Origin of the sequence: Nocardiopsis synnemataformans, from assembly GCF_965343085.1 — a bacterium.
GTDB classification, from domain to species: domain Bacteria; phylum Actinomycetota; class Actinomycetes; order Streptosporangiales; family Streptosporangiaceae; genus Nocardiopsis; species Nocardiopsis alborubida.
On the sequence record NZ_CBDRFA010000044.1, the window covers coordinates 1 to 57,671 of the forward strand.

Here is a 57,671-nt window from a genome sequence, read left to right on the forward strand (position 1 = left end):
CCCCCCCCCCCCCCCCCCCCGCTACGCGCGGCAGGCGGCGACGGTACGGTCCACGATCTCGGTCAGGGCGACCTCCTCACGGTCGCCGGTGGCGCGGTCGCGCAGTTCCACCAGGCCGTCCTTGAGGCCGCGGCCGACGATGACGCCGGTCGGGATGCCCAGGAGTTCGGCGTCGGTGAACTTGACGCCGGGCGAGACCCCCTTGCGGTCGTCCACGAGGACGCGCAGGCCCCTGGCCTCCAGCTCCCGGGCGATCCGCAGCGCCTCCTCGACCTGCTCGCCCTTGCCGGTACCGACCACGTGCACGTCGGCGGGCGCCACCTCGCGCGGCCAGACGACGCCCTTGTCGTCGTGGGACTGCTCGACGACCGCGGCGACGGCGCGCGAGACGCCGATGCCGTAGGAGCCCATGGTGATCCGCCGGGGCTTGCCGTCGGGGCCCAGCGCGTCCACCTGGAAGGCGTCGGTGTACTTGCGGCCCAGCTGGAAGATGTGGCCGATCTCGATGCCGCGCGCGGTGTACAGGGTGCCCCTGCCGTCGGGCGAGGGGTCGCCGTCGCGCACCTCGGCGACGTCGATGGTGCCGTCCGGGACGAAGTCGCGGCCCGCGACCAGGTCGACGACGTGGTGGTCGGCCTCGTCCGCGCCGGTCACCCAGGCGGTGCCCGTGACCACCCGGGGGTCGACCAGGTAGCGGACCTTGTTGTCCAGCAGCGCGCGGGGGCCGATGTAGCCCTTGACCAGGAAGGGGTTGGCCGCGAAGTCGGCCTCCTCCAGGAGGGCGACCTCGGCGGGCTCCAGCGCCGCCTCCAGGCGCTTGAAGTCCACCTCGCGGTCGCCGGGCAGGCCGACGGCCAGCAGCTCCCACTCCTTGGCGCCGGGCGTGCGGGTCTTGACCAGGACGTTCTTGAGGGTGTCGGCCTCGCTGAAGTCGCGGCCCAGCCCGGCGCCGTTGAGGAAGTCCACCAGGGTCTGGATGGTGGCGGTGTCCGGGGTGTGGTGGACCGCGGCCTCGGGCAGCCCCTCGACCGGCAGCGCCTCGGGGGCCGGGACGGCCACGGCCTCGACGTTGGCGGCGTAGTCGGACTCCGTGCTGCGCACGAAGGTGTCCTCGCCGGTCGGGGCGACGGCCAGGAACTCCTCGGAGGCCGATCCGCCCATGGCGCCCGAGGTGGCCGACACGATCACGTACTCCAGGCCCAGCCGGTCGAAGACGCGGATGTAGGCGGCGCGGTGGTCGGCGTAGGACGCGCGCAGGCCCTCGTCGTCGATGTCGAAGGAGTAGGAGTCCTTCATGTGGAACTCGCGGCCGCGCAGCACGCCCGCGCGGGGACGCGCCTCGTCGCGGAACTTCTCCTGGATCTGGTACAGGGTGACCGGGAAGTCCTTGTAGGAGGAGTACTCGCCCTTGACCAGGAGCGTGAACAGCTCCTCGTGGGTGGGGCCGAGCAGGTAGTCGGCGCCCTTGCGGTCCTTGAGGCGGAACAGGGTGTCGCCGTACTCCTCCCAGCGCCCGGTGGCCTCGTAGTACTCGCGGGGCAGCAGCGCGGGCAGGAGCACCTCCTGGGCGCCGATGGCGTCCATCTCCTCGCGCACGATCCGGGAGACGTTCTCCAGGACGATCCTGCCCAGGGGCAGCCAGCTGTAGACGCCGGGGGCGGCACGGCGCACGAACCCGCCGCGGACGAGCAGCTTGTGGCTCGGCACCTCGGCGTCCGCCGGGTCCTCACGCAGGGTGCGCAGGAACAGGGTCGACATCCGCAGTAGCACGGCCACTCCTCGTGGGACTTGTGAAATATGCACAGGAACTTGCAATGCCAAGAAAGACCTTGGCGACTTAAAAAACTTGGGATCTCCAGGCTAGCGCGATCCCGGGCACGCTCGCTCGGGCCTGTGCATAGTCTTGGGGCCGACGAACGGAGGCGGAAGTGGGCAGACGCGGCGCACGGGAGGAACCGGAGGTCGGCGGGGACTCGGGCACGGAGCTGCTGGCCGACGCCGACCGGTCCGACTCGTGGTTCCTGGTCGTGGACGGTACGCCCCAGTCCCACGTGGACCTGGCCGACCCCTCGTACCTGGACTTCTCCTACATGCGCCGCATCGCGCACGCGGCCGACCTCGTGGCGCCGCCGGGGGAGGCCGTGGACGCCCTGCATCTGGGCGCGGGCGCGCTGACGCTGGCCCGCTACGTGGCCCACACCCGTACCGGTTCCCGGCAGCGCGCGGTGGACGTGGACGCGCCCCTGGTCGAGATGGTGCGCAGGCGGCTGCCCTGGGACCGCAGGGCGCAGCTGCGCGTGGGCATCGGCGACGCCCGGGAGTGGATCACCGCCCGGCACGCGGACAGCGCGGACCTGGTGGTCAGCGACGTGTTCGCGGGCGCGCGCACCCCGGCCCGGCTGACCTCGGCGGAGTTCTACGCCGAGCTGGCGCGCGTCCTGCGGCCGACCGGGATGCTGGTGGTCAACATCGGCGACGGCGGGAGTCTGGCCCACGCCCGGAGCCAGGTGGCGACCGCGCGGACGGCGCTGCCGCACACGGCGCTGTCGGCCGAGCCGGGCGTGCTGCGCGGACGGCGGTTCGGCAACCTGGTCCTGACCGCCTCGCACAGCCCCCTGCCCGTGGAGGAGCTGGGCCGCCGCGCGCACCGGGACCCGGAGATGGCCCGCCTGGTGGAGGGCGAGGAGCTGGACCGCTTCGTCTCGGGCCGGTCCCCCGTGCGCGACGCCGAAGCCGTCGACTCCCCGGCCCCGCCGGACGGCGTCTTCTAACCGGAGCAAAGCAGGGAAACCCCAGCCGTGTGCCCGTAGAGCCTGCGCGTTCCCCCAGGGGGTGGACGTAGAGCCTCCCGCACGTCGCTTGCCAGGCACCCGTAGAGCGGACAGCGGCGCACCGCCGCTGCGCGCTCTACGGGTGGGTGGTTGCGCTTCGCGGAGGGCACACCCCCTCCCCCTGCTGCGAAGCGTTACGGCACGCTCTACACCAACCCCCTACGGCGCACCGGCACGGGACGTCCTACCTCTCCCCCCGCTCCCCCACGACCCCCTCCGGAGTGCGCCTACTCCCCGGGGAGTAGCCCGCCGCCGGAAAACCCTCCCCCGGGGTGACGGCTTCCCCGAGGGGAGCGCCGTACTGTCGGGGTTGTGGCAGCACTACTCCTCCGCCTTGCGCGTCCCGCGCGCACCGACGCGTGGATCGCCCTGGCCCTGCTCCTTCTGTCCCTGGGCAGCGTCCTGGTCATCGAACTGGTCGACCCGATCCCCGACGACCGCGACCCGTGGCCGTGGGGGTACGCGCTCATCCTCGCCGCGTGCCTGCCGGTCCTGTGGCGGACCTCCCTGCCCTGCCTCACCGCACTCGTCTCGGTCGTCACGGCGACCAGCTACTACCCCCTGGGCTTTCCCGACGGCATGGTCATGCTGTGCACCGCCGTCATGCTCTACACCCTGGTGCGCTGGGGGTACCGCGTGTTCGGCTGGACGCTGGGCGTCGGCCAGTTCGTGGCCGTCAACGGCTACGAGGTTCTCGTGACCGGGACCTTCCGACCCGAGGCGGTCGGCATCATCGGCTGGGTGCTCGTCCTGCTGTGCGCGGGCGAGGTCGTGCGCTGGCGGCAGGAGTACCTGCGGGCCGACCACGAGCGCGAGGCCGAGTCCCTGCGCACCCGGGAGGAGGAACTGCTGCGCCGGGCCTCCGAGGAGCGCGTCCGGCTGGCCCGGGACGTGCACGACACGGTGGCGCACAACATCTCCCTCATCAACGTGCAGGCGGGCACCGCCTTGTATCTGATGGAGACCGAGCCGCAGCGGGCCGCGGAGGCGCTGGCCACCATCAAGCAGACCAGCAAGGACACGCTGACCGAGCTGCGCGGCATGCTCGGCGTGCTGCGCGCCGTGGACGAGGCCGCGCCGAGGTCGCCGGTCCCCGGGCTGGACCGCGTGGAGGAGCTGGCCGAGGGCACCCGCCGCGCGGGGATCGACGTGGCCGTGGAGGTCAGCGGTGTGCCCGGGCACCTACCGGTGAGCACCGAGTCCGCCGCCTACCGCACGGTCCAGGAGGCGCTGACGAACGTGGTCCGCCACTCGGGGGGCTCCTCGGCGCGGGTGGGCATCGAGCACCGCGCGTCCTCGCTGGTCGTGGAGGTGACCGACGATGGCGCCGGAACCGTCGGGCCGCCGGTGCCGGGCAACGGCATCACCGGGATGCGCGAACGCGCCGCCCTGGTGGGCGGCACGGTGGACGCGGGCCCCCTCCGGGGTGGAGGATTCCGGGTGCGCGCCCGGCTCCCGCTCGACGGAGCCGTTTCGGACCACTGGACACCGGCTGCGCTCTCCCCCGACACCGAGGAAACGAGGCCCCGTTGATCCGGGTACTGCTCGCGGACGACCAGGCACTGGTGCGCGCGGGATTCCGCGCGCTGCTGGACAGCGCTCCCGACATCGAGGTGGTCGCCGAGGCCGCCGACGGCGGGGAGGCCCTCCGCCTGACCCGCGCCGAACGCCCGGACGTGGTCCTCATGGACATCCGTATGCCCGGTGTGGACGGCCTGGCCGCCGCCGGGCTCATCCTGGCCGACCCCGCCCTGGAGGCGACGCGGGTCGTCATCCTCACCACGTTCGACCTGGACGAGTACATCTTCGAGACGCTGCGCGCGGGAGCCAGCGGGTTCCTGGTCAAGGACACCGAGCCCGGGGACCTGCTGCGGGCGGTGCGGGTGGTGCACGGCGGCGAGGCGCTGCTGTCGCCGGGGATCACCCGGCGACTGATCGCCGACTACGCGCGCCGCCCGCCGAGCGCGCCCGACCCCTCGGTCCGGCTGAACGGGCTCACCGAGCGCGAACGCGAGGTGGTCGCCCTGGTCGGCGGCGGCCTGTCCAACGAGGAGATCGCCGCCCACCTGGTGCTCAGCCCGGCCACCGCCAAGACCCACGTCAGCCGGGCCATGGTCAAGCTGGGGGTGCGCGACCGCGCCCAGTTGGTCGTCATCGCCTACGAGACCGCCCTGGTCACCCCGAAGTGGAGCCGGTGAGTCCGGGACGCGAGCACCCCGGGCCGTCTCGGGGTCGCCTCGGGGTCATCCCGTACGCCCACCGGAGTACCTCCGCCGCAGCCCCTACCCTCCGGGAGGGCGGCGAGGAGTCCCCGCCGGGACGATGTGCCCGACCCTTCCGTAGTCGGATGCTTGACCGCGTTCCCACCGCCGAACGCGAGGCCCGACGATGTTCGAAGACCCCCTCCTGCTGGCGCGGCTCCAGTTCGCGCTGACCGCCGCCACCCACTACATGTTCGTGGCCCTGACCCTCGGGCTGGCCCCCTACGTCCTCACCACCCAGCTGGTCGCCACCCTGCGCGGCGACCGCTCCCGGATGACCGCCGTGCGGTTCTGGGGCGGCCTGTACCTGGTCAACTACGGGATGGGCATCCTGTCCGGACTGGTGATGGAGCTCCAGCTCGCGCTGAACTGGAGCGGTCTGCACTCGGTGTTCGGCTACACCTTCGCCGCTCCCCTGGCGCTGGAGACGATGACCGCGTTCTTCGTCGAGTCCACGTTCCTGGGGCTGTGGATCTTCGGGTGGGACCGTATGGGCCGGTGGGCGCACCTGGCCTGCTTCGCCGTGGTGACCGCGACGGCGTACGCCTCGGCGTGGTGGGTGCTGGTCTCCAACGGCTTCCTGCGCAACCCCGTGGGCTTCGAGATGGTCGACGGGGTGGCGCATCTGACCGACCCCGTCGCGCTGATGACCAACCCGGCGGCCGTGCTGGCCTTCGGGCACATCGTCACCGGCTCCCTGTTGGTCGGCGCCCTGGTCGTCGCCGCGACCAGCGCCTACCACCTCGTCCGGCGCGACGACGCGCACGGCGTCTTCCGGCGCGGCGTCCGCTACGCGACGCTGGTCCTGTGCCTCGCGCCGGTACCCGTGGCGGCCTTCGGCGGGGTGCAGTTCGGGCTGTTCGGCCAGGACCCGCCCACGAGCGGGCTGACCTACACCGCCGAGGAGATCGCGGCGATCGAGGCGGCGAACCCGGGCGGTCCCCTCCTGGACGCGGCCAACACGACCGGCGACCTGGTGATGATGACGTCGTGGGCGCTGATGTTCTTCCTGGGCCCCCTCATGCTGCTGGCCTGGCCCTTCGGCGGGCTCGACCGCTGGAGGTGGTTCCTCGCCCCGCTCGTGGTGACGCCGTTCCTGCCCTACCTGGCCAGCGTCGGCGGCTGGGTGTTCCGGGAGACCAACCGCCAGCCCTGGACGGTCGTGCACCACCTGACCACGGCTGACGCGGTGTCCCCCCTGTCCCCGGCCGCGGCCGTGCTCTCCTTCGGCTTCTTCACCGCGGCCTTCGCGGCCCTGGCGGCCGTCACCTACTGGCTCCTGGTGCGCTACGCGCGGCGCGGCCCCGGGGGCGGTCCGCTGGCCGAGCCGCGCACACGGCCGCCAGAGGACCCCTCCGGGCCCCGGGAGCCCGCCACCCCCGTCCACACGTACTGAGCCCGGAAGGCCGCAGCCATGGACCTCCTCTCCTCCGCACTCCTCGCCCTGCTCGTCGTGGGCTATCTCGTCCTGGCGGGCTCCGACATCGGCCTGGGCATGCTGATGCCGCGCCTGGCGCGCGGCCCCGAGCAGCGCCGCCGCGTGGTCGCCGCCGTCGCCCCCTACTTCCTGGCCTCGGAGGTGTGGCTGGTCGCCGCGGTCGGGGTCCTGGCGGGCCTGTTCCCCGCCTTGGAACACCACGTGGTCGCCGAACTGTGGCCCGTGCTCGCCGTCCTGCTGGCCGGGTGGCTGGTCCGAGACGCGGGGCTGTGGCTGCGCGCTCGTGTGGACGGCGACCGCTGGCGGATGGCCTGCGACTGCGCGCTCGTGGCGGGCAGTTGGGCCCTGGCCGCCTCGTGGGGCCTGGTGGTGGCGGGCCTGCTCGCGGGCGGTCTCACCGCGAGCGCGTTCACGCCGCTCTGCGCGGCCGCCGTCACAGCGCTGTTCGCGCTGCGCGGCGCGGCCTTCGGTGCCGAGCGGCTGGTCGGTCCGGCCGACTCCGAGAGCGCGGACGTGGCCGCCCGGGACACGCGCCCGCTCGCGCGCCTCGCCCTGGGGGCGGTGGCGCTGGCGGCGGTGGCTGCGGCGCTGCCCGGCGGTCCGGTCCTGGCCCCCGGGCCCGCGGCCGCGCTGGCCGCGGTGCTGCTGGCGGCCCTGGTGGCGACGAGCGGCCTGGTGGGTCCGATGCTGTCGCGGCACACGTCGGCGGTGGCGATCGCCGTCCCCGGTCTGCTGGTGGCGCTGGCGGCGCTGGAGCTGCCCTCGGCGCCGATACCCTCCACGACCGCGGTGTTCGTGTGGGCGTCCCTCGGTCCCGTAATTCCGGTCATGTTCGTCGGCCAGGTTTGGCTCTACCGAATGACACGCCGTCCGGCGGTCGCGCCGACCTTCTTCGCCTGAACCCGCCCGAGGTCTCCGCGCAGGTCAGTGCGGCCCCCACTCCCCGCGACGGACGAGGAGAGCCCACGGACCCGGCGGCGTCGGCGCCCGCCCCGGTTGGGGGTGACGACGAACGGGCACGGTCTCCTGCGGGAAACTCGCCCGTGACGCCCCCTCCCACCGGGGAGGCTCCGGCGTGATCGCGCACGGGCGCTGTCGAGCCCCTTGGAGGGACTGTGACTCACCAGATGACCACAACCCCCGACCTGCGTGGATGCAGCTGCGGTTCGGGCTGTAGCTGCGGCTGCCAGAGCGGCGGCTCCTGCAACTGCGGCGGAGGCTGCGGCTAGCGGGTCCCCCGCCCAGAAGAATCCCCCCTCCCCCTTTCGGCGGGCCGCCCCTCCCCGGGCGGCCCGCTCTCCTCCCCCCCTTCTTTCCCCGCCCCGCCTCCGCGTGTCGCGACAAGGAGCAATACTGCGTATACGCTGTGTTACCACGTGAAGCTGCGTATCCACGTGGTGGGGGAGATCAGCGATGTCGCCGTTCACCAGACCAGCGTCGGGGAGGGGTCACCTCTCCGAGCACGCGAGACTGCTCCAGTGCGTTCTGGGAATCCGGGAGCGCTCGGCGCGTGCGGTCCCCTGGGAGCCGGACACGGTCGGCATCCCGACCGCGGGCCCGTCCAACGCCCTGGCCCGGATCAACGACGTCGCCTTCTACGCGAACGCGCGCGACGAGGTGTCCGCCCTGGCCGGTATCTGTGTGGACCTGCTGCACCTGCACGCTCCCCGCGACGAGGACGGGAACCTCTGTCAGGGGTGCCGCCTGGCCTGGCCGTGCCCCACCTTCACCGAACTCTGCCGCCTGCTCGCCTAGCAGCGGAGCGCGGGCGGCCGACGGGCGAACGGACGCCGTCCGCCGGAGTCGGGGCGCGATCCGACTTCGACGGACGACCGTCCTCACCTGCCGTCCGCTGACGTCCCACGGTCGAGCCGTCGGGCGCCCTCACCGGTCCAGGCACCTCCAGAGACTAATACTGAAACGCGTTCTACCGCAAGACCCAGGTCCTCGAGTTCCATCGGGGAACCGGGCGAACAGGGAGCGTTGGCCAGTGGAACAGGATCTACTCAACGCCGGGCGGAGAGGTCCTGAAGACGTCGGGGCACCGCGCGGCAGGCACCTGGCAGGAAACGCGTACGCGCACCGGAACGAGAGGAACCGCCCCGCGCGGCGTCACGCGGGACACGAGGGCCGGGAAGGGCCTCCCCGCCTACGCGGGGCGGCCAGGCCCAGGGGCGGGGGACAGCCCCTGGGACCGGCCTTGGGGCGGCAGGGCGCAGCGGCCCGTGGACTCTCCGAGAGCGGGGGGACCCTCCCTTTGGCCGCTGCCGGGGCGCGCCTTGCTCCACAGACGTTAACGAGGAACCGGTAACACGAACACCCTCCATCAGATAACCGGAACGTCTCGATTCACACTGGTGGACGCGCAGCCCTCATCCGTGACCTGCGCCGATGCGCGTTCCTCACCGGCACTTCGCCTCTGGAGCCCCAGGATTAACACAAGCCACATAGACACCAAAAACCTCTCCGGGCGACACCCGAAATGAGGGGCTACGACAAAACCGAGGGTCGACAATCCCCCGCCGGTAAAAGGTTGCAGGGGGTTGCGTCCCCCGGCCGGAACAAGGAGAACGAAGGCCCCGGGTGTTCGCCCGGGGCCCCGAGTCTCAACTTATTCGCGTGGCCAGCAGATATGCGGAGGGAGTATCCGCGTCAACAATGTCGGTCACCCTCCACGCCTGTCCGCCGACACTGAACACGTCACCCACCCGGACGTCGATCATGGGCGTGGGCCGCCACTCCTTCGGTCCGCCGATCTTGGCGACCGGCTGGCCGTCGTCACCCACCCAGAAACTGCCCCCGCCCACCGGGCCACCCGCGAATCGGTCGTTCCGTCCATAACTGATCTTCTCCTGCGCACCGACCTCGTGGATCACGGTGAATTTCGTCCCAACCGTCTCGGGTTTCGTTGAAAACGCAGCCATGTTAACCCGGACGGGGCAATTGGTGATGCCGTTTTCGGGCTTGTGGGGCGTTTCGAGCAGAGTAGCTGACAAAAGTAATGCGCGGGCCGGGACTTTGGTCCCGACCCGCGCATCCGTCCGTGGGAGAACGGTCAGCTCCCGCTCCCCCGGCCACCCTTGAGCCTGCCCACCAGCGTCTCGAACGCGGAACTGAACGGGTGGTCGTGCACCATGTACGTCCACGTCATCGACGGGCGCTTGACGCCCACCGAGCTCACGTCCAACTCGCCGTCCACGACCTCCAGCTCCTCGAAGCTCTCGGCGGCCCGGGCGCGCGCGTCGTCCAGGAAGCCCTTGAAGACCGGCACCGCGTCGCGGTTGAACTCGTCCAGCGGGTCACGGCGGCCCAGGAAGCGCAGGTGGATGCCCTCCCGCAGCTCCGACAGGAAGGCGTTGTGGTCGGTCCAGCCCCGGTCCAGGTGGTAGAGGGTGATGAGGCGTGCCGCCCGGGCGACCTTCTCCTCGTTCCTCTCCGCCTCCTCGGCATCGACCTCCTGCCCGCGCCCGGCGACCTCGGTGCCCTCGACGCTCTCCTCGCCTTCGGCGGCTTCCTCGGCTCCGGTACTCTCCTCGGCCTCAGCGCCCTTCCCGGCCAGCTCCTCCAGCAGCTCCTCGTGCCGCTTCTTGCGGTCGTCCCTGATCTGCCGGTCGCCCTGGTCCCCGGTCAGGACCATCTCCCGGTGCTCCAGCACCACGTCGCGCTGCACGTCGATCAGCTGGTTGTACCGCCAGGTGTTGCGGTGCACCTCCAGCAGCTGCCCCTCAGCGACCCGCTGCGCGTGGTCGACCATGGCCAGCCAGCCCTGGTCGGTGATCTCCCCCTCCGAGGTGGTCTGGTAGCCCGTGGTCTCGGGGGCGTGGTTGACCACCAGGTCGTCGTCCATGCTGACGAAGAAGATGGAGTCGCCCGGGTCGCCCTGGCGCCCCGCGCGGCCGCGCAGCTGCCCGTCCAGGCGGCTGCTGGGGTAGCGGCCGAAGCCCATCACGTACAGGCCGCCGGTCTCCACCACCCGCTCGCGGTCGGCCATGTCGCTGCCGCCCAGGCGGATGTCGGTGCCGCGCCCGGCCATCTGGGTGGAGACGGTGACGGCACCGTGGGTGCCCGCCTCGGCGATGATGGAGGCCTCGTCGGCGTCGTTCTTGGCGTTGAGGACCACGCACTCCAGCCCGGCCTCGCGCAGGCGCCCGGCCAACAGCTCGGACTCGGCCACGTCCTGGGTGCCGATGAGGATCGGCCGCCCGGACTTGTGGACCTCCTCCACCTTGGCGATGAGGGCGTCCTCCTTCTCCTCGCGCGTGGCGTACAGGCGCGTACCGTGGTCCTCGCGGACGTTGGGCTTGTTGGAGGGGATGACCGCGACCTCCAGCTCGTAGAACTCGCGGAGCTGTTCGGCGACGGCCATCGCGGTACCGGTCATACCGGCGCGCGTGGGGTAGCGCAGGACGAGCGACTGCACGGTGATGGAGTCCAGCACCTCGCCGGTCTCGCTGAGCGCCACCTTCTCCTTGGCCTCGACCGCGGCCTGGAGGCCGTCCGGCCAGCGCTGGAGCAGGGCGATGCGTCCGCGCGACTCGTTGATGAGGCGGACCTCGCCGTCGCGCACCACGTAGTGGACGTCGCGCTGGAGCAGCACGTGCGCGTGCAGGGCCAGGTTGACCTGCGGCAGGACGGAGGTGTCGTCCTCGGAGTACAGGTCGACCCCGTCCAGCGCCTTCTCCACCGCGTCGATGCCGGCGTCGGTGAGCTGGACGTTGCGCCCCTCACCGTCGACCTCGTAGTGCAGGCGCGGCTTGAGCCCGCGCACGACGTCGGCCATCTCCACGTCGGCGTCCACGCTCTCCGCGGCGCCGGCCAGGACCAGCGGGACGCGGGCCTCGTCGACGAGCACCGAGTCGGCCTCGTCGATGATCGCCACGTGCGGCGGCGGCACGACCCGGTCGGCGATGTCGGTGACCATGCGGTCGCGCAGGACGTCGAAGCCCAGCTCACTGACGGCCGCGTAGGTCACCTCGCAGGAGTAGGCGGCGCGGCGCTCCTGGGGGGTGGAGTCCTCGGTGATCCAGCCCACGGTGACGCCGAGCATGTCGTAGAGGGGGCGCATCCACTCGGCGTCGCGCCGGGCCAGGTAGTCGTTGACGCTGAGCAGGTGCACGCGCCGGCCGCGCAGGGCGAACCCGGCGGCGGCGAGGGCGCCCGCCAGCGTCTTGCCCTCGCCCGTGGCCATCTCGGCGACGTGACCGTCGAGCAGGGCCATGACACCGAGGAGCTGCACGTCGAAGGGTCGCTCGTCGAGTGAGCGCCGGGCGGCCTCGCGGCCGACCGCGCACAGCGACACGAGGTCGTCGCGCTCGTAGGGGAGTTCGGCGTTGCCGAGTTCGATGGCCTTCTCCGTCAGCTCGGTGTCACTGAGCTCACGCAGACCATCCTCCCCGGCCTCGATCGCCGACAGGAGCTTGGTATAGGGCCGCAGATCCACCGCACCGGGCTTACCCAGGAAGCGGCGAACGCCTTCCGCCATTCGTCCGAACACCACCACAGGGTAACGCCGGACACAACCGTTGAGAGAACCCCGGGCGCCCACATGTGCGGACGGTTCCGTCGAAACCGCCCCCGGTCTGCCACGGGGCGCCCGGCGCCTCAGGCGAACTGGCGCTGGTGGCGCTGGCGGGCCTCCACCGCCATGGCGTGCTTGACCAGGGTCACCAGGACCCGGACGACGGAGTTGCGGTCGCGGGCGTCGCAGTGCACGACGGGCACGTCCGGGGTCAGGTCCAGGGCGTCGCGCAGCTCCTCGGGGCTGTGGAGGTTCTCGGGGTCGAACTCGTTGACCGCGACGACGAAGGGCAGCCGGTACTGGCGCTCGAAGTAGTCCAAGGCCTGGAAGGTGTCCTCCAGGCGGCGGGTGTCGGCCAAAATCACGGCGCCCAGCGCGCCCCGGACCAGGTCGTCCCACATGAACCAGAAGCGCTGCTGTCCCGGGGTCCCGAACAGGAAGAGGGTCAGGTCGGTGTCCAGTGAGATGCGGCCGAAGTCCATCGCGACCGTGGTGCTCGTCTTGTCCGGGGTGTGGGAGAGGTCGTCCACGCCCGCGCTGGCGGCGGTGACCGCGGCCTCGGTGCGCACGGGCGGGATCTCCGAGACGGTGCCGACGAACGTGGTCTTCCCGACCCCGAACCCCCCGGCGACGATGATCTTGGTGGACAACTCGGTGGAGGCGTGGACGTTGTTCGTGCTGTTGACTGGATCGATCACAGTTAGTCCTAGCGGGAGTGCCGGGCCAGCGGGGCGGACGGCGCGCACGGTCCGGTCCTCGGAGTACGCGACCCGCCGGGGTCGGTACCGACGCGAGAGGCACCGTTCCTGGAACCTAACACCGGATGGTCGGTGGGGAAGGCGTTTTGGCTCAGTGGTGCGACATGCCACACAGCCGGCTCGTGGGGTTCGCGACTCCCGGGCAGAGGGAGGAGCCGTGGGAGTCGGGTGGCCGTCCCGTGGCGGTGCGTCCCCCGCCCGAAACCGACCGTGAACAGATAAGCACACACCTGTACCCCGGAAGGTCGACTTTACGACATTGTGAGCGGTCATTTTCGGCCGCTTTCGGCCGCGCTGATCCCTGTCCGGCGGGGTCCGCGGAGTCTACGGTGGAGGCAGGGCCCCCGCACCGGCAAGTGCGGTCGCGGAGAAGACTCCTGGCACGAGGACGCGACCATCCGCGGGAGCCCCGGCGGCGCCCCCGGACACAGGGCCACCCACCGACGTCTCGCTCTTCGACGTCGGTCCGGTCGACACTCCGGTCCGGCGCGCCAGCGCCCCACCGGCCCACAACCGTCCACGTGGGCCGGTGGTGGCCGGACCGCGGGGAGCGGTCGCGGCGGCGTTCCGTTCGTCGCGCCACCCTCCCGCCCGGGTTCCCCGTAGACTGGACCGGCCCTCCCCCCGCCCGACGAGCGAACCCGCGCGTGCGCACGCGCGCCGCGGCGCGGACGGGGCCAGCAAGCCGAGACGAGACTGCGAGCCGAGAACCCCACATGTCCGATCAGCGCGTCGTCCGCCCCACTCCCATCAGCGGTTTCCCCGAGTGGTCCCCCCAGGTCCGGGCCGTGGAGCAGTGCTGGCTGGACCATATCCGCGCGGGGTTCGAGTCCTTCGGCTTCGCGTCGGTGGAGACGCCGTCCGTGGAGAACCTCGACGTGCTGACGGCCAAGGGCGAGACCTCCCAGGAGGTCTACACCCTGCACCGCCTCCAGGCCGACGCCAAGGACGACTCCGACGCCAGGCTCGGACTGCACTTCGACCTGACCGTGCCCTTCGCCCGGTACGTCGCCCAGCACTTCAACGCACTGGCCTTCCCCTTCAAGCGCTACCAGATGCAGCGCGTGTGGCGGGGCGAGCGCCCCCAGGAGGGGCGCTTCCGCGAGTTCACCCAGTGCGACATCGACGTCATCAACGTCGACTCCGTCCCGCTGCACTTCGACGCCGAGCTGCCGCGCATCGTGCACCGGGTGCTCAGCGGGCTGGACCTGCCCGCCTGGACGCTCAACGTCAACAACCGCAAGGTCCTCCAGGGCTTCTACGAGGGCCTGGGCATCAAGGACCCGATCGCGGTCATCCGCGCCGTGGACAAGCTGCACAAGATCGGTGACGACGGCGTGCGCCAGATCCTGCTGGCAGACGGCCTGACCGGGGAGCAGGCCGACGCCTGCCTCACGCTGGCCCGCGTCCGGGGCACCGGCTCCGGCGTCGCCGAGCGGGTCCGCGGGCTCGGGGTCTCCTCCGAGCTGCTCGACGAGGGGCTGGAGGAGCTCTCCTTCGTCCTGGAGGACCTGGCCGACCTGCCCGAGGGCAGCGTCGTGGCCGACCTGTCCATCGCCCGCGGCCTGGACTACTACACGGGCACGGTCTACGAGGCCTCCTTCGACGACGACCCCGGCTACGGGAGCATCTGCGCGGGCGGGCGCTACGACGACCTGGCCGGGCAGTTCATCCGCAGGCGGCTGCCGGGCGTGGGCATCTCCATCGGCCTCACCCGCATCTTCGCCAAGCTCGTCGCCGAGGGCCGGATCGAGGAGGGGCGCGCCTGCCCCACCGACGTGATGGTCGTGGTGCCCGGCGCCGAGCGCCGCAGGGAGGCCCTGCGCACCGGGGAGCTGCTGCGCGGGCGCGGGTTCAACACCGAGGTGTTCCACTCCACCGCCAAGGTCGGCAAACAGATCCAGTACGCCGCCAGGAAGGGCATCCCCTTCGTGTGGTTCCCGCCGTTCGGTGAGGACGGCGGCCACGAGGTCAAGGACATGGGGTCGGGGGAGCAGGGTCCGGCCGACCCCGCCACCTGGGCTCCCGTGAGCCCGGAAAGCACGGAGTAACCGCTCCATAGCACCTTCCCGACCGGCGTGGGCGGTTTCTGTCCGCTCATGCCGGAACCGGCCATTCGGAGGACAACCGGGGGCTGCGGGTGCGACACTGGGAACGGCGTTCCCCGCGCCGCCCCCGCAGCGGCGGCGCGGGCCGATTTCGGTGTCCTAGTAATCGAGGCCATGTCTCCTCCCCGCCACAACCTGCCCCTGTCCGCCGGCGAGTTCATCAGCTTCGTCGGACGCGAGCGCGACATCGTCGACCTGGGCCGCCTCCTGGGCACCGCCCGGATGGTCACGCTGACCGGTACCGGCGGTATCGGCAAGACGCGCCTGGCCCTGCACCTGGCCGAGCGCGTCATGCGCCGGTTCCCCGACGGCGTGCGCTTCGTCGACCTGAGCGAGGCCTCCACCCACGACCAGGCGCTGCGCGCGGTCGCGGGCAGCCTCCAGGCGGTGCAGGACGACTCGCGAACGATGACGGACGCCGTCATCACCTCGCTGCGCACCCGCAACCTGCTGCTGCTCCTGGACACCTGCGAGCACGCCGTGGGGCCGATGGCGCAGCTGTGCCAGGCCGTGCTGCGCGACTGCCCCCGGGTACGCATCCTGGTGACCAGCCGCCAGCCCCTGCACGTGCCCGAGGAGAACATCTGGCGGGTGCCGCCGCTGTCCCTGCCCGCGCGGCCCACCCCCACCGACCCCTACGCCGCCGATCCCGCGCCCATCCCCCGGCGCGACACCCAGCGCTACGAGTCGGTGCGCCTGTTCGTCACCCGCGCGCACGCCGCGCGCGCCGGGTTCGAGATGACCAGGGAGAACTCCGGTTACATCGCGGAGATCTGCCGGATGCTGGACGGTATGCCGCTGGCGATCGAGCTGGCCGCCGCCCGGGTGCGGGTGCTGTCCGTGCAGCAGATCCTGCGCCGTCTGGACGACCGCTTCCAGCTGCTGACCAGTGACGGCTCGGAGGACCTGCCGCCGCGCCAGCGGACGCTGCGCGCGGTCCTGGAGTGGAGCCACGACCTGCTCACCGAGCCGGAGCGGCTCCTGCTGCACCGGTTGTCGGTGTTCTCCACCTGGTACCTGGAGGCCGCGGAGGACGTCTGCTCGGGCGAGGGGGTCGACCCCGCCGACATCCTGCCGCTGCACTTCTCCCTGCTGGACAAGTCGCTGGTGGTGATGGACGCCGAGGTCGACGGCACCACCCACTACCGGCTGACCGAGACGGTGCGCGCCTACGCCGCCGAGCACCTGGCCGACAGCGGCGGCGAGGACGACCGGTGGGAACGCTACCTGCGCTTCTGCGTCGCCCGGCTGGAGGAGTGGGCCAAGAGCTGCTGCGCGCCGCTGCCGTGGGGCGAGCGCCTGGGGCGCCTGCGGCTGCTCGACCACCACCGGGAGAACCACGCCCGCGTGGTGGACTGGGCACTGTCGCGGGGGCGCGTGGACGAGGCCCTGCGGGTGTGCGTGGCGCTACGCCCCTACTGGATCGTGCGCGACCTGGCCGCCGAGGGCAGCCGCCTCCTGGAGCGGGCGCTGTCCACCGACTCCGACGCGCAGTCCCCGCACCTGCGGGCGCGCGCCCTGGCCCTGCACGCCGAGCTGCGGCTGGACCTGGACGCGGTGCCGCGCGTGTCCACCCTGGCCCTGTGCGCCCTGGAGGCGGCGCGGGCCTGCCGCGAGGCGGGGGCCGCCGCCTCCGCCCTGGCCACCCTGGCGGCGCTGTGCCTGCGCACCGGAACGCTGGACGAGGGACAGCAGCACGCCGACCGGGCCGGGGTGTGGGCCTCCCAGGTCAGCGACCCCATCACCGAGGCGGCCACGCTGGACGTGCTGGCCCAGCTGGCCCGCCGCCGCGGTGAGACCGAACGGGCCACGGCCCTCCTGGAGCACAGCGTCACGGTGGCCGACAACCTGGGCGACCGGTGGAGCGCGGCACGCGCCCTGCACGGGCTGGGCTCGATCGCCGCCGAGCGCGGCGACTTCGCTCGGGCGCGGGAGCTGTTCTCCGACGCCCTGTCCGTCTTCGGCGAGCTGGAGGCCGCCCCCGCCACCGCGCACTGCGCCCGGGAACTGGGCCGCCTGTACCTGGCCGAGGGCGAGTCGCTGCTCGCCCGGGAGCCCCTGGCGACGTGCCTGCGGGTGAGCTTCACCTCCGGGCGCAGGCTCGCGGTGGCACGGGCCCTGGAGGCGCTGGCGGAGCTGGCCCTGGCCGAGGAGGAGGCCGAGCGGACCGCCGCCCTGGTGGGGGTGGCCGCCGACCTGAGGGCGGCGCTGGACCGCCCCTCGGCCGAGACGCTGCGGCTGCGGTCGGCGGCAGAGCGGCGCGTGGGCGCGACGCGCACCGCCGAGGCGTGGAACGCGTGGCGTCCCCTGCCCCTGGAGCAGGTGCTCGACCGCGCGCTGGCCTTCCCCCGGCCGCAGTCCTCGGGACCCTCGGGTCCGGATTCGCTGACCCCCCGGGAGAGGGAGGTGGCCGAGCTGGCCGAACAGGGTCTGTCCAACCGCGAGATCGCCGAGCGACTGACGATCAGCCACGCGACGGCGGCCCGCCACATCGCGAACATCTTCAGAAAACTCTCGATTTCCTCGAGGACGCAGTTGACCGGCTGGGCCGTCTCGGGTGACGGTGGCTGACACGGTCCCGGCCGACGGGACGCACTTGCACAGTGCGCGTGCACCCGCTAAGACAGGAACCCCGGGTACCAGAGCCCACACCGACGACCTCCGCTTCTGCCGACCTTCCCCCAACCCTGGTGAGAACCTCCCCCGACAGCCCCTACATGTGAAGGCCATGGCACCTTTGACCGCGCCCGCGCGGCACAACCTCCCCCGTCCGGGCACCGGATTCGTGGGCCGTGAGCGGGACCTGAGCGACCTGCTCCGTCTGCTCGGCTCCAGCCGCTCCGTCACGCTGTGCGGAACCGACGGCCTGGGAAAGACGCGTCTGGCGATACGCGTGGCCGAGCAGTCCACCGCGTGGTTCCCCGACGGCGTGTGGATGGTCGGCATGGCGGACGCGCGCACGACCCTGGAGGTGTACGCGCGGGTGGCCGCCGCCGTGGGCGTGGTGGAGGAGCCGGGGCAGCCGCTGTCGGTCACGGTGACCGAGGCGCTGTGCGAACGCCACCTGCTGCTGGTGCTGGACGCGTGCGAGCACGTCGCCGAGCAGGTGGCGGAGGTCGGCGAGGCCCTGCTGGCCTCCTGCCCCTCCGTGTCGATCCTGCTCACCAGCGAGGATCCGGTCCGCCTGTCGGGCGGCACCGTGTGGCGGGTGACGCCGATGGCGCTGCCGCTGCCCGCGCGCAAGGGGCCCCAGCCCGACCCCGCCGGGGCGGAGGCGGTGCGGCTGTTCATGGACCGCGCCCGCGCCCGCGACCCGCGCTTCTCGCTCTCGCGCGAGGAGATGGAGACCGTGACGGAGCTGTGCGACCTGGCGGGCGGCATCCCGCTGGGGATCGAGGCGCTGGGCGCGAGCGCGCCCGGGGTGGGGCCCGCCGTGCTGGCCGAGGGGCTGCGCGCGCACCTGTCCTCCCCCGAGGTCCAGCCGGGTCCGGGGCAGGCGGTTCCGCGCAGCGAGATGCTGCCGGTGGTGCTGGACTTCGTGTACGCCGGACTGCCCGAGGCCGAGCGGGTGCTGCTGCGCCGCCTGTCGGTGTTCCGTGGCTGGAACCTGGAGCTGGCCGAGCAGGTGTGCGCCGACGAGGCGCTGCCCGAACCGGCCATCCTCGACCTCGTGACGTCCCTGCTGAACCGCTCCCTGATCACGGTGACCGGCGAGTTCGAGGGCCGGGTGCGCTACCGGCTGCCGGAGGCCGTGCAGCGGTTCGCGCACTCCCGGCTGGTCGGGGCGGGTGAGGCGGAGCTGTTCCAGGAGAAGCTCCTGGACCGGATGCTGCGCCTGGCCGAGGACCTGGGCCAGAAGCTGGAGTCGAGCCGGGTCATGCCCTGGAGTGAGCGCGACTCGGGACGCCAGCGCGTGATCGCCGAGTACGACACGCTGCGCTCCCTGCTGCGCTGGGCGCTGGAGCACGGCGCCGCCGAGCCGGGCCTGCGGCTGTGCGTCAGCCTGACCGCGCACTGGGTGAGCCACCAGAGCTACTCCGAGGGAGCGCACTGGATGGACCGCCTGCTGGAGCTGGAGGACGCGGCGAAGGCGCCCTCGCGCGCGCGGGCGCTGGTGGGCCGGGCCCAGCTGGCGCGGGTGCGGCGCGACCACGGGTTGGCGGTCTCCCTGGGCGAGGAGGGCCTGCGGCTGTGCCGCGAGGCCGGGGACGACGTGTTCGTCCGCGTCGCGCTCAACCTGCTCGCCCTGGTCGAGGTGCGCGAGCGCGTGTCGGACCAGGCCGCGGTGCGGGTGGAGGAGGCGCTGCGGCTGTGCCGCGAGTCGGGCGACCTGTGGGGCGAGGCGATCGCCCTGGGCACCCGGGCGGCCCTGGTCGCCCAGCAGGGCGACCACCCCACGGCCGACCACCACTACAACGCGGCGCTGACGCTGCTGCGCGGGATCGACCACCGGTGGGGCGTGGGCGTCACCCTCATGGGCCAGGCGCGCGCGGCGGAGGCCAGCGGCGACCTGATGACGGCGGACCGCTGCTACCGGGAGGCGCTGGACACCCAGCGGCTGATCGGGGCGGCGGCCGAGGAGGCGCGCTGCCTGGCCGGGATCGGCCGCGTGGCGCACGCGCAGGGGTCCACGGGCCAGGCCTACGACTACCTGAGCGAGGGGCTGCTGCTGAGCCACTCGACGGGCCAGCGCGCGGACGCGGCGCGCGCCCTGACCGCGATCGCCCGGGTGGCGTTCGGGGCGGAGTCGCGCGAGCCCGCCTGCCGCCTGGCGGGCGCGGCGATGAGCGTGCGCGAGCGGCTGGGATTGTCCACGAACGAGGCGCCGTGGCCGTTCACCGACGTGGAGAAGGTCCGTCGGCGCCGCCGCCAGCTGGTGGGCTGGTGGGAGCAGGGCCGGACCCTGGCCCTGGCGGGCGCGGTCCGCGAGGGCGAGCAGCTGGCGGAGGAGGCGCGGCGCCCGCCGCCGCGCCGCGCCGCACCGCCCAGCCGTCCCGCGCGCGGGCGCCGGGAGCGGGGAGGGCCCGCCCCTGCCCCGGAGTCGGTGACCCCCGAGGAGCGGCTGACCCGGCGTGAGCTGGAGGTGGCCCTCCTGGTGAGCCGGGGCAGGAGCAACCCGGAGATCGCCCGGGAACTGTTCATCACCCCGTCGACGGCGGCGCGGCACGTGGCCAACATCAACCGCAAGATGGGCTTCCACTCGCGTACGCAGATCACGTCCTGGGTACGCCACCACCGGACCTCGGACTAACCTGCCCGATCTGCCCTGTTACGCCCGGCTCGCCACCGGGAGAACCCGCCTCCGCGCCGAATCTACATATGCAGGTGCATAGCAATATGCATGTGCATCTGGCTGTGAACGCGCTAGGCTTCAAGCCATGGGACACCATGCTCGTGGCACTGCGGTGGCACGGTCGCTGAGGTCCCGGAAACGGCCGTCGAACACCGGTGTGACACCGGTTTCCGGCGGGCGTCAGCCCCGGGGAGGTCTCCGGGGCCGGTGGGAGACCGCGTCGGCGCGGGGTGCGTCCTGGGGAGGGACACCGCATCCGCCGACCGGTGCGTCGCCGCCGGGTTCGCCACGTGGAGGGGGCGTGACGAGCCCGGGCGGCGGTACCGCCGCCGGATGGGCGAACTGGGGGTACGTATGGGGGTAGGGCTGTCTTCAGGAACCGGACGACCGGGGCGCCACCTGCCGCGCCGGGACGACCCGATCGGATCACTGACCGGGGGCCTGTGCGAACGGCTCCGGCTGCGTCCCGCGCGGGGCGGGTCGATCCGCGGGGTCGGACACCGCGTGGACGCCCTGTCGTTCGCCGCCACGGTGGAGCAGGCCGCGGCGGGGCTCAGCCGCCGGGGCATGTGCTTCGGTGACGTGGTGGGGGTGCTCGCGCCGGTCTCTCCGGACCGGTTCCTGGCCACCTACACGGTGATGGCCGTGGGCGGGCGCGCGCTGCCCCTGTCGACCGCGTCCGACCTGGACACCCAGTGCGCCGTGCTCACCGAGACCGACACCCGCCTGCTGCTGGTCAGCGCGGACATGGCGCAGACGGCGCTGGAGCTGGCGGAGCGCTCGCGGGTGCGGCAGGTGATCGCGTTCGGGCAGGCGCTGGGGACCACGCCCTTCGAGGAGCTGTTGCAGCCCAGCCCCGACGGCAACGGGTACAGCCCGGCGCGCGGCCTGTTCGACAACGGCATCCTGGGCTACGAGGACACCAGCGGGGGGCTCCTGACCACGCTGCACCCGCACAACGACCTCATGGGGCGCTTCTCGGAGCTGCGGGACCTGCTGGAGCTGACCGCCGACGACGTGGTGGCGGTGGACGAGCACGGCGACGAGGCCACACGGGTGACCCTGGTGGCGCTGGCGCTGTGGATCGGGGCCTGCGTGCTGACGGGGGCGGACTGCCCGCCGCCGGAGGGGCGCCAGGTGACGGTGCGCTGCGCGCCCGAGCCGGAACGGATCGCCTACCCGCCGGTCGGCGGGACGTACTGACCCGAGGGCGTGTTCGGGGGACGCGGGCTCGTTGGTGCGGCGGGGGCCATCGGGAATGCGGTGAATCCCGGCGTGAGCTGAGGCTGGTGGTACGGGCGGCGGCCGTCGGAGTGCTGTGCGGCGGGCGGGGAAACCGCGCTGTGGGGGTCCGCTGAGGGATCGCGGTGGTGGTCGCTAGTCGTCGACCGCCAGCTCCGCCTCCGGCCGCTCCTCCTCGCCCCCGGCGGTCTCCCCCGCCTGGTCGTCGATCTCGAACCAGGCGACGTGCGTGGCGTCGCTCCAGTACTCGCCGCTGCGGGTGGCGCAGCTGTCCACGATGAGCTTGCCGCGGCCGAAGTCGTCGCCGTCCTCCCGCGTGTGCTCGCTCTCGCCGTCGCGCGCCCCCTGGTCGGCGATCGCCACGCGCAGGCGCCCGTCGTCGGAGCGGATGAACAGCGTCATGACGCCGCCGCTCTGCCCGGAGCGCGAGTGGAGCAGGGCGTTGGTGGCCAGCTCGCTGACGGCCAGCTCGGCGTCGTCGAGGGAGCCCTCGGAATGGTCCATGCGGGCGAGGAACTCGCGCACGCGGGAGCGGATGGACCGCACCGCGGTCAGGTTCCCGGCGCAGCTCCACACCGTGTGGTCGGTGACCCCTCCAATGAGGTCCCCCGTCTCGATGGTCGGTGCGGTCGGAGCCGGGCCCTCCGACACCTCCGCGGGCACGTATTCCCGGAGTTGCCTCGCCTCAGCCATCCGGTCACTCCAATCACCCGCGACGGACGCGCGGGTTGCGCCGCCTGCACTCACCTTAGACAAGGGTGTGCTGGCTCCAGAACAGCACACCCTTGTTCTCCCTGTCGGGGATTGGCCACAAAACCCTGTCACGTGTCATCCCCGATATGGACAAAGGAAACAGTCCGGACTCCAGGGACACCCATGTGAGGTGTAACACGTTGGCAATACGCGGCGCGACGGGGCCGTTCGACTGACAGCACGGATTGCAGGAACGATAATCGTTACCATACCCGGGTCGCGGTGACCCGCTCCACGGCGGGCGGGCCGCCGCCGCGTGCCCGGCACACACACTCCCGTTCCGAAGGGTTCACATGAAGATCGCGTTCGCGGGCAAGGGCGGCAGCGGTAAGACCACCCTCTCCGCGCTGTTCACCCGCTACCTGGCCGCCCAGCACGTGCCCGTGGTGGCGATCGACGCCGACATCAACCAGAACCTGGGCTCAGCCCTGGGAGCGGCCGAGGAGGACCTGGCCGCCCTGCCGGCGCTGGGCGCGCACCTGGACGGGATCAAGGAGCTGCTGCGCGGGGACAACCCGCGCATCTCCTCGGCGCAGGCGATGATCAAGACCACTCCGCCGGGCCGGGGATCGCGCCTGCTGACGGTGACCGGGGACAACCCGCTGCACGCCCGCTTCGGCGCGTCCGTCCGGGGCGCCACGCTCATGGTCACCGGCCCGTTCGCCGAGTCGGACCTGGGCGTGTCCTGCTACCACTCCAAGGTGGGCGCGGCCGAGATGTACCTCAACCACCTGGTGGACGGGCCCGGGGAGTACGTGGTCGTGGACATGACCGCGGGCGCCGACTCCTTCGCCTCGGGGATGTTCACCCGCTTCGACATGACCTTCCTGGTCGCCGAGCCCACCGTGCGCGGCGTGGGCGTGTACCGGCAGTACGCCGAGTACGCCCGCGACCACGAGGTCGCCATCCGGGTGATCGGCAACAAGGTGCAGGACGAGGCGGACGTGGAGTTCCTGCGCGAGCACGTGGGCGACGCGCTGGCGGGGTGGATGACGCACTCGGGGTTCGTGCGCTCGATGGAGAAGGGCCGCCACCCGGAGCTGGCGGACCTGGAGGAGGACAACGTCAAGACCCTGGCCCTGATGCGGGACATGGCGGACGCCGCACCCAAGGACTGGGAGCGCTTCACCCGGCAGTCGGCCGAGTTCCACCTGCGCAACGCGCGGGCCTGGGGCAACGAGGCCAAGGGCGCGGACCTGGCCGCCCAGCTGGACCCCGGCTTCCTCATGGGCCCGGCGGCGCTCACCGGCTGAGCACCGGGGCGGAGCGGGTCACGGGGCCGGGTCGGCCACGCGTCCGCGCACGCGCGGCGAGGTCAGGGTCAGCAGCACGCCCAGGCCCAGGAGGGAGGTGGTGAACAGGACGGCGCCCATCGGTACGGCGGTGCTCTCGTCCAGCCCCACCAGCGGCGCCACCGCCGCGCCGAGCAGCGGGGGCAGCGCGCCCAGCACGGCGCTGGCGCTGCCCGCCCGCCGCTCCTGGCCGCGCATGGCCAGGGCGAAGGAGCTGGTGAGGATCATCCCCATACACGTCATGTAGACGAAGATCGGCGCCACGAGGGCCACCAGCGGGCCGTCCCACAGCGTCGCCGCGAGCAGCACCCCGGTCGCCGCCACCGCGGCGGAGACCGCGCACACCAGGAGTGCGCGCTCGCCGAACCGGGCGCTGAACCGGCCCACCGCCCAGCTCCCGGCGATGATGGCCGCACCGTTGATCCCGAACAGCACGCCGAAGACCTGCGGCGACACCCCGTACAGGTCCTGGTAGACGAACGGCGTCCCGGCGACGTAGGCGAAGCTGCCGCCGTGCACGAGGCCGACCACCAGGGCGTAGCCGAGGAAGGCGCGGTCCCGGAGCAGCGCCCCCACCGTCCGCAGGGTGCCGCCCACCGTGCCGGGGATGCGCCGCTCCACCGGCAGGGTCTCCTCCAGCCGCAGCGCCACGACCACGACGATCACCGCGCCCAGCAGCGCCAGGGCCAGGAAGACGGCCTCCCAGCCCGCGAAGGACGGCCACAGGATGGCGCCGCCCGCGATCGGCGCCATCAGGGGCGCGACCGCGTTGATCACCATCAGCAGGGCGAAGAACCTGGTCAGCTCGGTGCCGTCGAACACGTCGCGCACGACCGCGCGCGAGAGCACGACCCCGGCCGAGGCGGTGAACCCCTGGAGGAAGCGGGCCAACACGAGCACGGCGATGTTCGGGGCCAGGGCGCACAGCAGCGACGCCAGGACGAACAGGACCAGGCAGGTGAGGAGCGGGCCGCGGCGCCCCCGGGCGTCGCTGATCGGGCCGACCACCACCTGGCCCGCGGCGAGGCCGACCAGGCAGGTGGTCAGGCTGAGCTGCACGTGGGAGGCGCTGGCCCGCAGGTCCGCGGCGATGTCGGGGAAGGCCGGCAGGTACATGTCGATGTTGAGCGGGCCCAGGACGGCGAGCAGGCCGAGGAGGAGGGCCAGGCCCAGGCGTGCCCGGCCGGTGGGGTTGTGCTGCATGGCGCTCTCTCGTGGGTGGCAGAGGGCGCGGGGCGCCACGGACCTGGGACCAGGCTAACCGGCCGCGGCTCCCCCGGAGGCGGCGCGGGGTCGGATCTGACACGGGTCCGTCAGAACGCCTTCGTCGGTGCGGGACGCGGGTCCGGACGCGGCGCGCTCAGAACAGCACCGACATGACCTCGCCGACCTGGCGGAAGCCGACCCGCTGGTAGGCGGCGCGGGCCGGGGTGTTGAAGTCGTTGACGTAGAGGGTGACGCGGGGCGCGATCTCGGCGAGCGCGTACTCGACCACGGCGGCCATCCCCGCCGTGGAGTGGCCCTGTCCGCGCAGGTCCGGGTGCACCCACACGCCCTGGACCTGGCAGGCGTGCCGGGTGACCGCGCCGATCTCGGCCTTGAACACCACGCGCCCGTCCTCGATGCGGGCGAAGGCCCGGCCGGTGCGCACCAGTTCGGCCACCCGGGTCCGGTAGAGCGCGCCGCCGTCGCCGGAGTCCGGCGGGACGCCGACCTCCTCGGTGAACATGGCCACGCAGGCGGGCACGATGGTGTTGAGCTCGGACAGCTGGACCCGGCGCACCAGGGGGTCGGCGGGCACCGAGGGCGGGCCGCTGATCTCCAGGACGGGCTGGCTGGCGCGGATGACGCGGGCGGGCCCCCACGCCGGGGTGACCTGCTGCCAGAAGTCGCTGACCGCGTCGACGGGTCCGACGATCGAGGAGCAGCGGCGTCCCCTCCAGCGGGCGTGGTCGGCGAAGCTGCGGATCGCGGCCGGTCCGGCGTTGACGGGGACGAGGTTGGCCCCCGAGTAGCACAGGGCGGCCAGGCGTCCCCTCTCCACGTGCCCCCACACCTCGGCGCCGTTGGCGCCGCCGGAGAGGCCGGTGGCCATCAGGCGGGAGGTGACGAAGACGTTGCCCACGGGGTCGGCGTCCAGGAGCGCGCGGACGGCCTCCCGGTCGCGTTCTCCGAGGATCCGTACCGGCGAGGTCCGCAGCATCGCATCTCCCCCATCTTCCCAGTGCCCTCGCGCGGGCGCCGGGGGACGACCAACCAAGCCTGTTCGCGCCGGTTCCAGCCTATTCGACCGGTTACTCCGCCGCCCCGGACTCCACGATCGCGCCCACGTGGTGTCCGGGTACCGGGGCGGGGCGCTCCACCATGGTCCCAGGTGCGTTCTGGGCGGTACGCGGCTGGGGTTCGGGGCGTCCCTCGCAGGTGACGTCGGGCCCCTCGCCTCCGGCGCGCGCGGGCAGCTCTCCGTCCCGGAGGTAGGCGGTGACGATCTCGTCCACGCAGTCGTTGCCGGTGAGCGAGACGCCGTGGGTGTGGCCGCCCTCCTCGGTCACCAGGACCGATCCGGGCAGGCGCTCACGCAGGGCGAAGGCGCCCTCGACGGGGGTGGCGCCGTCCTCGGTGGCGTGCACGAGGAGCACGTCGCCCTCGTAGGCGGGGTGCTCGCCGGGGCCGTCGCCGACCTGGAACCAGTCGTCGGATCCGGTGCTCCAGGTCGCGCACGGAGCGTTGTACCAGGTGTTGTGCCAGCCCATGAAGGGCGCCTCGGTGTGGGACTTCTCGGCGTCGGCGTGCCAGATGGACCAGTCCCGGGGCCAGTGGGAGTCGGTGCACTGGACCGCGAGGTAGCCGCCGTAACCGCGGTCGGAGCCCTCGTCCTCACCGTAGGCCTCGTACAGGGCGAGCAGCGGGGCGCTGTCGGATCCGGTGATCCGGGCCGAGAGCGCACCGGCGACCGAGGGCCAGTAGGCGCTGCTGTAGGCGACCACGATGGCGGTGCTCTCCAGTTCGGTGGGGCCGACGGTGCCCTCGGCGGGCTCGTCCGCCAGTTCCGAGCGCAGCGCGTAGTAGGCCTCGGCGACCTGTTCGCCGGTCGTGCCGAGCCCGTAGACGTCGTCGTGGCGGGCGGTCCAGGCGAAGAAGTCGTTCGCCGCGCGGTCCAGTGCGCGGTTCTGGACGAGGTTGCTCTCGTACCAGGGCTTGTCGGGGTTGACGACGCTGTCCAGGACCAGGGAGCGGACGCGGTCGGGGTAGAGCGCGGAGTAGACGGTGCCCAGGTAGCTGCCGTAGGAGTAGCCGAGGTAGTCGATCCGCTCCTGGCCCAGGGCGGCCCGGATGGCGTCCATGTCGTGTGCGGTGTCCACGGTGCGGGTGTGTCCGAGCAGGGGGCCGGTGTTGTCCGCGCAGGCCCGGGCGTAGGCCTGGGCGTCGGCGCGCAGCGCCTCCTCGGCGGCCGCGTCGGCGGGCACGGTGTCGGGGCGCACGGGAGTGAAGTGGTCGGGGTCGCAGGTGATGGACGGGGTGGAGGCGCCCACGCCGCGCGGGTCGAAGGAGACGACGTCGTAGGTCTCGCGGAGTTCCACCGGCATCCGCCAGTGGGTGTAGGAGGCCCACTGGCGTCCTGCGCTGCCGGGGCCTCCGGGGTTGACCAGCAGGGTGTGGCGGGCCTCACCGCTGGCGGGGACCCGCGAGAGCGCGAGTTCGACGGTGTCGTCATGGCCGCCGAGCCGCTCGCCGTCGGCGGTGCGCACGAGGGGGGCGGTGAGGGTGGCGCACTCCAGGTTCTCGTCCGCGACGGGCTGGATGTCCTCGCAGGGGGCCCAGTCGAGTCCCCCCTGATCGATGCGGGTGGTCTGACCGGCCTGCGCGGGGACCGCCGCGACCAGGGAGGCCAGGACCGCCACGGCCGAGACGCTGGCCCAGGTTCGTACTCGCACTCGTCCACTCCCTCACACGGTTCGTTACTCTATGAATTGTTACCACTTCGGAGAGTGATGACCGGATGCGACACGACCCCCAGGGGGACACACCCCGGTAACATGTGCCCTGCCTCAATCAGACGTGGACAGACGGGGACGAAGCGCAATGCGGCTGGATCGTGTCGATGAGCGGATCATCGCGATACTCGGCGCGGACGCGCGGATGAGCTTCGCAGAGATCGGCCAGCGGGTCGGACTGAGCCCCTCGGCGGTCAAGCGCCGCGTGGACCGGCTGGTGGAGTCCGGCGCGGTGCGCGGGTTTACCGTGGTGGTGGAGCCCCAGGCCGTGGGGTGGACCACCGAGGCCTTCATCGAGCTGTACTGCCGGGCCCGCACGTCGCCGGGCGAGATCCGGACGGGGCTCGCGGGCTACGCCGAGATCACCTCCGCGTGCACCGTCACCGGGGAGGCGGACGCCATCGTGCAGGTCCGCGCCCGTGACACCCACCACCTGGAGGAGGTCATCGAGCGGCTGGGCGCCGAGCCGTTCGTGGTGCGGACCAAGAGCACGCTCGTGCTGTCGCGCCTGGTGGACCAGCCCATCCTCGCCGGGACGGCCGACCTGCCCTGAGGCGCCTCCCCGCGGCGGGACCGCGGGGAGGCGCCCGGACAGGAAAGAACTGCGCGAAGCGTCCGTTGAGGGTGGTAGCCCGCCTCCGCGCGGAGCCCCGAAGAGGCCCTGCCTCAGTCCTCGGGGAGGGCGACCGGCGCGAGGTCCTCGAACACGTCGCCGGGGCCCGGGTTGGACGGATCGGTCCCGCCGCCGAAGTGGTGGACCACGCCCCACACGGCGTTGAGCGCGGTCTGTACGGCGCCCTCGGCCCAGCCCGCCGTCCAGGACACGTCGTCCCCTGCCAGGAACAGGCCGCGGTGGCGCTCCTCCAGGTCATCCTGGCGGAAGTGTGTGAACAGGCGGCGCTGGTAGCGGTAGTGGCCCGGCAGGTTGGCCTTGAACGCGCCCATGAAGTAGGGCTCGTCCTCCCACGACACCGTCACCGGGTCACCGGTGATGTGCGAGCGGATGTCCACGCCCGGGTAGATCTTGGACAGCGACGAGAGCATGACCTCCAGGCGCTCGTTGGCCGACAGCGGCAGCCACTTGAGCGAGTCGTCGCACCAGGTGTAGGACATGCAGATCGCCGCCGGGCCGTCCGGGTCGGATCCCTCCAGCAGGTAGGTGCCCCGGGTCATGCGGTCGGTGAGCGTCATGCTCATGGCGTCGCGGCCGGTCTCGGGGTCGCGGTCCCGCCAGAACGCGCGGTCCACCGGCACGAACAGCTTCGAGGACTCCATGTAGTGGGTGCGCTCGATCGCCGTCCAGTGGTCGATGGGCAGCAGGTCCTCGTCGCAGTCGATCTTGGACAGCATCATCCAGCTCTGCGCGGTGAACACGGCCGCCGCGTAGGTCCGGGTGGAGCCCGAGGCGTCGGTGACCGTGATGTTGCCCGCGGAGGAGCCCTTGGCCGCGGTGCGGCGCAGGGCGGTGACGGCCGGGCGCGGGCCGCCCTCGTGCAGCGAGGCCAGGGTGGTGCCCTGCGCCCAGTGCACGAGCTTGTCCGGGGCGTCCTCCCACAGGCGCAGCGGCAGCTGCTCCACACCGCCCACGATGCCCATGTGGTCGTCGTCGGCGCCGGTGTAGGTGACGCGCAGGATCTCCAGGATGGAGTTGGGGAAGTCGGTGTCCCAGCCGCCGGTCCCGAAGCCCACCTGGCCGAAGATCTCGCGGTGGCGGAAGGAGGCGAAGGCCGGGGAGTCGCACAGGAAGCCGTAGAAGGTCTGGTTGTCGAACCGGGCGACCAGCTCGTTCCAGATCTCCTTCTGGGTGGCCGCGTCGCGCTCGCGGATGGCCTTCTGCATGCGGGTGTGCTGGACGCTGTCCAGGGCGGCGTCCCAGGCGCGGGCCACCTCGCGGTAGACCTCGGGCAGGTCGTCGAGGGAGGTGGCGTAGTGGGACTCGCCCTTGAGGTCGACCACGGTGCTGGGGGTGGCCGGGGAGAGCGGGTTGGGGAACGGCGCCGTCTCCAGACCGGTCCGGTCCACGTAGTGCCAGAAGGCGGTGGAGGAGGGCGGGAAGCGCATGGCGCCCATCTCGGCGACCACGTCGTCGGGGCAGCCCGCGAGCTTCTCGGTGCGCAGCCGCCCGCCGATGCGGTCGGCCTCGTACACGACCGGCTTGAGGCCCATCTTCATCAGTTCGTAGGCGGTGACGATCCCCGACAGCCCGCCGCCGATGACGGCGACCTCGGTGCCGTGGCGCTCCGCCGGGACCTGCCCGAGTCCGGCGGGGTGCTCCAGGTAGGCGTCGTAGGCGAACGGGAAGTCCGGCCCGCACATGTTCAGCGGCGTGCTCCGCTCGGGTGCGGCACCGGCGGCCGTGGGCACGGCAGACGTCATTCTCCAACCCCTCCTTCGTGGGTGTGGTCCGGCGGGGACGCCGGTCGGTGTCCGTGCGCGGTGGCACGGGTCGTGGTGGGTGGGTTAACGGCTCGGGTGGGTTCGGGGGCGCGTGCGGGACCGCCTCGGCGCGGGCGTGCGGGGGCCGGGCGACACGGTGCCGCCCGCCTCAGGCGGCGGTCACGCGGTGAGCGTCCGGTACAGGGCCGGGCGGCGGTCGTCCAGGTAGGACTGCTCGCGGCGGGCGCGGGCGAGAGCGTCCGGGTCGACGTCACCGACCAGGAACTCCTCGCCGGAACCGGCCCGCAGCGTCTCGGAGCCGTCGGGCGCGAGCAGGGTGCTCAGTCCCGCGTAGCGCAGGTCGCCCTCGGCGTCGCAGCGGTTCACGTACGCCAGGTGGATCTGGTTCTCCAGGGCGCGCACGGGCACGATCCGCTCGGGCACCTCGGTGAAGGGCAGCATGAGCGCGGTGGGGACGACGAGGAGTTCGGTACCGGCGAGGGCGTGGGCGCGCACGGTCTCGGGGAACTCGACGTCGTAGCAGACCAGCAGGCCGACGCGGATCCCGTCGAGGTCGGTCTGGACCACCGGCTCCGTGCCCGGGGAGAACGCCCCGCGGTCCAGGCCGCCGAACAGGTGGGTCTTGCGGTAGGTCCGGCGGGCGCCGTTGGAGTCCACGAGCTGGACGGCGTTGTACACGGTGCCGTCGGCGCGCTCGGGGAAGCCGTGGACGATGGCGACGCCGGTGTCGGCGGCGATGGCGGCGACCGCCTGGCTGAGGGGGCCGTCGAAGGGTTCGGCGAGCCGGGCCAGGAGGTCGGGGCCCAGGTTGTAGCCGGTCAGGGACATCTCGGGTCCCACGAGCAGGCGGGCTCCGGCGTCGGCGGCGGCTCTGGCTCGGTCGGCCAGCCGGTCGAGGGCGGCGGCGGGGTCCGCGCCGGGTCCGGTGCCCTGGTCAAGGGCCACGCGCAGGGGTCCGCGTGTCACTGCCTCACCTCGCTCTTCTCCGTCGTCTCGGGGCCGCGTCCACTCTAGGTGGGCGAAGGCGCCGAAACAGTGCGCCAGATCCGAGGATTCCCGCGTCTTTCCAGCAGTATGCAGCTGTTTCTTGCGCCTGAGGGTGGATTCGCGCAGGATGCCGTGCGCAGAACCCTCCCGGGAACACGCGAGAGGGCCGGGGGGATTCCCCCGGCCCCCGCACGCGCGGTTCCCGCCCGGTCCGGCTAGGAGCGGACCTCGGTGGCCTCGGGGTCGGTCTCCAGGGCGGAGCGGCGCATGCCGTAGGCGAAGTAGACCGCCACGCCGACGGCGAGCCAGACCAGGAAGGCCGCCCACACGCTCATCGACATGCTGAACATGAGGTAGGCGCAGGCCAGCACGCCCAGGACCGGCGTGACCGGCGCCCCCGGCACGCGGAAGGCGCGCGGCAGGTCGGGCCTGCGGCGGCGCAGCACCAGGACGGCCACGTTGACCAGGGCGAAGGCGAAGAGGGTACCGATGGCGGTGGCGTCGGCGAGCGGCCCGAGCGGGACCAGGGCGGCGAGCACCGCGATGAGCACGGAGGTGATGAGGGTGTTCGTGCGCGGGGTGCCCTTGGCGTCGAGGGTGGAGAAGGCCTTAGGGATGAGCCCGTCGCGCGACATGGCGTAGAGGATGCGGGTCTGGCTGTAGAGCACCACCAGGACCACGCTGGCCAGGGCCAGGACCGCACCGGCGGCGAAGATGACCGCCCACACGGGGGTGCCGGTGACCGAGGTCAGGATGCCCGCGAGGGAGGTCTCGCCGTCGACGAAGCCGGTCCAGTCGAGCGCGCCGACCGCCGCGAAGGCGACCAGGCAGTACAGCGCCGTCACCAGGATCATCGCGAACATGATGGCCCGGGGCAGGTCGCGCTGGGGGTTCTTGGCCTCCTCGCTGGCGGTGGAGACCGAGTCGAAGCCGATGTAGGAGAAGAACAGGGTGGCGCCCGCGGCGCTGACACCGGCCATGCCCATCGGCATGAACGGGGCGAAGTTGCCGTCCTGGACGGCGGTGATCGCGATGACCACGAACATCACCAGGATGGCGACCTTGACGGCGACCATGACGGCGTTGACGCGGCTGCTCTCGCGGACACCGGCGAGCAGGGCGAACATGGACAGCAGGACCACGACGGCGGCGGGCAGGTTGATCACGCCGCCCTCCATGGGACCGGCGAGCACCGCGCCCGGCAGGGACAGGCCGGTGGTGAGCTGGAGGAGTTCGTTGATGTACTCGCCCCAGCCGACGCCGACCGCGGCGACCGACACCCCGTAGGTGAGCATGAGGCACCAGCCGCACACCCAGGCCATGAACTCGCCGATGGTGGCGTAGCTGTAGGAGTAGGCGGAGCCGGAGGCGGGGATCATCCCGGCCATCTCGGCGTAGGCCAGCGCGGAGAACAGCGCGGTGATCCCGGCGAGCACGAACGAGACGATGACGGCTGGTCCGGCGACGGGGACGGCCTCGCCCAGCACGACGAAGATGCCGGTGCCCAGGGTGGCGCCGATGCCGATCATGGACAGCTGCCAGAAGCCCATGTGCCGCTGGAGGCCGCTGCCCTCGGAGTCCTGGGTCTCGGCGACGAGCCTCTCGATCGGCTTGCGCCTGGTGAGGCGCTGCCTCAGCGCGGGCGCACCGCCCGGGCCTGCGGCCCCGCGGGTGCCCGCCGGGCTCTTCTGGTCCACCACGTGTTTACTCCTCGTTCATGTACGTGGGCACACCGCTCCCCCGAGGGAGGCGCGGAGGGGGGTGGGGCCCGACCGCCGCGCATCCGGGCGACCCGAAGCCCTCAGCAACGGTAGCCGCGTTATCTACGTAACATGACCCACATTCGTTGCGTCTGTCCGGTTGAAGCGGCGGGATCGTGCGTGACCGCGCAAGGAAACGCACGCCCCCGTGAGGAATGCCACATAAAATCACCCTGGGTGACCGCCGCCACTTCGGACAGCGAACAGGCTGGTCAGGAGGCGCGCGGCGGAGCCCCGGGCACGACGAAGGGCCGGAACCGTCCGTGTGCGGACGCGTGCCGGCCCTCGTGACCAGCCCCCCGGCCGATGAAGAGCAGAGTGAGCCCGCAGGCTCCCAGAGTGCTGCTCGTGGCCCGCGTCTCGCCGTCAAGGCCACTTTTCCAGCGAGTAGAACCTTCACAACATAGAACGCTTATAGCATAATGAGTGTGTCTTGGAACGTAATCCTGCTGGATGAGGTGGATGCTTGGCTACTGAACCTGGCAAAGGAAGAACCCGATCTGGCTGATCGTGTGGTCGCCGCCGTCAACCGCCTGGAGACGGCGGGCCCCACCCTGGGCCGCCCCTTGGTCGACTGCATCAAGGGCTCAACCGTCCACAACATGAAGGAACTGCGCCCCAGAACATCGGGGATGACGGCCGTGCGCATTCTGTTCGTCTTCGATCCGGCGAGACAGGCCGTGTTGCTGGTCGCTGGTGACAAGGCCGGCCTATGGCAACGGTGGTACGAGGAGAACGTTCCGCTGGCCGAGGAACGCTATCAGCGGTGGTTGGACGGCGGGTACGGCGTGGAGAGAGGTTGACATGGCAAGAAGCTGGAAGGACGTCAGAGCCGAGGTGGTCGAGTCAGCAGGACTCGACGAGGAACGGATCTCCGCATTGGAGACCGAACTCCGAAACGAAGAACGTGCTTATCGACTCGCGGAGATCCGCAGGGAGCACGGACTGGATCAGACCGCCCTCGCCCAGAAGCTGGGCGTGTCCCAGTCCCGGGTTTCCCGAATCGAGCGCGGAGAACTCGACCGCGCCGAGATCGCCACCATTCGGAGCTACGTCGAGGCCCTGGGGGGAACGATGGAAATCGTGGCGAGATTCGGGGACGAGGCACTCACCGTGAGCTGAGGCCCCGAGGAGTGTGAGTGGCGGGGCGCCCCCCGATCCACATTCGTTGCATCTGACCAGTTGGCGCGACTGGATCGTGTGTACCCGCACAAGGAGCGCACGCTCCTGTGATTGATACCGCGCAAACTCACCCTGGGTGACCGCCGCCACTTCGGACAGCGAACAGGCTGGTCAGGAGGCGCGCGGCGGAGCCCCGGGCACGACGAAGGGCCGGAACCGTCCGTGTGCGGACGCGTTCCGGCCCTCGTGACCAGTTCCCCGTCCGGTGCGCACAGGCCCTGCGGCCGGTCCCGTTACTCCGGCGCCGCGGGCTCGACCACGGCGTCCGGACCCGGGTAGACGAGGCTCTCGTGACCGTCGGAGAAGCGCACCACGTAGGGCGGGCTGCCGTCGGAGCCGCGGACCTCGATGATCTCCCCCGCCCGGTCCTCCATTCCCACGGTCTTCCCCCTGACGTGGATCCGGTCCCCCACACTCGCATGCATCGGCAGGCCCTCCCGTTTCTCGCTTGCTCGTCCTCGCGTCACCGCCGACCGACGGAACAGGATGTTTCTTTCCCGCTCCCACCTGCGCAAACAACGCTCCCCTTTCGCCAGGAAAGGGGAGAAGGGGGTCAGTGTGGAGCGTTCCCGCAGCCGGGATCGGTGGTCAGGCGACGCCGCCGTCCGGCGTCCGGGGGGCCCGGGACCGGGCCAGGGCCGACAGGGCGGCCTCCAGCGCGCGCCAGTCGGCCTTGTTCGCCATCCACCGCCGCACCGGGACGGGGGTGCGCGTCCCGTCGGCGGCCACGTGCACGAGGCCCGCGCGCTCGGCGGCGAAGCGCTCCCCCCGTTCGGCCGTGACTCCCTTGGTGAGCGGGCCGAACCTTCCGGGACCGGAGACGGACGACCACCCTGCCCCGATCTCGGGATCGAACCAGAAGTAGGTCCTGGTCAGCTGCACGGCGCCCACGACGGTGACGACGACACCGATGAGCAGGCTCATGGTGGGCTCCCCCAGCCCCAGCAGCCACACACCGAGGACGAGGTTGAGCAGACCGAGTGCGAGGAGGAGGACTCCGACGACCGGAGTGAAACGCACCTTGATCCGTGAGGGAGGCATGAGGGCTCCTGAGGGGGTGTCGTTCCGGCTGTTGCCGGTCCCATCATGGCCGCTGGGCGCGCGGAGCACAACGGAGAGCGACGGCTCCGTCGCGCTGCCGTGGGGGGGCGCACCGCACACGCGAACGGCCGCGCCGCTCCCGGGAGGGGCGGCGCGGCCGTCGAGGGCGGCGGGGCGGGTCAGCCGGCCACGGAGACCGTGGGCGCGCCCGACTCGGCGCCGGACTCGCCCATCTCCTCGGCGATGCGCATGGCCTCCTCGATGAGGGTCTCCACGATCTGGGACTCGGGCACGGTCTTGACGACCTCGCCCTTGACGAAGATCTGGCCCTTGCCGTTGCCGGAGGCCACGCCCAGGTCGGCGTCGCGGGCCTCGCCGGGACCGTTGACGACACAGCCCATGACGGCCACGCGCAGCGGCACCTCCATGCCCTCCAGACCCGCGGTGACCTCCTCGGCGAGCGTGTACACGTCCACCTGGGCCCGGCCGCAGCTGGGGCAGGAGACGATCTCCAGACCGCGCTCACGCAGCCCGAGCGACTCCAGGATCTGGTTGCCGACCTTGACCTCCTCCGCGGGGGGCGCGGACAGGGACACGCGGATGGTGTCGCCGATGCCCTCCGAGAGCAGCGCGCCGAAGGCCACGGCGGACTTGATGGTGCCCTGGAAGGCGGGACCGGCCTCGGTCACGCCCAGGTGCAGCGGGTAGTCGCAGGCCGCGGCGAGCTGGCGGTAGGCGTTGACCATGACCACGGGGTCGTTGTGCTTGACCGAGATCTTGATGTCGCGGAAGCCGTGCTCCTCGAACAGCGAGCACTCCCACAGCGCCGACTCCACCAGCGCCTCCGGGGTGGCCTTGCCGTACTTCTCCAACAGGCGCTTGTCCAGCGAACCGGCGTTGACGCCGATGCGGATCGGCGTCCCGGCCTCACCGGCCGCCTTGGCGATCTCGGCGACCTTGTCGTCGAACTTCTTGATGTTGCCCGGGTTGACCCGCACGGCCGCGCATCCGGCGTCGATCGCCTGGAACACGTACTTGGGCTGGAAGTGGATGTCGGCGATCACCGGGATCTGCGACTTCTTGGCGATGATCGCCAGGGCGTCGGCGTCGTCGTTGGTGGGCACGGCCACGCGGACGATCTGGCAGCCCGCGGCGGTCAGCTCCGCGATCTGCTGGAGGGTCGCGTTGATGTCGGAGGTACGGGTGGTCGTCATCGACTGCACGGACACCGGGGCGTCCCCACCGACGGGGACGTTCCCGACCATGATCTGCCGCGTCTTGCGCCGGGTCGCGAGCGGGCGCGGCGGTGCGGCGGGAATACCGAGATCGACGGTCACGCTTGATTCACCTCGTCTGCCGCCGGAGAGGGGGCGGCACTTGATTCGTCCGTTACGGGAATGGGTGTCCGGCGCAGCGCGCGGGTCCGCGTCCGGGGATCACCGTGTTCGGCGGCCTTGGCTACGCCGTCGTTCCCGGATCGCGCCCCCAGGTTACCCGTACCCGGGGGCCTGCCCGGCACGGGATGCGGACCAGGCGTACCAGGGTGAACGCCCGGCGCCGCGGGGGTGTCCACCGCCGGTCGCGCGGTCACCGGAGCGGTGGCGAAGAGCGGTCCCGGTACACGGCCCCGGCTCGCCGGACCGACCGGAGGGGCCCTCGTCCCGGCGGCCGGAAGGCCGCCGGAACGGGCGTCAGCCGAAGAGTCTGACCGGGTTGAACAGGTCGGCCACGAGCAGGACCACGCTGAACACCAGGAAGCAGGCCACGACCACGTAGGCCACCGGTGTCAGCATCGCCACGTCCACCGGCGCCGGTTCGGGCCGTCGGAACGCTCTGGCCCAGCCGCGCTTGATCCACTCCCAGATGGCACCGGCCATGTGCCCGCCGTCCAGCGGCAGGATCGGCACCAGGTTGAAGGCGAACAGGAAGAGGTTCACCCCGGCCAGAATCTGGATCATGATCGCGGCGGTGTCGGCCACGGGGAGCCCCTGCGCCATGATCTCACCGCCGATGCGGGAGATGCCGACGATGCCCACCGGGGAGTCCTGCGTGCGCTGCTCGCCCAGGAAGGCGGCGGCGAACACGTCGGGCACCTTGCTGGGCAGGGCGATGAGGGCCTCGCCGACGCCGATCATCATGCCGCCCATCTCGGCGGCCGACTCGGCGAGGGTGAGCGGGGCGCGCTCGGTGGCGAAGACGATGCCGAGGAAGCCCACGACCTCGGTCTCGTAGACGCGGTAGCCCTGCTCGTCGTAGACCGGCTCGCCGTCGGCGTCGGTCTCGTAGACGAACTCGCCCTCGGCGTCGCGGGCCTGGAGTTCGTTCTCGACGATGTCGACGTCCAGCGGCAGCCGCTCGCCGTCGCGCTCGACCACGATCTCGGTGCTGCCCAGGGACTCGCGGATCTGCCGGTTGGCGGTGCTCCAGTCCGGGGTGGGCTCACCGCCGACGGAGACGATGACGTCGCCGGGCAGCATCCCGGCCTCGGCGGCGGGCGTGGGCGGGGCGTCCTCGCAGTCGGTGACGGAGCTGCCCGCGGGAACCACGCACTCGCTGACCTGGCCGATCTGGGTGGTGCTCTGCGGCACCCCGATGCCCATGAACAGCACGGCGAGCAGGATCGCGGCCAGGATGACGTTCATGCCGGGCCCGGCGAACATCACGATGAGGCGCTTCCACGGCGCCCGCTGGTAGAACTGCCGGTCCTGGTCCTCGGGGGAGAGCTCGACGTAGGACGCCTCCCGGGCGTCCTCGGCCATGGCCCGCCAGCGCGAGAGCCTGCGGGAGCTGCCGTCGGCGGCCTGTCGCGAGGGCGGGAGCATGCCGACCATGCGCACGAATCCGCCCAGCGGCACCGCCTTGATGCCGTACTCGGTCTCGCCCCTGCGGACGGACCACAGGGTCTTACCGAAGCCCACCATGAACTCGGTGCACTTGATCCCGAACATCTTGGCCGTGGACATGTGTCCCAGCTCGTGCCAGGCGATCGAGAACAGCAGGCCGAAGACGAACAGGACGATCCCGACCACGGTCATCAGGGCGACCATGCATCTCTCCTCAGGGCGGTGTCAGGCCTGGCGCGCGAGCAGCTCGCGCGCACGCGTGCGGGCCCAGGTGTCAGCGGCGTACACGTCGTCCAGGCTCAGGTGTCCTCTGTGGGAGGACGCTCCCCCGGTACGTTCTGTTCGCTGGTGCTCCGAGACTACCTGGGAGACGGTGTCCATGATGGCCGGGAACGCGAGGTTTCCACGGAGGAAGGCGTCGACCGCCTCCTCGTTGGCCGCGTTGTAGACCGCGGGCGCGGTCCCGCCCGCGGCACCGACCTCGCACGCCAGGCGGACCGCGGGGAAGGCCTCGTGGTCCAGGGGCTCGAAGGTCCAGGTGTGGGCGCGGGTCCAGTCCATGCCGGGCGCGGCGTCGGGCACGCGGTCGGGCGCGCCGAGCCCGTAGGCGATGGGGATCATCATGCTGGGCGGACTGGCCTTGGCGATCGTGGAGCCGTCCACGTACTCGACCATGGAGTGGACGACCGACTGCGGGTGGACGACCACGTCGATCCGGTCGAAGGGCACGTCGAACAGCAGGTTGGCCTCGATGACCTCCAGCCCCTTGTTGACCAGGGTGGCGGAGTTGACGGTGATGACCGGTCCCATGCTCCACGTGGGGTGGTTGAGGGCGTCGGCGGGGGTGACGGAGGCCAGTTCGTCGCGGCCGCGGCCGCGGAAGGGGCCTCCGCTGGCGGTGACGACCAGGCGGCGCACCTCGTCGCGGCGGGCGTGGACGTGGCCCTGCGCGGGGCTGGCGAGTTCGCCCTCGGGCAGGTGGGGGAAGCACTGGGCGATGGCGAAGTGCTCGGAGTCGACCGGGATGATCTGGCCCGGCCGGGCGAGTCCGCGCACGAGCGGCCCGCCGATGATGAGGGACTCCTTGTTGGCCAGGGCGAGGGTGCGCCCGGCGCGCAGCGCGGCGAGGGTGGACTCCAGGCCCAGGGCGCCGGTGATGCCGTTGAGGACCACGTCGCACTCGCTTCCGGCCAGCTCCGCGACCCCCTCGGGCCCGGCCAGGACGGTGGCGCGGCTGCCGTGCCCGGCGAGGGCGCGCGCGAGCTCGGCCGCGCGGTCGGGGTCGGCGACGGCGACCAGCGGGACGTCGAGCTCGGCCGCCTGCTTGGCGAGCAGGTCCACGCGCCCGCCGCCCGCGGCCAGGCCCACCACGCGGAAACGTCGGGGGTTGCGCTGGACGATGTCGATGGCCTGGGTCCCGATCGAACCGGTGGAACCGAGGATCACTGCTGTTCGCTGTTCTTCTCGCACGCTCCCCATTGTTCCGCAGTCCGCCGAGGGGAGTGCGGGGGCTGTGGACAAGCCCCGGAGGTCGGGGCGGAGCGTGCTCCGGGGTCCGCCGAAGGGGGTGGGGGGAACCGGTCAGGGTGACGCGCACGCGGGGGAACGCCCCTACCGCACGGGCGGGCGCGGGCCGCCCACCCGGTGAGAGGAGGTCCGCCCGCGCGATGAGGCGAGGCCCGTGGCACCTTCCTGCGGGGTCAGCGGGATCGTGCGTCACCGGGTCTTTACAACCGGTGCCCGGTGACCTAACTTAACCGGTGAGTAAGTTACCCCCCAGTTAGGACAGCCCGGTGGAACCACCGGGCAGGACGACCCCCGTGAGGCGCCCCCGGACGCCTCCGCCGGGACCCCCGGGTTCCGGCCTCCCCGATGGCGAGACGGCGCGACGACCCATCGGTCACCCCCACCCCGCCAGTCCCCCTGAGGTTCCCCCGTCATGCGCCCTGCCAGAACTCCCTTCCTCCCCGCGCCCTCCGAGGGCGGACCGACCCCGAGCGCTTCCGGACTCCGCGCCGTCGCGCGCCTCCTCCCCCGCCTGCTGTCCCTCGCGCTGGCTGCCGTGCTCGCCGCCGCGGTCCTCTCCCCCGTCCCGGCCTCGGCCGCGGTCGGCGCCAGCATCGGCTACGAGACCATCGTCAGCCACGACGGCACCGAGCTGAGGGCCAAGGTCATCACCCCCACCGGGGTCGAGGGCCCGCACCCGCTGCTGGTCATGCCCTCCGCCTGGGGCACGCCCCACCTCCTCTACGTGGGCGCCGCCGCCAGGCTGGCGCACGAGTCCGGCTACCAGGTCGTGGCCTACACCTCGCGCGGCTTCTGGGACTCGGGCGGCGGGATCGGGGTGGCCGGTCCCGAGGACCGCGCCGACGCCAGCGCCGTCATCGACTGGGCGCTGGAGAACACCGACGCCGACCCCGACCGCATCGGCATGGCCGGGATCTCCTACGGGGGCGGCATCAGCCTGCTGACCGCCGCCGAGGACGAGCGGATCCGCGCCGTGGCCTCGCTGAGCGGCTGGGCCGACCTGGCCGTCTCCCTGTACCCCAACGAGACCGTCGACGCGCAGTCGGCCGAGCTGCTCCTGCTGGCGGGCAACCTCACCGGCACCCCCGGCGAGGAGCTGGCCGGGATCGAGGCCGCCTACCGGCGCGGCGACATCCAGCCCGCCCTGGACGTGGCCCCGGACCGGTCGGCGGCCACCAAGGTGGACGCCATCAACGCCAACGGCACGGCCGTGATGATGGCGCACGCCTGGAACGACGGCATCTTCCCCGTCGGCCACATCACCGACTTCTACGAGGAACTGGAGGTCCCCAAGCGGCTCATGCTCACCCCGGGCGACCACGCCACGCAGGAGCTGTTCGGCGCGGCCGGACTGCCCAACGAGGTGTGGGAGGCCCTGGGCGACTGGTTCGACCACCACCTGCGCGGCCAGGCCAACGAGGTGGACGCCGAGGGACCCGTGCACGTCAGGCCCAACAACGGGCGCGGCGACTGGTCCACGCACCCCGACTGGCCGTCGGTGACCGCGAGCACCGACCGGTACCACCTGGCCCAGCCGAGCACCGACTGGTTCCGCTGGCAGAGCAGCGGCGCCATGGAGCCCGAACCCTCCACCGGCTGGAGCTACCGCTTCCGGACGGGGATCGGCACACCGGCCGAGAGCGGCACGGTGATGGTCTCCGGCGCCCTCCAGCAGTTCTTCGACATCCCGACCGGGGTGCTGCTGCCGACGGTGGACCGCTACCGGGCCGCCGTGTGGACCAGTCCCGCCTACCCCGAGGGGGCGCGTGTGGCGGGAACGCCGGAGGTCTCCCTCACGTTCACGCCGACCGCTCCGGACCAGTCGGTGTACGTGTACCTGTACGCGATCGACGGGCGGGGGACGGGTTCCCTGCTCTCGCACACGCCCTACACCATGCGCGGGGCCACGCCCGGTGAACCGGTCACGGTGGACACGGAGCTGGCGCCGGTGGTGTGGGACGTGCCCGCGGGGCACCGCCTGGCCGTGGTGGTGGACAGCATGGACGCGCGCTACCAGGACGAGAGCGACGTCGGGGACCGGGTGAGCGTGACCTCCCCCGAGGAGGCCCCCGCCCAGGTCACGGTGCCGCTCGCCTGACGGGTACCCGGAACGGCGCGGTCTCCCGCGGCGTCGGTCCGGGCACCCTCCGACCGCCTCCGGCACGCCCCCGCGCCGGAGGCGGTCCCTTCTTCCCCTGCCGCGCGCGACACAAACACAAAGTAGCAACTCGACTACTTAAAGTGTGCGAGGATGCTCGTCATGACCTCGTCCACCGCACACAGGATCCTCGCCCCCCTCGCCGCCGCGACGGTCGCCGCCGGGGGTCTCTTCCTCGCCGAGCAGCTTCCCGCGCCCGCGTCCGCCGTCACCCAGGCCATCCACTCCCCCGCGGTTCCCGCGCAGGAGGACCGCGAGGCCCTGGCGCGCGTGGCGGGGCTCTCCCACCAGAGCGCCGCCGTGACCGGTGACCAGCACCAGGCCGTGCTGGACTACTGGACCGAGGAGCGTATGGCCGCCGCCGAGCCCATCACCAGCATGCTGGAGGACGTCCTCCTGCCCGCTGAGAGCGCGGCCGCGCCGGACGAGGGCGTCGAGCACCAGGCCGCGCCGCGCCCCGACAGCCGGGGCGAGCGCTGGACCTCGGGCGGACTGGTCACCAGGACCACCGGCAAGGTCTACCTGACCATGGACGGGCGCGACTTCACGTGCTCGGCGTCGGTGGTGGACGCGGCGAACCGGAGCACCGTGGTCACCGCCGGGCACTGCGCCAAGGACGGCCAGGGCTCGTGGGCGCGCAACTGGACCTTCGTGCCCGGCCACGCGGACGGGGAGAGCCCCTACGGGCGGTTCACCGCCAGCGACCTGCTGGTGGCGCCCGAGTGGTCCCGCGAGGCCGACGACAGCTACGACTTCGCCATGGTGGTGCTCAACCCCGACGGGGGCACCACCGTCCAGGAGCGGGTGGGCTCCCAGCGGATCGCGTTCGGCACCTGGACCGAGGACAAGGTGCGCGAGGGGGTGCAGGTGTACACGTTCGGCTATCCGTCGGCGTCCCCGTACGAGGGCAGGCACCTGCACTACTGTTCGGGCCGCACCGAGCCCGACACCGGCGGCACCACGGCCAACGGGGTGCGCTGCTCCATGACGCAGGGCTCCAGCGGCGGCCCCTGGTTCACCGGTTTCGACACCGGTACCGGCCGGGGGACGATCACCTCGGTGGTCAGCTTCAAGTACGCCGACGACCGCAGCGTCCAGTACGGCCCCCGGCTCGGCCAGGAGGCGCGCGACCTGTACGAGCAGGCCGCCCAGCTGTAGGGGCCCGCGGAGCGAGCGGTGTCCCCCCGGCCCCCGTGGCGGGGGGACACCGCTCGTCGCGGACGCGGGGCGGGCCCCGGCGGTCCTACAGATCGATTCCGGTCAGGACCAGGACCCGCTCGTAGGACAGGTCGGTCATGGCGGCGCGCACGCCCTCCTTGCCCACGCCCGACCCCTTGACGCCGCCGTAGGGCATCTGGTCGGCGCGGAACGTGGGCACGTCGCCGATGACCACGCCGCCCACCTCCAGCTCGCGGTGGGCGCGGAACGCGGTGGGCAGGTCGCGGGTGAACACGCCCGCCTGGAGCCCGAAGTCGCTGTCGTTGACCGCGGCGAAGGCGGCGTCGGTGTCGGCCGTGCGCTGGAGGACCAGCACCGGGCCGAAGACCTCCTGGCGCACCACCCGCGAGTCGTCCGGGGCCTCGGCGAGCACGGTCGGCGCCACGGTGACGCCGTCGCGCGTGCCGCCGGTGAGGAGCTTGGCCCCGGCGGTGACGGCCTCGTCGATCCAGGAGGCCACGCGCTCGGCCGCGGCCGCGTCCACGAGCGGGCCCACGTCGGTGGCCGGGTCGGCGGGGTCGCCCACGCCGAGGGCCTCCACCCGCTCCACCAGGCGCGACACGAACTCGTCGTACACGGCGTCCTCGACGATGACGCGCTGCACGCCGATGCACACCTGCCCGGCCTGGTTGTTGCCGAACAGGGCCACCCGCTGGGCCGCCCAGTCCAGGTCGGCGTCGGCGAGTACCACGGCTGCGGCGTTGCCGCCCAGTTCCAGGGTGACGTGCTTGTGCGGGGCCAGGCGGGGCAGCTGCCAGCCGAAGGCGCCGCCGGTGAAGGAGATGACGGGCAGGCGCTCGTCGGTGATGAGGGAGGCGGCGCGGTCGTTGGGCATCGGCAGCACCGACACCATGCCGCCGGGCAGATCCGTCTCGGCGATGATCTCGCCCAGGATCAGGGCGGTCATCGGGGTGGCGGGGGCGGGCTTGAGGAGGATCGGCGCTCCGACGGCGATGGCCGGGGCGACCTTGTGGGCGACGAGGTTGAGGGGGAAGTTGAACGGCGAGATGCCCAGGACCGGCCCCTTGGGGACGCGGCGGACCAGGGCCATGCGGCCGGTGCCGCCCGGGTCGGTGTCCAGGCGCTGGAGCTCACCGCTGTCGCGGCGGGCCTCCTCCGCGGCCCAGCGGAACACGGACACTGCGCGTCCGGCCTCGGCGCGGGCCCACTTGATCGGCTTGCCGCTCTCGGCGGTGATGGTGCGGGCGATCTCCTCGGCGCGCTCGCCGACGCGCCGGGAGACGTGGTCGAGGGCGTCGGCCCGCACGTGGGCGGGCAGGGCGGCGGCCTCGGCGGCGACCGCGTGCGCCGCGGCCACGGCCTCCTCGATCTGCTCGGCGGTGGGCACGGAGACGGTACCCGCGTCCTCGCCGGTGTAGGGGTTGACGACGGTGATCTCGGTGTCGCCGGTCGCGGCGGTGCCGGCCAGCCAGAACGGACGCGTAGACATGCCCGTGACGCTAGTGCCCCGTTCTCCCGGTATGCCTTGTCCACGGTTGCCAACCCGAGCACAGGAGTTGGCCACGGTGGCGCAAGACCGACGTGCACACGGCTGCGCACTCCGAACAGTGCCGACAGCGGGGGGTGTACACCGGAGTGACGGGCGGTATCGTCTGAGGATCCGACAGCCTGACCGGGGATCTTTGATCGGCCGACTGGCGCCGGCGGCTTCCTTCGTCCACAGTGGTGAGGAGGGCTCTGCCAGCGCGTTCGGCCGGACCCTCGGGTCCGCCACCGCCGACGGGATCCCGGGAGTGCCCATTGCCGCTTGTCTACCGCACGCTCGTCGCGGTCCCGGAGCACGACGGCGACCTGGTCGCCGTCACCTCGACGGTCCTGTCGCGGTGGCTGAGCAAGCGCGGCAACTCGGGCGCGCGCGTGGACTTCTCCGTGTCGGGGCGCCATGAGCTGAGCAACCGCTCCCGCGCCCTGGTCGTCCGGCACGACAACCCCGACGAGGGCCTGTCCTTCCTGCGTCTGACCACCGAGTCCGACAAGACGGACGGGGTGTGGCGGACGGTCGCCACCGCGGTCGTCGACCCGGCGCTGTCCCCGTGGCGGTACGTGTGGATCGACATGACCGTCGCCCCCTCCTCCCTGATGGGGGAGGGCTCCGAGCAGCCCCGGCTGGACGTCATGCCGCCCGAGGCGGCGCGCATGCTCCTGGAGTCGGTGCACGGCCACGACGGCGGCCACCCGCTGCCGCCCGCGCCCCGGATCGTGCGCGGGCGCGACGACGACCTCGTCGACACGCTCGTGGCCACGATCCGCGACCCCCTGCGGCGCATGGCGGTGGTGGCCACCGGTTCACCCCGGGACGTGACCGTCGCCGACTGGCGCGGGGCCATGGCCGGGGCGCTGTCGCGCTGCACCGGCATGTGCTCCGGGTACGTGCTCGACGCCGCCGCCCTGGAACGCGTCGGCGCGCTCCTGCCTCCGGGCCTGGACGTCCCTCCCGGCGGGGTGCGCACCTTCTTACCGGGAGTGGACCTACGCGACGAGGCGGACGCCGCCCGCCACCCCCGGATGAGCCCGGCCACGCTGGACACCGCGCGCGACGGCGAGCGCATCCGCAACTGGGTGGGCGCCGCCCTCTCCCGGCGGGTGCGCGACAACGCGCTGGAGGTGGGCCTGCCCGAACCGCTCCAGGCCGTGGACGCCCTGCTGGACGAGGAGACCGACGACCTGCGACGGTCCGGTCCCAGCACGGCGGGACCGCGGGTGAGCGTACCCACGGCCCGGGGCGCGGCCATCGTGCACCGGGCGGCGCAGGGCGGGGCCGATCCGGCCGGGACCGCCTCGGCGCTGGAGCGCGAGGCCCTGGAACAGCAGGCCCAGCGGCTGCGGGAGGAGGTCACCCGGCTCGGCACGCGGGTCAGCGAGCTGTCCGAGGAGCGCCACGAACTCCTGGCCGAGACCGCCGACCTGGGCGAGGAGCTCGACACCGCGCGCGAGCAGGCGCGCGCCGCCCGCTACGAGGCCCGCTGGCTGCGCGAGCAGGCGCGCGAGGCCGGTCTGTTCCGGCTGGCCGCGGCGCCCGCGCCGAGCGACCCGCAGCGGCGGGCCCCGATGAGCGTGCGCGAACTGCTGGAGCGGATCACCGACGACTCCGTCCTGCCGCACCTGTACTTCACCATCGAGGACGCCACGGTCTACGAGCTGTCCGACAGCCGCAAGGAGCCCCTGTGGGTCACCCGCGCGTGGGAGGCGCTGCTGGCCCTGAACGACTACGCGCGCTACCAGTTCGACAACCCCGGCACCGGGCTGGGCTTCCACTCCTACCTGCGCGAGACCCCCGACGGGTACCAGGTGATCCCCGTCAAGCGGTTGGCCTCGCAGGAGTCGGACCACGTGCGCAACCGGGGCAAGCTCAACGACAAGCGCCTCTTCCGGGTACCCGAGGAGGTGGAGCCGAGCGGGCGGCTGCCCATGTACGCGCACATCAAGCTCGACATCGAGTACGGGATCTGTCCGCGGCTGTACTTCTACCCCCACCTGGGGCCGGGCACCACGAACCGCGTCTACATCGGTTACCTGGGCCGCCACCTGCCCGTGCAGCAGTCGAACTGAGCCGTGCCCGGGCGCGCGCGGACCGGCGCGGAACCCGCGCCGCGGGAAGCGTCTATCCCGCGGCTCGGCGGATGATCTCGTCGACGACGCGCGCGAGCGGCCTGGTGGCGTCGATGACGACACCGTCCTTCGGAACGTCCTCCTTCGTCCGGTGCAGGCGCGTGATGAGGTCGCGTTCCGACTGCCGCCCGCCCCACTCGCCCTCCGGCCGCTCGTCAAGCCGCCGGTTCAGTGTCTCGAGGTCGACGTCGAGGACGAACACGCCGTCGAACAGGCCCAGGAACTTCGGGAAGTTCCTGGATCCGCCGCAGAAGAACGTCACCGCGCTGCCCTGGTCGGCGACCAGGGACCTCACCCTGTCGACATGCCAGACATGATGCTCGTGCCTCATGCCCCGCGTCGGCTCTCCGGTTTCCGGGTCGCCCTGATAGGCCAGTTCGAGGTCACCGTTGGCGGCGTGGTAACCGCGCCGCCGCAGTTCTTCGCAGACCGAGGTCTTGCCGGTTCCGGAAACACCTTCGACCAGATAGTTCCGCACGCCCATCCGCCGGATCGTACAAGAACGGGGACGGGAGATCCCGCGGCGCGCATACCCTGGGGGCCGTGACGGAAGCGAGTACCCGGGCGCAGGCCGCCCTTCCCGAGGAGCGGTGGCGCGAGCGCGCCGAGCGGCACCGCGACCGCGTGGACGCGCTGGTCGGGGACCACCTGCGCCGCCGCCGGGAGGGCGTGCGCCACCCGGTGGAGGACTTCCTGTTCACCTACTACAACCTCAAGCCCGCGCAGCTGCGGCGCTGGCACCCGGGCGCGGGGGCGGTGCTGCTGGGCGAGGGCGCCCGCGCCCGCCTGGACGAGCGGTTCTACACCGAGCTGCCCGGGGGCGCGGTGGGCCTGGACACCGCGGCGTTCCTGGCGGCACGGCCGGTGCTGGACTTCGTGGAGCGGCTGCTGTCGTCGGTCGCCGGGCGCCCCGCCCACCTGGGCTGCTTCGGGCTGCACGAGTGGGCGATGGTGTACCGGGCCGGGGAGGTGCGACACGGACAGGTGCCTCTGCGGCTGGGTCGGGAGGGCACCGACCGGGTCGTGGAGGCCCACCGGATCCAGTGCTCGCACTTCGACGCGTTCCGCTTCTTCACCGACGCCGCGCGCCCGCTCAACACGCTCCAGCCCAGCCGGGAGCGGCAGGACGAGCTGGACCAGCCGGGGTGCCTGCACGCCAACATGGACCTGTACAAGTGGGCGTACAAGCTGGCCCCGGCGGTGCCCTCCGAGCTGGTGGTGGACTGCTTCGAACTCTCGCGGGAGATCCGGACGCTGGACATGCGCGCCTCTCCCTACGACCTGGCGGCGTGGGGGTACGCGCCGGTGCGGATCGAGACCGCCGAGGGCAAGGCGGAGTACATGGAGGCGCAGCGGGACTTCGCCGAGCGCGGCGCGGTGCTGCGCGAGCGGCTGCTGGACGTGTGCCGGGCCCTACGCGCGGCCTGAGTCCCCGGCCGGTCCGACGTGCGGTCGGCGCACCGGTGTCCGCTGACCTGCGCACGGCCACCGGTTACGGGAGCGCCGGGTCATCCGCCCTCCGGACGGGGGTCCTCGGGGTCGAGGCCGCAGGCGGGGGCTCCTCCGGGAAGGGGGATGCGGTGGCGGTTGGCGGCCACCCAGCGGTAGGCGGCCCGGTTGAGCGCGCGCAGCAGCGGAAGGCGCGCCAGGCGACCCAGCGGCCGGGTGAGCGGGCGCCCGTGCAGCAGGAGTTCGGCGACGGCGTCGCCCCCGCAGAAGCGGCGTCCGTCCGCGTACACGAACCAGGCGCTGGTGTCGGTCTGCTCCGGCGTCAGCCCCGCCGAGTCCAGGTCGAAGTCCTGCCAGGCCACGAACCGGCTGCGGGCGCGCAGCCGGTCGCGGGCGAAGACCACCGAGCGCTTACAGAACCCGCAGTCCCGGTCGTACAGGAACGCCCCGGTGCCGGGGACGGTGTCCAGCGAAGGCCTCATGCCGTCATCGTGCCCGCCCGGGAGCGCCCTCTCCCGGTTCCGGCCGATGTCCTCGCCGCCCGCCGCACACGGGACCGCCCCACCTGGCGTTCCTCGCCCCTGGGTGAGCGACCGCACAGCCGCCGTGCGGTGTCCCCCTCCGCTCCCTTCAGCGGGCGTCGGTGTCGCGGGCGGCCCGGGTCCGCGCGGCCCGTTCCGCGCGCCGCACGCCCAGGCACAGCAGCACCAGGCCCGCGCCCATCGGCACCAGCATCGCGACCGCCTGGAGACGGACGTCGTCTGTGAAGAAGGGGGCCAGGACGACGGACAGTGCCATGACCGCCCCCGAGGCGATCGTCCAGGGCGCGGACAGGGAGTGCACGGTGTACCAGGCGTCGTCGTCGGAGAGGGTGTACGTCGTGCGGATGCCGAACACCAGGTTGGGGCGGATCAGTCCCCGCGCGCCCAGGAAGCCCGAAACGATCAGGATTGCCGGGGCGACCGCCAGGACCGCCATGATCAGGACCATGGTCCAGCCGGTCAGGGGTTCGGTGCTGTCGGACACGGCATCCGCGAGGAACGGTGGCAAGGGGGCTCCTTCCGTCGGAACGCCGGGAGTACGCGGGTTTTCCGTCCCGGCGGATGGCGGGTGTCCCACGATAACCGTGCCGTCTCAGGAGAGCCGCTGGGACAGTCACCGGATCAGGCCGGGGCGGCCAGCTCCACACCGTCAGGGACCCCAGGGTCAGGCAGAGGACCGCCGCCGCCACGGGCACCGGCGCGTGCGGCCGACGCCGCCCTCCGGCCCCCGCCGGGCCGGTCCCCGCAGGAGGCACCAGGCACCGACGGTGACGATGGCGGCCGTCAGGCCCGCGCCCAGCGCCCACAGGACCATCGGGGTCAGCTGCCAGCCGTCCCTCCAGTGGTCGGAGGCCAGCCAGGCGGTGGCTCCCGGGGAGAGGTGGGCGAGCCGCAGCCGGTCCGCCAGGCACCGGAGAGCCAGGGTCGCGCGGCGCCGCACGAGGAGGGCCAACAGCACGGGCGGAGCACCACCATCAGGAGTCGTCACGGGTTCGGACGGGGCCGTCCGCCGAGGGGAGCCGGGCGGAACCGCCCCCGCGGACGGGGCCGGGGCCGGAGCCGACGGGAGGCCCGGGTCCAGCCTGCCGGGAGCGGGGACGCGGCGTGAAGAGGCCGCTGTCATCCGCCGACAGTGAGGATCACGCGGTTTCGCGATGACAGGTGTCATGTCCGGAGGCGCCGTGACGCGAGGGTTCCCTGTTCCGGTCGGGGCGAAACAAGGGTTCTCTGCCATCGTGGCTACAATTCCCACCGCGAGGATCAGTGACGTCCCGTGACCACGAAGGAGCGAGGATTGTCCTCCCCAGACCCCCGGTTGATCGCCAGTATGACCTCCGCCGTGACAGCGGCCCCCGACGACGCGGTCCTGCGTCTGCACCTGGGCGGACTGCTGCTGGACGCCGGAGACGTCCAGACGGCCATCCCCCACCTGGCCACCGCCCTACAGCAGGATCCCGGTTCGGAGCGGGCCCGGCAGCTGATGGCACGGGCGCTGAACCCCGGTCAGCAGCCCGCGGCCGCCTCCACGCCGCCTCCCCCGGCACCTCAGGCACCTCAGGCGTCTCCGGCCGGGGCGACCCCCGCGCCCTCTGCCGCGCCAGCCGCCCCCGCGTCCCCGGCGCCTTCGTCCGGAACGACCGCGGCGGCCCCGGCGGCCCCGGCGCCCCCCGCCTCGGACTCCCCCGCTCCGCCCCGGGTCCCGGACCCGGCGGGCTCCGCTCCCCCGCCCGCGACGGAGGAGCCCTCCGACCGTCCGGCGCACCCGTCCGCCGAACGCCGGGAGCAGCCGGGGCCCTCCTACGACGACGGCGGCCCCCTGCGCCCCGACGACTACGAGTTCACCTCCTCCCGCACCACCCTGGCCGACGTCGCGGGCATGCGGACCGTCAAGGACCGGCTGGAGGCGGCCTTCCTGGCGCCCATGCGCAACGCCGAACTGCGCAGGGCCTTCGGCAAGAGCCTGCGCGGCGGCCTGCTGCTGTACGGGCCGCCCGGCTGCGGCAAGACCTTCCTCGCCCGGGGCGTGGCCGGTGAGATGGGCGCGGACTTCCTCACGGTCTCCCTCGCCGACGTCCTGGACCGCTACATGGGCAACAGCGAGCGCAACATCAAGGCGCTGTTCCGGCGCGCCCGCGACTACAGCCCGTGCGTCGTCTTCCTGGACGAGCTCGACGCCATCGGCGGACGCCGCAACAAGGTCGGCCCCTACCTGCGCAACGTCGTCACCCAGCTGCTCACGGAGCTGGACTCGGTCTCCGAGAACAACGAGGGCGTGTTCCTGCTGGCGGCCACCAACCACCCCTGGGACATCGACCCGGCCCTGCGCCGCCCGGGCCGCCTGGACCGCATGCTGTTCGTGCCCCCGCCGGACGAGCCCGCCCGCGCCGCCATCCTCACCGCGGGCCTCACCGAGCGCCCCACCGAGGGGCTGAACGTCACCACGCTGGCCCGCCGCACCGGGGGCCTGTCCGGCGCCGACCTGTCCCACCTGTGCGACAGCGCCGCCGAGCGCGCGCTGCTGGACTCCTCCCGGCTGGGCCGGATCCGCCCCATCGGCATGGCCGACTTCGAACACGCGCTGGCGGAGGTGCGTCCCTCGACCGGCGACTGGTTCGAGGGCGCCCGCGCCGCCGTGGCCTTCGCCAACAAGGACAACAGCTACCAGGAGCTGGCCGAGTACCTGCGCGGACACGGCGGATCCCGGCGGTGACGGAGGAGGGCGCCGAGTCGTTGCAGCGGATTCTCCTGCTGTTGAGGACCGGGCGGTGCGAGGAGGGGGTCGTCGAGGCCGGGCGCCTGCTGGGCGAGCACCCCGACAGCGCGGCCGCCTGGCGGCTCAGGGCCGTCTGCCACCTGGAGCTGCACCGTTTCCCGGAGGCGCACGGGGACGCGAGCCAGTGCCTGCGGCTCGACCCGGGGGACACCACGGCCCTCAACGTGCTGGGCCAGTCCCTGCTGCTGGGCGGGCACACCGAGGAGGCCCTGCGCGTCTTCAACGACCTGGTGGCCAGGAAGCCCGACGTGGGCGTCCACCACCTGCTGGCGGCCAGGGCCCTGGCCCGCCTGCACCTCGCTCTGGGCGCGCACAACCCGCGGTCGCTCAACACGGTCCACGAGGCGCTGAACCGCGCGGCCACGCTGGACCCGGACAGGGTGGAGACGCACAGCCAGGCGGGTGACGTGTACCGCTCGCTCCAACTGCTGGAGCACGCGGAGACGGCCTATCGGCGGGCGCTGGAACTGGACCCCCAGCACGAGGACGCGGTCCGGGGCCTGAGCGCGCTCAGCGCGATGCGGGGCAGGCTGCGCGGCGCGGCGGACCACGGCGCGCTGCTGATGGCGCTCAACCCGCGCGCCCAGGGCGCCTCCCGGATCATGTACGCGGGGATCCTGCGCATCGGGCTGCGGGTGAACCACTACGCCACCCTCGTCACACCGTTCTGCCTGGGGATGGGAGCGCTGGCGACGCACGAGGAGGCCTCCGCGCGGATCTTCGGCGCCGTGTTCACCCTGGTCCTGGTCGCCCTGCCCTCCTGGCACCTGGCCAGGATCCTGGCCATCCCCGCGAACGTGCGGAGCTACCTGGGCGGCTTCCAGGGGTTCAGGGGCTGGCTGACGGGCCTGGTGCTCATGCCCGTCGCCCTCCTCGTCCTGGGCCTGGCGCCCCTGCCCTGGGGGTTGTACGGCCTCGCCCTGCTCCTGACCGCCTACCTGTGGCAGCGCTACGGCCGCAACCGGATGCTGGCCGACGTCGCGGCCCGGGAGGACGCCAACGCACGGGCCGCCGCACGGTGACCCCGCACGGCACGGCGGGCGGCCACCCGGATCCCGGATGACCGCCCGCCGCCGGTCGGCTCAACCGGTGCCGTGCACGATGCGCTCGGCCATCTCCTCCCTGGGGCGGATCTCGCCCGAGAGGATCTGCTCCGCGTAGTGGCAGGCCACCCGGTGGGTACCGCCGTCGGCGGCGTTCCCGACCGGGCGCAGTTCGGGCCGTTCGGTGTCGCACCGCTCCTCCTGCCGCCACGGGCAGCGGGTGTGGAAGCGGCAGCCCTTGGGCGGGTCGGCGGGCGAGGGCAGGTCGCCCGCCAGCAGGATGCGCTCGCGGCTGTCCTCCACCTCGGGGTCGGGGACCGGCACCGCCGACATGAGCGAGCGGGTGTACGGGTGCATCGGCGTCTCGTACAGGTCGTCGCTGGAGGCCTCCTCCACCAGGCCTCCCAGGTACATCACCCCGACCACGTCGCTGACGTGGCGGACCACCGCCAGGTCGTGCGCGATCACCAGGTAGGTCAGCCCCAGCTCCTTCTGGAGGCTCTCCAGCAGGTTGAGCACCTGCGCCTGGATCGACACGTCCAGCGCCGACACCGGCTCGTCGCAAATGATGAGGTCGGGCTCCAGCACGAGCGCGCGGGCGATGCCGATGCGCTGGCGCTGGCCGCCGGAGAACTCGTGCGGGTAGCGGGTGAGCGCCTTCGCCGACAGGCCCACCCTCTCCAGGGCGTCGACCACGCGCCTGCGCTGGTCCTCCAGGACCAGGGCGCGGCGCTCCCTGCCGCCGGAGGGCCCCTCCCCCGGCGCGGGGCCGCCGATGCCGTGGGTCTGCAAGCCCTCCAGCAGGATGGAACCGATGTTCTGCCGGGGGTTGAGGCTGCCCAGCGGGTCCTGGAACACCATCTGGAGGTTCTTGCGCTGTCGGCGCATCGACTCCTCGTCCAGACCCGCCAGGTCCTGTCCGCCGAAGAGCACCTCGCCCTCGGTGACGTCCACCAGCCGCAGCACCGCGCGGCCCAGGGTGGTCTTGCCGCAGCCGGACTCACCCACCAGGCCGTAGGTCTGGCCGCTCTCGATCTCCAGGCTGACGCCGTCGACCGCGCGCACGTGGCCGATGGTGCGGTCGAAGAGCACCCCCCTCCTGATGGGGAAGTGCACCTTGAGGTCGTTGATCCGCAGCAGGCTCATCCCCGCTCCTCCTCGTCGTCGCCGTCCGGACCGGCCGGGCCGTCCAGCGTGGGCCGGTCGGCCGCGTCCGCGTCCCGGACGGGGTTCACGCACCGGTGCACGTGTGCGGCCGCGGGGCCCTCCCCGGAGCGGCCGCCGTCCTCCACGCCCGCCGCGGCGCCCACCGCCACGAGCTCCGGCGGCCCCTGGAGGCACTCCATCGTGTAGTGGTCGCAGCGGGGCGCGAACGCGCACCCCTGCGTCCAGGCGATGTTGTCGTTGACCGACCCGCGGATGGGGGTGAGCCGCTCCCCGCGCGGGGCGTCCAGCCGGGGGATGGAGCCCAGCAGGCCGACCGTGTAGGGGTGGGTGGGGTCGGCGAACAGCGGCGCGCGCGGCGCCGTCTCCACCGCCCGTCCCGCGTACAGGACGTTGATGTCGTCGCACAGCCCGGCGACCACGCCCAGGTCGTGCGTGATCATCAGCAGGGCGGTGCCCTCCTCGGTGACCAGGTCCCGGAGCAGCTCCAGGATCTGCGCCTGGATGGTGACGTCCAGGGCGGTGGTGGGCTCGTCGGCGATCATCACGCGGGGGCGGCAGGCCACCGCCATGGCGATGAGCGCGCGCTGGCGCATGCCGCCCGACAGCTGGTGCGGGTACTCGCGCAGCCGCCGTCTGGGGTCGGGGATGCCCACCCGCTCCAGCAGGTCGGCGGCCTCCTTCTCGGCGGCCGAACCGCGCAGTCCGCGGTGGCGGCGCAGGATCTCGGTGACCTGGCGGCCGATGGGCACCACGGGGTTGAGGGAGCTGAGCGGGTCCTGGAAGATCATCGCCAGCTGGGAGCCGCGCAGGTCGCGCATCCGTTTCTGCCGCAGTTTCAGCAGGTCGACGGGGCCGTCGGACAGCTGCATGACGGCGCTGCCGCCGACCTTCACCCCCCGGTCGGGGAGCAGGCCCATGAGGGCGAGCGAGGTGACGCTCTTGCCGCAGCCGGACTCGCCGACCAGGCCGGTCACCCGGCCCTCCTCCAGGGTGAAGGACACCCCGTCCACGGCCCGCACCTCGTCGGAGCCGCGTCCGTCGAACACCACGGACAGCTCGTCCACCGCCAGCAGCGGCGTGCTGGAACTCATGTCACTTCCTCAGCTTGGGGTCGAGCGCCTCCCGCATCGCCTCACCCAGCAGGGTGAAGCCCAGGGCGGTGACGATGATGGCCAGCGCCGGGTACACGGCCAGCTGCGGCGCGCTGGACAGGAACCGCTGGGCGTCGGCGAGCATGGTCCCCCATTCGGGGAAGGCCGGGTCCGGGTTGCCCAGGCCCAGGTAGGACAGGGCCGCCGCGTCGATGATGGCGGTGGCCAGGGTGAGCGTGGACTGCACGATCACCGGGCCGAGCGAGTTCGGCAGGATGTGCACGAGCGCGATCTTGTGCTTGCGCACGCCCAGCGCGCGGGCGGCCAGCACGTAGTCGCGGTTGCCCTGGGAGAGCATCGCGCCGCGCAGGAGGCGGGCGAAGATGGGGATCTGCGCCACGCCGACCGCGAACATGACCGTGGTCAGGCTGGGGCCGACCAGGGCGGCGATGGTGACCGCGAGCAGCAGGGTGGGCAGCGCCAGCATCATGTCGATGACGCGCATGACGGCGTTGTCGACCTGGCGCCCCCAGCGGCCGCCGAGCACCGCGGCGGCCCCGGCCGCGCCGCCGAGCACCGCGCCGACGCCGAAGCCGACCAGGGTGGCGACCACGCCGACCAGGAGGGTCTGGCGGGCGCCGATCACCATGCGGGAGAACTGGTCGCGGCCGAGGTTGTCCAGGCCCAGCCAGTTCTCGGCGCGCGGGCCGACGAACACGTTGCGGTTGGGGAAGACCTCGTCGCCCCAGCTCTGGGAGACGGGGTCGTAGGGCGCGATGAGCGGTGAGAACAGCGCCACGGCGACGAACACCACGACGATCACGGCGCCGGTGATGGCCATGGGGCTGCGGCGCATGCGCTCGAACGCGGTGCGCCAGATCCCCGAGCCGTGCTCGCCCTGCTCGTGCTGGCCCATGAGTTCGGCCAGCCGGTCGACCCTGGCCGCCTTGCGTCCCAGGAGGGGCGTGCGCTGGGCCGCGGTGCCCTCGGGCTCCGGGGCGTCCACGGGCTCGGACCTGTTCTGGGAGCTCGGTGTCGTCGGCATCACTGGGCCCGCACTCTCGGGTCGAGGAGGCTGTAGGAGATGTCCACCAACAGGTTGATGAACACGTACATGGTCGCGATGAGCAGGATGAACCCGGTGAGGACCGGGTAGTCGCGCCCCTGCGTGGCGGCGTAGACGAACGAGCCGATGCCGGGGAAGGCGAAGACGCTCTCGGTGAGCACCGCCCCGGCGAACAGGCTTCCGGTGAGCAGCCCGACGGAGGTGACCACGGGGAGCATGGCGTTGCGCATCACGTGGCGGGTGCGCACGGTGTTGCGGTGCAGCCCCTTGGCGTTGGCGGTGCGCACGTAGTCCTCGCCGACCACCTCCAGGACGCTGGCGCGGGTCATCCGGACGATCACGGCGAGCGGGATCGAGGCCAGCGCGACCCCGGGCAGCACGAGGTGGAGCAGGGCGTCCCACACCACGTCGAACTCCCCGGTCCGCAGGCCGTCGAGGACGACGAACCCGGTGAGGTCGGTGCGGGACAGGCCCGGGGAGAGCCTGAAGGCGGAGGGGAACATCCCGAGCTGCTCGGCGAAGACCACCTTCAGGATGAAGGCGAGGAAGAACACCGGCGTGCAGATGCCCAGGAGGGATCCGCCCACGGCCGCGAAGTCCAGCACGGAGCCGCGTCTGCGCGCGGCGAGGTAGCCGAGGGGGACGCCGACGACGACCGCGATCAGCATCGCGGTGAGCGACAGTTCGAACGTGGCCGGGAAGCGGGTGAGGAACTCCTCGGTGACCGGCCGTCCGGTGGAGAGCGAGGTCCCGAGGTCGCCCTGGAGGATACGGCGCAGGAAGGCCAGGTACTGAACCGTGATCGGTTCGTCCAGGCCGAGGGAACGACGCAGCGCGGCACGCTGTTCGGCCGTCGCGTCGTCGGGGAGGAGGGCGTACTCCGGTCCGCCCGGCAGCCGTTGCAGCCAGACGAACAGCAGGATCGACAGGCCGCCCAGTGTCGGGATCAGCTGGAGGAGACGCCTGACGATGAATCGCAGCACCTTCGCCGCCTTTCGCCAGTGGTGGGAACGATGGACGCGAAGCGTCCCCGCCGGATCGCGGCGGGAGTTCGAGCGGGTGGTTTGGTCAAGGGCCCGGGCGGCGCGCGGGCGGCGCGCCCTGCCGGGTGGTGTCGCGGCGCGGGGCGCGCGGTCCCGGACGGACCGTGGACCGCGGCCCCGGGCAGTGGGCGGGCCCGGCCGGTGGCCGGTCGGGCCCCTTCCCCCTCCCCGCGGGGAGGTCGGCCGGACTGCTTCGGGCTACTTCCAGGAGGCCTCGGCGAAGTTCTCCTGGGTCAGCGGGCTGACGTTGGGCGGGTTGACGCTCTCGGCGAAGGCGATGGACGGCGGGGAGCTGGAGATGGGCAGCCCCGGCAGGATGTCCATGATCTGGTTGTTCAGCTCCTGGTAGGCGGTGACACGCTCCTCCTGGTTCGGGTTGGTGCTCGCCTCCTCCATGGCCTCGAACAGGTCCTCGTCACGGAAGCCGAACTCGCTGTTGTACCCGGAGAACCAGGTGCCGATGAAGTTGTAGGCGTCGTTGTAGTCGCCCGTCCAGCCGAGCAGGTACAGCGGGCACTCGCCGGAGTTGGTGCGCGGGACGTACTCGGTCCACTCGTAGGTGACCGGCTCCACGGTGACGCCGACCGCCTCCAGGTCCGCGGCGATGACGTCGAAGATGTCGCGCGGTGCGGGCATGTAGGGGCGGGTGACGTCGGTCGGGTAGCAGAACTCCAGGGTCAGGTCCTCCTGCCCGGCGTCCGCCAGCATCTCCTCGGCCAGCTCGGGGTCGTACTCGTAGGTCTGCACGTCCGGGGACCAGCCGTCGAGGGTGTCGGGGTGGAACTGGGTCGCGACCTCGCCGCCCTCGGGCAGGATCGTGTCGACGATGCGCTGGCGGTCCACGGCGTGGGCGAGGGCCTGGCGCACCTCCAGGTCGGCGAGCGCCTCGCTGGCCTCCTGCTGGTAGGCCATGTACATGACGTTGAAGACGCCGCGGGTGGGCACCTGGAACCCGGCCTCGGACAGGGGAGCGACGTCGGCGGGGGCGACCAGGTCGTAGCCGTGGATGTCACTCGCCTCCAGGGCCTGGCGGCGGGCGGTCTCGTCCGGGATGGCGCGCAGGATCATCGTCTCGAAGCCCGGGGTGTCGCCCCAGTAGTCGTCGAAGCGCTGGAGGGTCACCTCGGCCTGGTCGTGGTCCCACTCCTGGACGGTGAAGGGTCCGGTGCCCGCGACGGTCCCGGCCGTCTGGGTGTACTCGGGGAGGGTGAAGTTGCCCTCCTCGCCGGTGATCTCGGCGTCGGCGATGGCCTCCAGCGTGCTGG

46 protein-coding genes (1 of these 46 running past the window's edge) are annotated in these 57,671 nt (G+C 72.3%); 20 read left to right on the forward strand and 26 right to left on the reverse strand.

Annotated features, from left to right (window positions below):
• Positions 1-21: 21 nt before the first annotated feature.
• On the reverse strand, positions 22-1,758 hold the full coding sequence (locus ACSIH6_RS23605; RefSeq protein ID WP_435110539.1) for a proline--tRNA ligase: 1,737 nt from the start codon (positions 1,756-1,758) through the stop codon (positions 22-24).
• Between the two features lie 170 nt (positions 1,759-1,928).
• On the opposite strand from ACSIH6_RS23605, the gene ACSIH6_RS23610 reads away from it, so the two are divergent.
• From ACSIH6_RS23610 to ACSIH6_RS23635, 6 genes are all read left to right on the forward strand, one after another.
• Positions 1,929-2,771: a spermidine synthase gene (locus tag ACSIH6_RS23610; protein ID WP_435110493.1), complete on the forward strand. Its 843-nt coding sequence runs from the start codon at positions 1,929-1,931 to the stop codon at positions 2,769-2,771.
• Positions 2,772-3,143: 372 nt separating this feature from the next.
• Positions 3,144-4,364: a sensor histidine kinase gene (locus tag ACSIH6_RS23615; RefSeq protein WP_435110494.1), complete on the forward strand. Its 1,221-nt coding sequence runs from the start codon at positions 3,144-3,146 to the stop codon at positions 4,362-4,364.
• The gene (locus tag ACSIH6_RS23620; protein ID WP_435110495.1) at positions 4,361-5,029 is read left to right on the forward strand and encodes a response regulator transcription factor; all 669 of its coding nucleotides are present in this window, start codon (positions 4,361-4,363) and stop codon (positions 5,027-5,029) included. Before ACSIH6_RS23615 ends, ACSIH6_RS23620 begins: the two co-directional genes overlap by 4 nt.
• Before the next feature lie 190 nt (positions 5,030-5,219).
• The gene (locus tag ACSIH6_RS23625; protein WP_435110496.1) at positions 5,220-6,488 is read left to right on the forward strand and encodes a cytochrome ubiquinol oxidase subunit I; all 1,269 of its coding nucleotides are present in this window, start codon (positions 5,220-5,222) and stop codon (positions 6,486-6,488) included.
• 18 nt (positions 6,489-6,506) lie between these two features.
• Positions 6,507-7,430, forward strand: a complete 924-nt coding sequence (locus tag ACSIH6_RS23630; protein ID WP_435110497.1) for a cytochrome d ubiquinol oxidase subunit II — start codon at positions 6,507-6,509, stop codon at positions 7,428-7,430.
• A 513-nt stretch (positions 7,431-7,943) separates the two neighbouring features.
• Complete coding sequence (locus ACSIH6_RS23635; protein WP_435110498.1) at positions 7,944-8,285, forward strand: hypothetical protein; 342 nt, start codon at positions 7,944-7,946, stop codon at positions 8,283-8,285.
• Positions 8,286-9,136: 851 nt separating this feature from the next.
• Here the strand turns inward: ACSIH6_RS23635 and ACSIH6_RS23640 are convergent.
• From ACSIH6_RS23640 to ACSIH6_RS23650, 3 genes are all read right to left on the reverse strand, one after another.
• Positions 9,137-9,406, reverse strand: coding sequence for a DUF6406 domain-containing protein (locus ACSIH6_RS23640; RefSeq protein ID WP_061079880.1), 270 nt, complete (start codon positions 9,404-9,406; stop codon positions 9,137-9,139).
• Positions 9,407-9,585: 179 nt separating this feature from the next.
• Positions 9,586-12,012 (reverse strand): accessory Sec system translocase SecA2, encoded by a 2,427-nt coding sequence (gene secA2 / locus ACSIH6_RS23645; RefSeq protein WP_435110499.1) that lies wholly within the window; start codon positions 12,010-12,012, stop codon positions 9,586-9,588.
• A gap of 119 nt (positions 12,013-12,131) precedes the next feature.
• The gene (locus ACSIH6_RS23650) at positions 12,132-12,746 is read right to left on the reverse strand and encodes a GTP-binding protein (RefSeq protein ID WP_061079882.1); all 615 of its coding nucleotides are present in this window, start codon (positions 12,744-12,746) and stop codon (positions 12,132-12,134) included.
• 776 nt (positions 12,747-13,522) lie between these two features.
• On the opposite strand from ACSIH6_RS23650, the gene hisS reads away from it, so the two are divergent.
• From hisS to ACSIH6_RS23670, 4 genes are all read left to right on the forward strand, one after another.
• Positions 13,523-14,857, forward strand: a complete 1,335-nt coding sequence (gene hisS / locus ACSIH6_RS23655; protein WP_435110500.1) for a histidine--tRNA ligase — start codon at positions 13,523-13,525, stop codon at positions 14,855-14,857.
• Positions 14,858-15,028: 171 nt separating this feature from the next.
• On the forward strand, positions 15,029-17,485 hold the full coding sequence (locus ACSIH6_RS23660) for an ATP-binding protein (protein WP_435110501.1): 2,457 nt from the start codon (positions 15,029-15,031) through the stop codon (positions 17,483-17,485).
• A gap of 166 nt (positions 17,486-17,651) precedes the next feature.
• Entirely contained in the window at positions 17,652-20,165 is a 2,514-nt protein-coding gene (locus tag ACSIH6_RS23665) for a LuxR C-terminal-related transcriptional regulator (protein ID WP_435110540.1), read from the forward strand.
• Positions 20,166-20,414: 249 nt separating this feature from the next.
• Complete coding sequence (locus tag ACSIH6_RS23670; protein WP_435110502.1) at positions 20,415-21,410, forward strand: AMP-binding protein; 996 nt, start codon at positions 20,415-20,417, stop codon at positions 21,408-21,410.
• Between the two features lie 174 nt (positions 21,411-21,584).
• Here the strand turns inward: ACSIH6_RS23670 and ACSIH6_RS23675 are convergent, their stop codons facing one another.
• Positions 21,585-22,142, reverse strand: a complete 558-nt coding sequence (locus ACSIH6_RS23675) for an ATP-binding protein (RefSeq protein ID WP_435110503.1) — start codon at positions 22,140-22,142, stop codon at positions 21,585-21,587.
• A gap of 353 nt (positions 22,143-22,495) precedes the next feature.
• Here ACSIH6_RS23675 and ACSIH6_RS23680 point away from each other — a divergent pair, with 353 nt between their 5' ends.
• Positions 22,496-23,455: an ATP-binding protein gene (locus tag ACSIH6_RS23680; RefSeq protein WP_435110504.1), complete on the forward strand. Its 960-nt coding sequence runs from the start codon at positions 22,496-22,498 to the stop codon at positions 23,453-23,455.
• Between the two features lie 18 nt (positions 23,456-23,473).
• Here ACSIH6_RS23680 and ACSIH6_RS23685 read toward each other — a convergent pair whose 3' ends face one another.
• The 3 genes from ACSIH6_RS23685 to ACSIH6_RS23695 all read right to left on the reverse strand — a co-directional run bounded on the left by ACSIH6_RS23685 (position 23,474) and on the right by ACSIH6_RS23695 (position 27,429).
• Positions 23,474-24,697 carry a Bcr/CflA family efflux MFS transporter gene (locus tag ACSIH6_RS23685; RefSeq protein ID WP_435110505.1) on the reverse strand — a complete coding sequence of 408 codons (1,224 nt, stop codon included), beginning with the start codon at positions 24,695-24,697 and terminating at the stop codon, positions 23,474-23,476.
• Positions 24,698-24,854: 157 nt separating this feature from the next.
• Positions 24,855-25,697 carry a GNAT family N-acetyltransferase gene (locus ACSIH6_RS23690; RefSeq protein WP_435110506.1) on the reverse strand — a complete coding sequence of 281 codons (843 nt, stop codon included), beginning with the start codon at positions 25,695-25,697 and terminating at the stop codon, positions 24,855-24,857.
• A gap of 91 nt (positions 25,698-25,788) precedes the next feature.
• A complete protein-coding gene (locus ACSIH6_RS23695; protein WP_435110507.1) occupies positions 25,789-27,429 on the reverse strand; it encodes an alpha/beta hydrolase in 1,641 nt (546 codons plus the stop codon).
• A gap of 148 nt (positions 27,430-27,577) precedes the next feature.
• On the opposite strand from ACSIH6_RS23695, the gene ACSIH6_RS23700 reads away from it, so the two are divergent.
• Positions 27,578-28,042, forward strand: a complete 465-nt coding sequence (locus ACSIH6_RS23700; protein WP_013154624.1) for an Lrp/AsnC family transcriptional regulator — start codon at positions 27,578-27,580, stop codon at positions 28,040-28,042.
• Positions 28,043-28,155: 113 nt separating this feature from the next.
• Here the strand turns inward: ACSIH6_RS23700 and ACSIH6_RS23705 are convergent, their stop codons facing one another.
• From ACSIH6_RS23705 to ACSIH6_RS23715, 3 genes are all read right to left on the reverse strand, one after another.
• Complete coding sequence (locus tag ACSIH6_RS23705; protein ID WP_435110508.1) at positions 28,156-29,865, reverse strand: flavin monoamine oxidase family protein; 1,710 nt, start codon at positions 29,863-29,865, stop codon at positions 28,156-28,158.
• Between the two features lie 180 nt (positions 29,866-30,045).
• Entirely contained in the window at positions 30,046-30,852 is an 807-nt protein-coding gene (locus ACSIH6_RS23710; RefSeq protein WP_435110509.1) for a carbon-nitrogen hydrolase family protein, read from the reverse strand.
• A 236-nt stretch (positions 30,853-31,088) separates the two neighbouring features.
• Complete coding sequence (locus tag ACSIH6_RS23715) at positions 31,089-32,573, reverse strand: amino acid permease (RefSeq protein WP_435110510.1); 1,485 nt, start codon at positions 32,571-32,573, stop codon at positions 31,089-31,091.
• Positions 32,574-33,055: 482 nt separating this feature from the next.
• Here ACSIH6_RS23715 and ACSIH6_RS23720 point away from each other — a divergent pair, with 482 nt between their 5' ends.
• Together ACSIH6_RS23720 and ACSIH6_RS23725 are read left to right on the forward strand one after the other, a co-directional pair.
• On the forward strand, positions 33,056-33,436 hold the full coding sequence (locus tag ACSIH6_RS23720; RefSeq protein ID WP_435110511.1) for a type II toxin-antitoxin system RelE/ParE family toxin: 381 nt from the start codon (positions 33,056-33,058) through the stop codon (positions 33,434-33,436).
• Position 33,437: 1 nt separating this feature from the next.
• Positions 33,438-33,755 carry a helix-turn-helix domain-containing protein gene (locus tag ACSIH6_RS23725; protein WP_435110512.1) on the forward strand — a complete coding sequence of 106 codons (318 nt, stop codon included), beginning with the start codon at positions 33,438-33,440 and terminating at the stop codon, positions 33,753-33,755.
• A 293-nt stretch (positions 33,756-34,048) separates the two neighbouring features.
• Here ACSIH6_RS23725 and ACSIH6_RS23730 read toward each other — a convergent pair whose 3' ends face one another.
• From ACSIH6_RS23730 to dxr, 5 genes are all read right to left on the reverse strand, one after another.
• On the reverse strand, positions 34,049-34,240 hold the full coding sequence (locus ACSIH6_RS23730) for a DUF1918 domain-containing protein (RefSeq protein ID WP_435110513.1): 192 nt from the start codon (positions 34,238-34,240) through the stop codon (positions 34,049-34,051).
• A 163-nt stretch (positions 34,241-34,403) separates the two neighbouring features.
• On the reverse strand, positions 34,404-34,856 hold the full coding sequence (locus ACSIH6_RS23735) for a hypothetical protein (RefSeq protein ID WP_435110514.1): 453 nt from the start codon (positions 34,854-34,856) through the stop codon (positions 34,404-34,406).
• Between the two features lie 179 nt (positions 34,857-35,035).
• On the reverse strand, positions 35,036-36,193 hold the full coding sequence (ispG, locus tag ACSIH6_RS23740) for a flavodoxin-dependent (E)-4-hydroxy-3-methylbut-2-enyl-diphosphate synthase (protein WP_435110515.1): 1,158 nt from the start codon (positions 36,191-36,193) through the stop codon (positions 35,036-35,038).
• Between the two features lie 354 nt (positions 36,194-36,547).
• Positions 36,548-37,903 carry a M50 family metallopeptidase gene (locus ACSIH6_RS23745; protein ID WP_435110516.1) on the reverse strand — a complete coding sequence of 452 codons (1,356 nt, stop codon included), beginning with the start codon at positions 37,901-37,903 and terminating at the stop codon, positions 36,548-36,550.
• 21 nt (positions 37,904-37,924) lie between these two features.
• Entirely contained in the window at positions 37,925-39,145 is a 1,221-nt protein-coding gene (dxr, locus tag ACSIH6_RS23750; protein WP_017568358.1) for a 1-deoxy-D-xylulose-5-phosphate reductoisomerase, read from the reverse strand.
• Positions 39,146-39,638: 493 nt separating this feature from the next.
• On the opposite strand from dxr, the gene ACSIH6_RS23755 reads away from it, so the two are divergent.
• Both ACSIH6_RS23755 and ACSIH6_RS23760 read left to right on the forward strand, forming a co-directional pair.
• Positions 39,639-41,324, forward strand: a complete 1,686-nt coding sequence (locus ACSIH6_RS23755; RefSeq protein WP_435110517.1) for a CocE/NonD family hydrolase — start codon at positions 39,639-39,641, stop codon at positions 41,322-41,324.
• A gap of 162 nt (positions 41,325-41,486) precedes the next feature.
• Positions 41,487-42,542: a trypsin-like serine peptidase gene (locus ACSIH6_RS23760; RefSeq protein ID WP_435110518.1), complete on the forward strand. Its 1,056-nt coding sequence runs from the start codon at positions 41,487-41,489 to the stop codon at positions 42,540-42,542.
• An 85-nt stretch (positions 42,543-42,627) separates the two neighbouring features.
• Here the strand turns inward: ACSIH6_RS23760 and ACSIH6_RS23765 are convergent, their stop codons facing one another.
• Positions 42,628-44,052: an aldehyde dehydrogenase family protein gene (locus ACSIH6_RS23765; RefSeq protein WP_435110519.1), complete on the reverse strand. Its 1,425-nt coding sequence runs from the start codon at positions 44,050-44,052 to the stop codon at positions 42,628-42,630.
• A 311-nt stretch (positions 44,053-44,363) separates the two neighbouring features.
• On the opposite strand from ACSIH6_RS23765, the gene ACSIH6_RS23770 reads away from it, so the two are divergent.
• On the forward strand, positions 44,364-46,172 hold the full coding sequence (locus ACSIH6_RS23770) for a coiled-coil domain-containing protein (protein ID WP_435110520.1): 1,809 nt from the start codon (positions 44,364-44,366) through the stop codon (positions 46,170-46,172).
• A 52-nt stretch (positions 46,173-46,224) separates the two neighbouring features.
• On the opposite strand, the gene ACSIH6_RS23775 is transcribed toward ACSIH6_RS23770, so the two are convergent.
• On the reverse strand, positions 46,225-46,716 hold the full coding sequence (locus ACSIH6_RS23775; protein WP_435110521.1) for an AAA family ATPase: 492 nt from the start codon (positions 46,714-46,716) through the stop codon (positions 46,225-46,227).
• A 59-nt stretch (positions 46,717-46,775) separates the two neighbouring features.
• Between ACSIH6_RS23775 and ACSIH6_RS23780 the strand changes: the two genes are divergently transcribed.
• Positions 46,776-47,660 (forward strand): 3-methyladenine DNA glycosylase, encoded by an 885-nt coding sequence (locus tag ACSIH6_RS23780; protein ID WP_435110522.1) that lies wholly within the window; start codon positions 46,776-46,778, stop codon positions 47,658-47,660.
• Positions 47,661-47,740: 80 nt separating this feature from the next.
• Here ACSIH6_RS23780 and ACSIH6_RS23785 read toward each other — a convergent pair whose 3' ends face one another.
• The 3 genes from ACSIH6_RS23785 to ACSIH6_RS23795 form a co-directional block, all read right to left on the reverse strand.
• Positions 47,741-48,163 carry a thiol-disulfide oxidoreductase DCC family protein gene (locus ACSIH6_RS23785; RefSeq protein ID WP_435110523.1) on the reverse strand — a complete coding sequence of 141 codons (423 nt, stop codon included), beginning with the start codon at positions 48,161-48,163 and terminating at the stop codon, positions 47,741-47,743.
• Positions 48,164-48,311: 148 nt separating this feature from the next.
• Positions 48,312-48,707: an SdpI family protein gene (locus ACSIH6_RS23790; RefSeq protein WP_435110524.1), complete on the reverse strand. Its 396-nt coding sequence runs from the start codon at positions 48,705-48,707 to the stop codon at positions 48,312-48,314.
• A 180-nt stretch (positions 48,708-48,887) separates the two neighbouring features.
• Complete coding sequence (locus tag ACSIH6_RS23795; RefSeq protein WP_435110525.1) at positions 48,888-49,211, reverse strand: hypothetical protein; 324 nt, start codon at positions 49,209-49,211, stop codon at positions 48,888-48,890.
• Positions 49,212-49,550: 339 nt separating this feature from the next.
• Between ACSIH6_RS23795 and ACSIH6_RS23800 the strand changes: the two genes are divergently transcribed.
• Together ACSIH6_RS23800 and ACSIH6_RS23805 are read left to right on the forward strand one after the other, a co-directional pair.
• Positions 49,551-50,933: an AAA family ATPase gene (locus ACSIH6_RS23800; protein ID WP_435110541.1), complete on the forward strand. Its 1,383-nt coding sequence runs from the start codon at positions 49,551-49,553 to the stop codon at positions 50,931-50,933.
• The gene (locus ACSIH6_RS23805; protein WP_435110526.1) at positions 50,930-52,018 is read left to right on the forward strand and encodes a tetratricopeptide repeat protein; all 1,089 of its coding nucleotides are present in this window, start codon (positions 50,930-50,932) and stop codon (positions 52,016-52,018) included. Before ACSIH6_RS23800 ends, ACSIH6_RS23805 begins: the two co-directional genes overlap by 4 nt.
• Positions 52,019-52,078: 60 nt before the next feature.
• Here ACSIH6_RS23805 and ACSIH6_RS23810 read toward each other — a convergent pair whose 3' ends face one another.
• The 5 genes from ACSIH6_RS23810 to ACSIH6_RS23830 form a co-directional block, all read right to left on the reverse strand.
• Positions 52,079-53,185, reverse strand: a complete 1,107-nt coding sequence (locus ACSIH6_RS23810) for an ABC transporter ATP-binding protein (protein ID WP_435110527.1) — start codon at positions 53,183-53,185, stop codon at positions 52,079-52,081.
• On the reverse strand, positions 53,182-54,297 hold the full coding sequence (locus tag ACSIH6_RS23815; protein WP_435110528.1) for an ABC transporter ATP-binding protein: 1,116 nt from the start codon (positions 54,295-54,297) through the stop codon (positions 53,182-53,184). The genes ACSIH6_RS23810 and ACSIH6_RS23815 overlap by 4 nt, the downstream gene beginning before the upstream one ends.
• Before the next feature lies 1 nt (position 54,298).
• On the reverse strand, positions 54,299-55,342 hold the full coding sequence (locus ACSIH6_RS23820; protein WP_150252111.1) for an ABC transporter permease: 1,044 nt from the start codon (positions 55,340-55,342) through the stop codon (positions 54,299-54,301).
• A complete protein-coding gene (locus ACSIH6_RS23825; protein ID WP_435110529.1) occupies positions 55,342-56,346 on the reverse strand; it encodes an ABC transporter permease in 1,005 nt (334 codons plus the stop codon). Before ACSIH6_RS23825 ends, ACSIH6_RS23820 begins: the two co-directional genes overlap by 1 nt.
• Before the next feature lie 258 nt (positions 56,347-56,604).
• Positions 56,605-57,671 carry the 3' portion of an ABC transporter substrate-binding protein gene (locus ACSIH6_RS23830; protein WP_435110530.1) on the reverse strand. 601 nt of this gene lie beyond the right edge of the window, so the window shows 1,067 of its 1,668 coding nt (coding positions 602-1,668); its start codon lies off the right edge, out of view — the gene reads right to left on this strand; it ends in the stop codon at positions 56,605-56,607.

Coding starts and splice junctions, on each gene's coding strand:
- ACSIH6_RS23605 (WP_435110539.1), bottom strand. CDS start 1,758: ATGTCGACCCTGTTCCTGCGCACCCTGCGTGAGGACCCGGCGGACGCC.
- ACSIH6_RS23625 (WP_435110496.1), top strand. CDS start 5,220: ATGTTCGAAGACCCCCTCCTGCTGGCGCGGCTCCAGTTCGCGCTGACC.
- ACSIH6_RS23630 (WP_435110497.1), top strand. CDS start 6,507: ATGGACCTCCTCTCCTCCGCACTCCTCGCCCTGCTCGTCGTGGGCTAT.
- ACSIH6_RS23635 (WP_435110498.1), top strand. CDS start 7,944: ATGTCGCCGTTCACCAGACCAGCGTCGGGGAGGGGTCACCTCTCCGAG.
- secA2 (WP_435110499.1), bottom strand. CDS start 12,012: ATGGCGGAAGGCGTTCGCCGCTTCCTGGGTAAGCCCGGTGCGGTGGAT.
- hisS (WP_435110500.1), top strand. CDS start 13,523: ATGTCCGATCAGCGCGTCGTCCGCCCCACTCCCATCAGCGGTTTCCCC.
- ACSIH6_RS23660 (WP_435110501.1), top strand. CDS start 15,029: ATGTCTCCTCCCCGCCACAACCTGCCCCTGTCCGCCGGCGAGTTCATC.
- ACSIH6_RS23675 (WP_435110503.1), bottom strand. CDS start 22,142: ATGGCTGAGGCGAGGCAACTCCGGGAATACGTGCCCGCGGAGGTGTCG.
- ACSIH6_RS23680 (WP_435110504.1), top strand. CDS start 22,496: ATGAAGATCGCGTTCGCGGGCAAGGGCGGCAGCGGTAAGACCACCCTC.
- ACSIH6_RS23685 (WP_435110505.1), bottom strand. CDS start 24,697: ATGCAGCACAACCCCACCGGCCGGGCACGCCTGGGCCTGGCCCTCCTC.
- ACSIH6_RS23690 (WP_435110506.1), bottom strand. CDS start 25,697: ATGCTGCGGACCTCGCCGGTACGGATCCTCGGAGAACGCGACCGGGAG.
- ACSIH6_RS23700 (WP_013154624.1), top strand. CDS start 27,578: ATGCGGCTGGATCGTGTCGATGAGCGGATCATCGCGATACTCGGCGCG.
- ACSIH6_RS23705 (WP_435110508.1), bottom strand. CDS start 29,865: ATGACGTCTGCCGTGCCCACGGCCGCCGGTGCCGCACCCGAGCGGAGC.
- ACSIH6_RS23720 (WP_435110511.1), top strand. CDS start 33,056: ATGAGTGTGTCTTGGAACGTAATCCTGCTGGATGAGGTGGATGCTTGG.
- ACSIH6_RS23725 (WP_435110512.1), top strand. CDS start 33,438: ATGGCAAGAAGCTGGAAGGACGTCAGAGCCGAGGTGGTCGAGTCAGCA.
- ACSIH6_RS23730 (WP_435110513.1), bottom strand. CDS start 34,240: ATGCATGCGAGTGTGGGGGACCGGATCCACGTCAGGGGGAAGACCGTG.
- ACSIH6_RS23735 (WP_435110514.1), bottom strand. CDS start 34,856: ATGCCTCCCTCACGGATCAAGGTGCGTTTCACTCCGGTCGTCGGAGTC.
- ACSIH6_RS23745 (WP_435110516.1), bottom strand. CDS start 37,903: ATGGTCGCCCTGATGACCGTGGTCGGGATCGTCCTGTTCGTCTTCGGC.
- ACSIH6_RS23755 (WP_435110517.1), top strand. CDS start 39,639: ATGCGCCCTGCCAGAACTCCCTTCCTCCCCGCGCCCTCCGAGGGCGGA.
- ACSIH6_RS23760 (WP_435110518.1), top strand. CDS start 41,487: ATGACCTCGTCCACCGCACACAGGATCCTCGCCCCCCTCGCCGCCGCG.
- ACSIH6_RS23765 (WP_435110519.1), bottom strand. CDS start 44,052: ATGTCTACGCGTCCGTTCTGGCTGGCCGGCACCGCCGCGACCGGCGAC.
- ACSIH6_RS23775 (WP_435110521.1), bottom strand. CDS start 46,716: ATGGGCGTGCGGAACTATCTGGTCGAAGGTGTTTCCGGAACCGGCAAG.
- ACSIH6_RS23785 (WP_435110523.1), bottom strand. CDS start 48,163: ATGAGGCCTTCGCTGGACACCGTCCCCGGCACCGGGGCGTTCCTGTAC.
- ACSIH6_RS23800 (WP_435110541.1), top strand. CDS start 49,551: ATGACCTCCGCCGTGACAGCGGCCCCCGACGACGCGGTCCTGCGTCTG.
- ACSIH6_RS23810 (WP_435110527.1), bottom strand. CDS start 53,185: ATGAGCCTGCTGCGGATCAACGACCTCAAGGTGCACTTCCCCATCAGG.
- ACSIH6_RS23815 (WP_435110528.1), bottom strand. CDS start 54,297: ATGAGTTCCAGCACGCCGCTGCTGGCGGTGGACGAGCTGTCCGTGGTG.
- ACSIH6_RS23820 (WP_150252111.1), bottom strand. CDS start 55,342: ATGCCGACGACACCGAGCTCCCAGAACAGGTCCGAGCCCGTGGACGCC.